Origin of the sequence: Shewanella indica, assembly GCF_002836975.1 — a bacterium.
Taxonomy (GTDB): Bacteria; Pseudomonadota; Gammaproteobacteria; order Enterobacterales; family Shewanellaceae; genus Shewanella; species Shewanella indica.
In genome coordinates, this window is sequence record NZ_NIJK01000011.1 from 1 (window position 1) to 57,671 (window position 57,671).

The following is a 57,671-nucleotide window of genomic DNA, read 5'->3' on the forward strand; positions in this document are numbered from 1 at the left end:
TGCGTTAAAAATGAGTAAAAACAAGTATCCCATTAAGCCTAAGAAAAATGCCGTTCACACTAAGTGAACGGCATTACGCGATTGCGGGCGTTTTTGGGTCAGTGGTTTACTTATCGTCTTGGGGTGTGGGCTTGCAAAGCATCTCCTCGGCGCCATAGCCCCAGGTTACCCTGGCCTCGCCCTGATGCTCCCAGAAGCTGTAGTCACCGCCCTGATACTTGGCGCCGCTACCGCTTGGCACACTGAACATCAAAATGCTTCTGTCACCGCGCTCGGCAATCATGGTTGCCGGCTCTGTCTCGAAGAAAGTAGTCACCAACTCATTGGCCGGGTTGCCGTCACAGGCAAAGAATACCGGGCCGCTAAACTCCACCAAATGATAACGGGCCTGCAGTTCCACTATCCGCCTTTGATATGAGTCCTTGGTACATTGCAGCTTGTCTTCACTCTTCCAACATTCGTTGCGGCCCTTGATCCAGCCGCGCTGCTCGGCCTTGAGCAGGGGTGGCTGTTCATTGACCGCCTTGTCACTGGCCTTGGCATAAACTTCGGCCAGCTGCTGATCCAACTTGGCAAGCTCTGGCTCCTGACAAATAAGCATCTCTATGCTGGAGGCCCGCTCGCCCAAGGCGTTGCAATCAAATGTCGGCAGTTCCCGCTCCGCCCCCTGGGGCGAGGTTGAGCCATCACCTGTAGCCAATGCGGCGGCAACATCCTGGCTGTTATCCAGTGCCTGCTGCTTACAGCCACTGAGCGTCGCCGCGGCGACCAACGCCAGTACAAGTCCTGCCTGTGAAACTGTCCCCAAACTCATTTTTGCTCCTTAATCTTCTCGCTAGATCTACTCGCGGCTGCCAAAGCCTTTGCGCAAACTAATCCTAGTCTAAAACCCGTCGCCTGTCCGCTGACTGAATTAAATGTCAGATCAATAAGTTGGCTACTAAGCCTTATCGACAAAATCCTGCAATGCCTGCAGGTTGGCAATTTTCAGCAAGGCGCCCTGTTTTATGACCAGGCCCTTGTCGATAAGCTCTTTTACCGCCCTGCGATAGACCCGGCCTGAGGTGCCGAATCGCTCCGCTTCCTGATCCGGACTGCCACAGGAACCCAGCATCACCTCTTCGTGTTGACGCCTGAGCAGATCGAAAGCGATGTTGTAGCTGATAGGGTGCAAGAGCCTATTGGTGTAGATGTCCAGCGAGTCCTGATAATCCCAGGCCAGGGCGCTGGCAAAAAAGAGGGTAAATTCGGGTTGTTGCAGCAGCATCTGCCTGACTTTCTTCAGGCATAACCGGCGGATTTCCATCGGCTCTTCGGCCACCACACTCCACTGACAACTGGTGGCGGTAAAGAACTCCATCTCACCGAAAAGGTGCCAGTCGCAATCCAGCTCCCCCAATTGAAACCTGCGACCGTTGACGGCGCAGATATTCATCGACACCCGGCCTTCGGGCACCAGGCACATATGGGTCAACTCCCGCCCCTGAGACAAGAGATCTTCACCGGCCTGCAGCAATTGGCTCTGGCCGCAGCACTCGAGCATGGCGTCGCAAAACGCCTGGTGAGACTGCTTTAGATGCGCACTGAAACGCCCGGTGCTGTATGGTTGCAGCTGCATAACAACAAGATCCCGTAAAGATGATGGCTCATGCTAGCCCATCAGCCTTACGGGCACAAACTTCAATAGCAGAGCGCCTCCAGCGCCGCCAAAGACGCCAACTTCTCCCCCTGCATCATGGCGCTATCGGCGTCGACATACTGGTTGATGCCCTGTTGCACATCTTCACCATACAAGACCACATTATTGAGCACCGCAGCCACTTCCAGGCCTCTCAGGCGGCCAAGCGTCAGCAGCGCGGCTGTTTCCATGTCGGCCCCCAAGACTCCGAGTCGATGCCAATGACGGCAAATCTCCAGCTCATCATCCCGGTAAAAACTGTCGTGTGAGCGCACTATGCCGGAGTGGAAGCGGCAATCGCGGCGCTGCAAATAGGCCGCCATGGCATTGATAAGCTGCCGACTCGCCAGCGCCGGGTAACCGGGCGGTGCATAACAAGCTGAGCCACCGTCATCGCGCACTGCGGCCTCGGCCAGAATCAACTCGCCCAAGGCTATCTGCGGCTGCAGCGCGCCGGCGGAGCCGACCCGAATAACACGGCGGGCGCCACACTGATACAACTCTTCCAGGGCGATGATCGCCGATGGTGCGCCTATGCCTGCGCTGCAAACAGTGACAGGTACGCCTTGGTAAAATCCGCCCATGCTGCGAAACTCGCGGTTCTCTGCCAGCAACCGGCCATCGTCCAACAGCGCGGCAATCCGATTGACCCTTTGTGGCTCACCGCAAAGGATCACCCGCTCACTCACCTGCGCCGGAGACAGACAGATATGCGGCTGTTTATCGGCGCTCATCAGCAAGCCTCCGCCGGACGGCTGCCATTGTCTTTGGCGGTACGCATCCACTGACGGGTGCCGTTGGCGGCAATAAACAGCAGAATGATGTATTCAATCGACAGGGCATAAACCCCCTGGGCGGCATAAATGCCGACACTGACCACATTGATAAGTACCCAGAGGATCCAGTTCTCAACATATTTTCGGGTCATCAGAATTTGCGCCACCACAGACAGCACTGTCATTACTGAGTCCCAGAAGGGGAAGGCATCCGGCTCCAGCACTGGCTGGGCCAGCCCGGCACCAAACAGGTTGAGCGTATCGACACTGACCTGGGCAAAGAGAGCAAATACCGGATCGATATAGACAGTCATCAGGCCGATGCCCAGCACTGAGACCGCCGCGGTAAAGGCCAGTTTTTGCTTCGACAGCCAACGCACCTTGAGGGTGTCGCCGGTTTGCTGATCCGGCCGGGTCCAGGCATACCAGCCATAGAGGTTGGCGCAGAAGAAAAACAGCTGCAGCAGCAAGATACCGTAGAGCTGTATTTGATAAAAAATAATCGCAAACAGAGTGACATTAACCAACCCAAACAGATAGTTAATCGTTTTTTCCTGGCTGGCAAACCAGATACAGAGCAAACCAAATACTGTGCCCACGGCTTCAATCCATGACATGGCATAGCCACTGCCAATGGGAATGTTCACCAGGGTATTGTTGATATCAAACCAAGCGGCAATATCCATCATCTATTCCTTGCATTATTGTGTTTTGCGCCAATGTAAGCAGATGGCAAAGCTCAAGTTAAGGACATTTGTCCACCTTGGCTGATTTAAGTCACAGCACACAATTGTTTGATCTCTTCAGCACGACGTCCATGCCGGTCACAGAGGTTCACAATAGAGTTTTTCCACTTTTGGGATTCGCTTTTTTCGATTCGGCAACATTGGGCGCTATGTAACATTTTGGTTAATTCACTCAAGTCAGATGTGACTCAGTTCACTTTCCCCTGTTAGTTATCCCGCCATTATTCGAGCATACCTTGGAAGCATTTACCCAGCTATGAAAGATATAAAACGACTGGACTATGAATTAATGCAGGTGCTTATCGCCATAGATGAGCATAGAAATTGCCAAAATGCAGCCCATGCATTGAGGATAAGTAATTCGGCTATGAGCAGGTACCTCAAGCAGCTAAGAGAAATTTTTGATGACACCCTGTACATCCGCCGTGCCAGTGGTTTTATTCCCACCCATAAAGCAAGTCAATTACTGCCCATGATTAGGGAGTTGTGTCAGCGCTATCAGGAGTTGGAAAATCAGTTCACCGAGTATCAACCGGCCAAGTCACGGGAGCACTTTGTTATTTCCGTTTACGATGACTTCAGTCCGATTATTCACAAAATACTCAATAATAAGGTACGTCCTTTCGCTCCTGACATGAGTTTTGATATTCGAATTCTTTCCCACGAATACACCACAGAACTGGAAAACGGCAATATAGATATTGCCGTGATGTCAGAAAGTTATACCGGCGCCCATTTACAGGGCAATCTATTTGCCGAAGTGAAAAACTTGTATTTATTGGGCAACCGTAAACATCCTTTCTTGCAGGATAATGTGCAGGTGACTTTGGAAGACCTGTTCAAATACCCTTATTATGAGATGGATAATTTCTGCGACTTACCCGAGCCTTTAATTATCTCGGCAGCCAGACGGCGCAACCAGGATTGTGTCATTGCCGGCTCTACCGGGAGTCTGGCCAGCCTCGCCTGTGTACTGCTGGATATGCCTTACTACTCCATATCCTGCAATCTATTTACCACAGATTATATCGCCAGCTTTCCCAATCTTATTTATAGAAAACTGCCTCTCGAAATAAGTCAGACGCTGTTAAGCGAAATAAACACCAACAGAGATATAGGCCATTATGTCGTGGTCAGTGATCTAAATAAATCACAGGCCAGAGACTGGCTTAAGGAGGTATTGATCAGAGAGCTGAAAAGCGAATGGAATAGGGGAAGGTGCAAATAAGTCCTCGTGGCACTCTGGCTTACGGACCTGCCTGCTGTGTTGTGCTTCTTGCAAAGGACTAGGGCCATTTGCTGCGAACCACGCCTTGCATCCAGGCCTGTAAGCCGACGCAGAGCACACATGAGGCTTGTTCGCACCTTCCCAGGAAAACCCAACTCATAACAAAAAGTCTCCCGGAATGAACATGGCAAGAGTTCGCTCTTGTCAGGGGGAGCTATTACCTAAGGGATAACAAGATGAAACCAAAAATACTGAATATGGCCACATATTCGGCAGGGTTGGCTGCGCTCCTTTGTCTGCTGGGACAAGGGGTTCAGGCGGCAGACAGCTGCCTGAATTGTCACAGTGATCAAGCCAAATTACAGGCGCTGATAAAACAACATCAGTTGAAAAAAGAGTCGCTCTCCGTCGAGCAACAATCTCTGCAACTTTTGGTAAGCCAAACAGATATGGGCAGCCATGCCGAACTCGGCTGTCGCGACTGCCACAGCAAGGCCGACAAACCAGAGGGCAGAGCCTGGCACCCAGGCGTTCTGGCCGATCCCAGTGCCGATGGCGGCAGTGTCTGTGGCGACTGCCATGGTGAGGAGATGATTACCAACTTCCGCCACTCACTGCACTTCACTGTCAATGGTGTTGCCAAGGGCTTGATGGAAAGGTTGCAGCAGACCCCAGAGCGGGCCCAGTTGTTTGAACAGATGCACAATGGCGAAGAAGGCTGTGCCAGTTGCCACGCAACTTGCGGCCAGTGCCATGTCAGTGCTCCCGACTTCGCCGGTGGCGGCCTTTTGAACAAGCACGCCTTTATCGGTACACCGGATCCGGTCAAAACCTGCGAAACCTGTCACTATGAAAATGCCGAGCAGCACAAAGAGCAAGATGTGCACGTCACCAAGCACAATATGAGCTGTATCGACTGTCACAGTGCACAGCAGGAATTCCACGGTCGGGACATCAAGCAGATCCCCGAAGGCAGACTCTACAGCGAAGGCCCGAACAGTAACAAGACCGGCCCCTATGAGCAGACTCAGAAACGCGACATTATCGTGGTGAAATGTGAAGACTGCCACCAGGATAAAGTCGCCGATCACACCGAACTTCTAAGCGGTAAGGCCTCTCCCATAGATCACAATGCCAAGCTGAAATGTACCGCCTGCCACACCCAGCCCTACAGCAACTGCTTCGGTTGCCACCAGGACGACACCTTGTCTCTGGGCAACTGGCAGAGTCTCAAGACAGCCGAGACTCCGGAGCAGAACATCAAGCTGGGTCTCAGCATAGCCAATGATAAAAACAGCAAGCTGATCCCGCTGAGCCATTCGGCCGGGATCAGTATCGATGCTGGGGTCAAGGTGGATCTCAAAGATCCGGCCACCAAATCCTATTGGGTGCCCTTTTCTACTCACTTTACCGCCAAGAACCCTCTGGCGACCAAGCAGGCACGCGAAAGTGGGCGCATGTGTGAAAACTGCCACAACACTGATGAGGATATCTTCCTCAAAGAAAGTGACGTTCATCTGGGAGAGACAGATCCCGTCTCAGAAAGCCAATGGATAGTCCCTAAAGAACGTTTACCCAAACACTGAGCCCAGGAGCCGAATATGAAACATAAGATGATAATCAGTTTACTGCTGTGCGGTCTTGGCAGTATGCAATACGCGCAGGCCCAGGAAAGCGCCTTTCAGACCTCTGGAGTGATCATGGGGCTGAGCAACTATCTGTGGCGCGGCCTGACCATCAGCGACGACAAACCCTCACTGCAGGCCGATATCATGTTGGAACATGAGACAGGTTTCTATGCCGGGGTCTCCTTTGAAACCTATAGATATCAAGGCGATGAGGGCATAGAAAAAGACTATGAAATCGACTACTACGCGGGTTACTACCTGACGGTCAACGACGAGTTGGGCTTTGGCTTCAATGCCATGCGTTACACCTATGGTGACAATCACTCCAATCTCGAATACACACTGTCCATGGACTACAACAGCTTAAACTTGGCGCTCAACTATGATCAGGACTTTGAAACCTGGTACAGCGAGGCCAACTATGCACTGCCGCTGGCACAATATGGCGAACTGGTGATCCATGGCGGCTATTACTTCGATGCCGAAACCATGGGCTTTGAAGATAAGGGGGAACTGCAAGACAGCGCCTACGATCTGGCGCTGCGCTACAGCTATCCCCTGTTGTCACAGTTGGATCTGCTGCTGGAAGCCAGCTATCAGGAGTTTGAGCACGACCACTATATGATAGGACTCGCGTTCAACTTCTAATCAAGCTAGTTAACGACTAATTCCTCACCATAATAATAATTAGCAACTCCCAAACTCTTGCCCCGCCCCTGCAGCGGGGCTTTTTTTAGGTTCATCCTAGCCTTCCGGATAATGCACCGGCTTGATCAGACACATGGCGAGCATTTTCTCGGCGCAATAGGCGGCGCGCAGATAGTCCCGCGCTTTAGCTCCCTTGAGGTTGTGACTCAGCGTCATCAGCCCGAGACGCTCGGCCCTTTGCGCCAATGTTGGCCTTGGTGCCGGCAGGCCATCGGCAAGCTCATCCAGCACCCCATGCAGGGTTTGTTGCATCAGGCCCAGGCGCGGCTGCGGCGCCTGGGATGCTGACGGCTCGGCCAGCGCCTGCGCGAGTAGCTGCTGGTCGCCGGATTGGGGCAAGGTATCGAAAAAGAGGCTGAACCAGTTATCCAGCAGCAGGGACACAGGTCGCAGGTATAAGTGGCTGGCTGTGCGCTCGATGCGCGCCACTATCAGCTCGGGTACCCGCTCGCCCAGCAACTCCAGATTGGTCACGGCTCTTTGACTCAACTTGTTGTAAGGCAGCGAGAAACTCAGCAGCGCCTGCTCCCTGTCCCAATAGTGCAGTTCCATACACTGACTGGCCTGGTTGAAACCACTCAGGTAGAGACCGCTCGGCCGGAAACACAGGTACTCCTGTTGCCAGTCTATCTCGTCGGCAACAGAAAGACTCACGGGCTCCAGCGGCTGGGTCGCGGGGTAGACCCGGGTATCCTGCAAACGCCGCAGGCGCCCCCAGGCATTGAGTTCGGCCTGAGCCAGGGCTTGGGTCTTACCCTGCCAAACCAGGGCCGACGGCGCGCCTGCCAGCATGGGCAGACCGCGAAATACGCTGGCATAATCCAGCCGCTGCTCGGCTTTGGGGCGGCTCTCGGCCAGGGTGATAAAACGCCCCTGCTCATCCTGCAATACCTGAGTCACACCATGGGCGCCCCCTTCGCTTTGCCAGGGGAAAGCGCCCAGTCCCAGCACCTGCTCCGGCGCTTGTTGATAGGGTCTTTGCGTCTGAGCCTGGCTGCCTTCCAGAGCCGCCAAGGAGCGGGCCAGACAGCTGAGCAGCAATTTTCTATCCCTGACGCCTTGGCCCGAGACATATTTTTCCAGCGTGCCATGCAGCTGTTTCAAAGCGGTCAGCGGCAGATTTTGCCTGTCCATGGGCACCAGCAGGAGTTCCAGCTCTATCAGGGACCAGGGCCGCAACCTCTCTATGCCGAGCTCAGTCATCTGCTCCAGCAACTTAAGGCAACGGCGCTTTAACTGATCGCGGCTCTGCTGCCCCAGATACTGCAACTGCGCCTGCTCATCGAGCAGCCATTGCGGCCATTCAAAGGCGATGGCCTGTTCTTGGCAATAGAGCCAGACGGCGAGCAGCGCATAACGCTGCGCCTCTTCGGTGCAGATAATATCCTGCAGCCCCTGTACGCACCGAAAATACAGCTGCTGCCCCTCCAGTTCGACGCAGACTGTGCTTTGCGAAAGCTTAATATCCGCCGCCCAGCGGCGCTGACTCTGCTGGTACAGACGGCGAACCTGAGTCTTGCCGGCATCATTCAAAAGCTCGGCCAGATGGAGTTCCACCCGGGGCGGCTCTTCGGCGCGAGTCTCAGTGGATGCAGGCTGCTCCAGCAGATAAAGCGCCGCAGCCACTATGTGTTTACACAGGCCGGAGGCGCCGCAATCGCAGCGACTGGCGAGCGGGTTATCCCAATCCAGCTGCCCCTTTTGCCCTTCAAACTCAAAGCCATAATCCTGCATCTGCGGCTGGCTTTTCTCCAACGCCTTGCGGGCCCGGCGCACCAAACCTGCACTGCCGAGGCTGGTGAGTATGGTTTCATTCATCGGCGTAGCCCCATAGTCAGCGCCAGCCATTCGGCAAAGTTATCCGGGCTGAGTGAGCCTATCTCCATCCCCAGGCGCTGCAGGTTGTCGGTACTAAAAGTGCTGTAGAAAGGCTCGGCATCGTGATTCATGGCGGTCATCCCCAACATCTTGATGCCACTGTCTATCATCCCCTGAGCCTGGGCCAGTAAGGCCTGCATCGAACCGCCCTCTTCAAAGTCGGACACGGTTGCCACCACAGAGCGCCCCGGTTCAGAACAGAGTTGCTGACAATAGCGCCAGGCCTGGGAGATCAGAGTGCCGCCGCCCAACTGGCAATTGAGCAACACTGACACGGGGTCCTGGGCCTGCTCACTCAAGTCCACCACTTGGGTGTCGAACACCACCAGCGACAACTTCACCGATGGCAAGCGGGTCAGGATCCCGGCGATCACTGCCGAGTAGATCAGCGAAGTCGCCATGGAGCCGGACTGATCTATGCAGAGCACTATGTGCCAGGGCAGTTGGTGTTGCTGGCGGGCATGGAAATAGACCCGCTCGAAACAGACCTTCTCGCCATCAAAATGCTTGAGGTTGCGGCGAATACTGGTCTGCCAGTCCAGATTGGCCAGCCGTTTCACCGGACTATGGGCCTGGCGGTTGAGCCTGCCACTCAAGTTGTTGATATAGGTCGGCCGCAGGCGACGCAGCAACTCCTCGACCACACCCTGAATAATTCGCTCTACCTGTTGCCGAATGGCCGGCTTGTGATGGGCATTGAGTTTCAGCAACTGCTTCAGCACCCCCATACTGGGAGTGATCTTTTCCAGCACCTGCGGCTGCTGCAACACCTGATGCAACCCAAAGCGCTCGACCGCATCGGACTGCAGCCTGTCGTTGACTGAACGGGGAAACAGGGTCTCCGCCGCCTCCAGCCAGTTGGTCACCGCCAACTCGCTTTCTCCCAAGCCTGCGCTTACCTTGAAGCCACGCTGCAGCTGGCCCTCCTGATAGAGCTGCTGCAACACCTCATCCTGTTGCTGTTGCCGGGCGCTGAGACGGGTATCAAGCGCGTTGGCATAGCGCCCCAACACCAGACGCCAGCGCTGCTTCAGTTGCTCATCCATTGACTCAATCCTTGTTGCTCCAGGTCACTGCGCAGCTGCCGCTCCAGCGCCAGCCCCTGTTGAAAGTCCTGTTCAGATATCCCGTATTGCAACCAATTCAGGCCATTATCCCACTGATTCAGCTGCAGCAAACGGCGGCAGAGCTCATCCACCTCTCTGGCATCCAGCGCGCAGAACAAGCCCCTCATGGCCGGTAGCTTGTCGATAAACTGTGCCTCACTCAGCTCACTGAGCCAGCGATTCAGCATGGGCAGCAGGCCATGGTCTTGCCGCAACCAGTGCGGCACAACCTTGAGCAACGCCTCAATCACAGGGAAGGGATCGTTTTGCAGCTGCAACTGTTGCAGCAGTGGCGCCGGGTCCAACTTGTCCAGCTCGATAGCCAAGGCCTGCAGGACAAAATAGAGCACGGGGCGATGGGCGTTATGGCTTGTCAACCAGCGCAGTCTGTCACGCCAGGGAGACTCGAGCTCGTCCTGATGCAAGACAGCTACGCTCTGCAGATCCAACAGTAACTTCAGCGCCTCTTCATCGCTCAGGCGGTTGATTGCCGGTAAATGAAAGCCGACCTGATGCCACAGGGCTTTTTGGTAAGCCAGCAGCTCAATATCGGCAAACAGTGGATGATGCGCTGCCGCCAGCAAGGTCATAAAGCTATTGGCCAGTTGCTGAATGTCGCTGCATTGGCTTATCTGCTGCGCAATGGCATAGGCGCTCAGCTCTTCCGGCATCCCCAGATGCAGTGCCAACACCAGTTTTTCCACCAGTTGCTGCAAATCCTCCTGGGGCAACTCACTGAGCCGCCGTTTCACCACCAGCTCGAGACGCAGCCCCAGGCTGGATTTCTCGGCCAGTGCCACTTCCACCGCCGGAGTCCAATGATAGTTCCAATGTTCGTGGCGCTGGTTGAACTTCAATTGCCGGATGACCGGCATGCCATTTTGTGGCCTGGCAAAACCGCTGCCCACAAACAGCAGCCGACACAGGAGGCGACGGCGCTCAATATGCTTGTCCGTCATGGCGTAGAGATCGAAGTGGCAGCGTCCCGGTTTATCCGTCTGCAGTCTGGCCTTGCGACATAGCGCCAACACCTCTTCCACCTGCGGTAAACTGGGTTGGTCGGCCGGTAACTGCCCCAGGGCATCGCCGCTGAGCACCTTTTGCCAGGGTTCGAGTGTCGATGCCGACAGCTGCTGTTTAATCAGGCAACTGCCCAGAGAATCCAGCAGATCATAGCTGCCGGGGCGCGCCAAGCCACGCAAACGACAGAGGGCCTGCAGATGTTCAAAGCAGTTTTTCTTATAGATCAGCGGCAGTTGCGGCATCTGCTCCAAGAGGTAGAGCAACCAATCATCGGCGTTCAATTGCCGCTGCTGAAACTGCCAGCGACAGAAGGCCGGATAAGGCATACCGGCGCCGTAGCCTTTGCGGGCATCCAGCAAGGCGTCACTGAAACGGATCACAAAGCTGTCTTGCGTATCATCGACGACGATCGCCTCGGCCTCGTCGGCAAAGTTAATCAACGCCGGGGTATGAAAACCACCTGTGAGCACGGCCACTCGCTCATAACGGCGGCGGGCCGCCTTGATATGGGCCCGCATCTGGGTTTCACGGGCCAGATCGCCCATCTCTTCCAGGCTGTCTGTGCCAAAGCAGGCACGACTGGCGGCGCAGAACAACAATACCTGGGTAAAGAAGCTCTCGGCCGAGGCGAACTGCTGTTGTTCAAACAAACGCTGCCAGAGTTCGTCGGCATCCCGGCAGCCCAGTTGTTGCTGTAGGCGGCGGCTGTAGTCCGAGCTTAAAAAGCGGCTATCACTCCAACGGTTGCTTACACCGCCCTCCTGCGCCTTTTCATCCAGATCGATAAAGATCACCTCAACGCCCTGCGCCGTCGCCCAGCGCAGCGCCTGCCATTCAGGGCTGTTCTCGGCCAGAGGGTAGTAGCTGCCACTCTGATAGATGGCAATAGGCGGCACCACAGTATCGCGCTGCAGCAGCGACAGATGGCGGATAAAACTGCCGGGGGCTTCTATTAACACAGCCTGGGGCTGCTGGCGCTGCAACTGCTCCAGCGCCATGGCGGCGCAGGCGGGGCTGTGATGCCGCAGCGGCAACCAGCACACCCCGGGCTCGGCCGCAGCGGCCTTGAGGAGTTCGCCAAACTCCTCTCTAAGGAGCATCACCTCATCCACAGCGCTTTTCCTGCCTGGAAGAAGGCTTGCCAGCCCTGGCGCTCTCGGGCGACCACATCCATGTAATGAGCCAGCTTCTTCACATCGTCGGCCTTGTCCTTGATTAGCGTGCCGTGCATCTGCTGCACCAACTGGGCGGCACTCATGGGCTCTTGCCAATAGAGGCTGTGCAGGGCGCAGCCATGCACTATATTAACCGCCTCGGCCGTGGACAGAGTGGCATCCATCGCCTGCGGGCCGACTGTGCTGCGAAGGTCGTGAAATACCCGCACCAGCAAGTCCACCAGTGCTTCATCCAACTGCACCTGTTGGCCGCTGTCCGCCAGACGCTGGCTCACCTGAGCCAAAATCAGCTGGCGCTCCAGCAGAGGATCGCTGAGCACAGGCACTGTCTCGAAGTTGAAACGGCGCTTGAGCGCGCTGGACATCTCGTTGACCCCACGGTCCAGCAGGTTGGCGGTGGCTATCAGGTTGAAGCCGGGTTTGGCCTGAATCGAGACGCCCAGCTCGGGGATACTGAGGCTTTTTTCCGACATCAACGAGATCAGCACATCCTGCACCTCCTGTGGGCAGCGGGTGATCTCTTCGATACGCACCAGCTTGCCCTGCTCCATCGCCTGATAGACGGGGCTTTTCAGCAGGGCTTCCAGACTGGGGCCACCGGACAGTAACAGGGCAAAGTTCCAGCTGTACTTGAGCTGCTCCTCCGTAGTGCCTGCTGTACCCTGAATGAGATACTCACTGCTGCCGCTGATGGCGGCGCTCAACAGCTCAGAAAGCATCGACTTGGCGGTACCGGGTTCACCGACCAACATCAGGCCGTTGTTGCCCATCAGGCTGACAATGGCCCGCTCCACCAGGGCATCTTCCCCGTAGTATTTACGGCTGATATCAAGCGCCGCATCGCCACAGATAAAACGTCGTACCGCCCCGGCCGACATGGCCCAACCCGGTGGAATAACCCCCTTGTCGGCCGCCGTCAAGCGTTGCAATTCATCCTGATAACGCTGCTCGGCATGAGCCCGAATGACTTGTTCCATCCTGTTTGCTTCTCCTTATTGGCTGCCACCGCCAAGGCAGCAGCCTAATCTATCCGTTATCGACCTTTACCAGGGCAGTTTCGATTCCCAATCTGATTCTGCCACACACTTTTCGCCGACTTCACGATAGTCAACGGCGATGGCATTGAGCAGGTTGACCGGCACCTCGGCCAACGGCAGTTGACGGTAGCGGGCATAACGGCCGCGGGGGTTGGTCCGCTCCATGACCCTGATGTCATAGATGGCGGCGGCCTCGTTTTCTTCCGGCACGCAGTTACCGCTGAAGCCGAACTCCACTCTCAGCCCCAGGGTATCGAAACGCTTGAAGTAGTGATCAAAGAAACCGCCATCTTCCGCTTCACCGCGCTGATAACCTTTCTTGGTCAACAGGCCTCGCAGGGTGTAGCAGTCGGTCATCCGGCCGCGCAGGTCATTGAGTGCCTCCTGGCCTTCAGTCAGCGTCACTTCGGCACTTCGCAGTTGCTCGAACAGCGGCTTGACCTTGTAATCCTTGAGATGTGAACGCCAGGCATCCAGCGCTGCCGCCGGTAACAGGTTACCGCTCACCAGGCGTATACTCGCCGCAGCGGGCAGTTGCAGCTCTTCATCATCAATATCGATAAAGGCGCCGTCTTCCGTGGGTCTGAAGGTTTGCCATTGACCATCAATCTCCACCTGCCAGAGGGTGCGCTGCAACAGGCGATACATGACCGGATGCTGATGCAGGTATTGCTGCCAGTCTGCGGCGAGCCAATGCCGCTCTGTGACCATGGCCTCATACAATCTGGCACTTTGCTGTTCAACCACCTGCTTGAGTTCTTTCTTGCAGTTGCTGAACCATTTTTTCACTTCGGCAATATCGCCTTCGTTATCTGTCTGCCGAGGTTGCGGCAGGCTCTTGAGCAGCTTGCCCTCTTCGTTGAGCAATCTCAGCTTGAGGTCGTCCCCGAGTGCCAGCGCCAAAGTACGGCTGCCGAATTCAAACGGGCTGGGCTGGGTCAGATGTTCGAGCCCGGCCGTCTGCACAGTGCGATCCGCCAGCTCATCCTGAGTCCAGCCGTTACGGGCCGCAATTAGACTGACTTGCGCCCGCGCCAGCTCCTGCACCGAGTTGGTACGATAACGCCGCGAAATACTCAGCAGAAACTGAATCGCCACAGGATCGTCCGAGTTGGCCAAGGCCTGCAACATGGCCTCTATCTGTGCCCGCCGCTCATAGCGCTTCTTCATAAAGGGTTGGATCATGCCCAGCAGGGTTTGCGCATCGCCGCCAGCGATCAGGGCCAACATCCCCTTATCTTTGATGGCCGAGCCCTGGAGCTCATTCTTTTTCTCGGCAAAGCAGGCCTGAAACGCATCCTCAAGGGTCTTGTGTTGATACTCCTGACCCCAGTCGTATTTGGCCCAATGCTGATAAGATTGAAAGGTCTGCTGCTGATGCGCCTTGGCATATTCCAATGCCTCATCATCCGAAGGACCACCTGTATCCTGGGCGATAAATGCCGACAGAATAAAATGCCCAAGGCGCTGACGGCTTTCACTATCCAGCAGTGACAGATAGTGACTCAGCAATGGGTTGCCCTGAGGCTGCTTGAGTTTCACCGCCAAGACTACCCACCAGAACACAAGTTCGGGTTCGACCGGGCTGCCGTCTTCAAAACGGCATGCGAGCAGCGATTCACGCGGGAACCAATCCATGGACTTGGGTGGCGCCTTTTTAAGGCCGGCCTTGGCTTCGGCCAGCAGCGTTTCCTTGCCGAGAAACTGGCTGATATCGGCGCCGGTTTGCAACAAGGCTTCCAGCAGCACCACCCGGGTTGGCATATCTTTCTCTTTATTCAGCGCCTGACTCAATGCCTCCTGCGCCGAAGCCGCCTTGAGGCGACCCAACCAAGTGGCGGCCAGTACCCGGTTATCCTTGCTGCCGGAGGCCAGCTCGGGAGTGATAAGGCTGATATCGGCGCCGTGGCGTTCGGCGCAGTACTGAGCCGCCGCCTGTATGGCTTTGCGACCATGGAAGGCATGTTCATGAACCTTTCTTTGCCAGTGCTGCGGCAGCTTGGGAAATTCGGCCAGAATCGCCAAGGTCTGTATCAATACCTGATTGGCATCGTGTCGATAGGTGCCATTGAGCACCCGGCCATTGAGGCCATGCTCTATATAGTCGGGGTTTTCGGCAAAGAAGGGCCAGATCAACAGTTGTTCACAGGCGGCAGGCAACCAGTCATCTTCGCGGCCTTCGTAACCAAACAGGGCTTCAACCAAGGCCGCGGCGGGTTGATTCTCTTGGTTGCACAGGCTCAAGAGTTGTCGTAAATCCGTCATCCCCTGCAGACTTCTCAGAATATGTTCCTGACCCAGCATATGCTCCCAGGAATGGCAGGAGAGCTCATGGCGTTCCATCCGCAAAATCAGCCGCAGACAGGCTTTGGGGTGCTCGTCGAGATCGGCGTGGCTGATCAGAGAATAAAACCCTGGCAGAGATGATTGCCGGCCTCTTTCGAGGTCCATCAGCGCCGCTTGCAGCTTGGTACTACTGATCTGCTGCCACTGCTGCAGACTTTTCCGGTAGTCGGCCAAAAAACTTTTTAGGTAGCTGGGGGCATCTGGGTGCTCCGCTGCAGCGATATCTTCTTCGAACTCTTTGATCTCTTTAGCCAACTGCTTTTCACACAGACCGAGCCATTCTTCAGGCACTTTGACGTTATTATCAATGGCCGCAACGGCCGGAATGTCCCAGCTGAACGGCTCACTCTGTTGCTGCCGGGTCGTGTTATCCAGCATTTTCGCCAGTGCCGTTTTCACCGTGGCGGATTTCTCTTCACTGTGCCAGCGCTGCAGCAAGGGAGTCGCTTCAGGATAGCGGCCGGCCACAACCAGCCAGTGACCACGGGTAGCCGCCTTGGCACCCGGAAATTCCCGCTCCAGAAACGCCAACAGCTGCTGTTGCGGGCTCTTTTTCAACAGTTTCAGGGCCTCTTCACGGACAGTCGCCGAACCATCGGCGGCCAACGCCATGACCAGCGGCAGCTGCGCCTGTGACAGGGTCTGACAGGCTTTATTGAGCAAAGCACAAAAGGTTTCGCGGCCGCTGAAATGCAACTGTTTCAACAGCTGCAGATATTCAGGATCTTCACTGAGCTTGAGCCAGTCGGTACTCTTCCTCAGCGCGGTGCGGAATGTATCGTGATAATAAGAGTCGGAACCTTCTAGAATAAAGGCTTCCAGCTCATGGGGCGGGTGCTCATATTGCGCGACCAGCGACGCCAGATAATCACGACCGGGCAGATCTTTGCCCGCCAAACGGCAACCGTAATACTCTTCCGCCAACTCTTTAAACAGCATCAGCACGCCATTGAGCCAGCCGCTCGAGCTGTTTTGCACGCCGTAGGTGCTTATATCTGGGTTGCAGGCATGACACACCAAGCCGAGACGGCGCATAACGGCCGCTTCATTACAGGCACCGGTTGCCACAAACCGGTTAATGGCATCACGGGCCTGAACCAGCCGCTCATCATTTTGTCCGTAACCATAGGAAACACCCGGCCGCGCCAGTGTTTCTCTGGCACTGAGCTGCTGGAGCTGCGACAGGCATGCCACAGGTTCACCGGTCAAAATATACTGACTGACGGCTTGTGCCAAACCGGTTTGCTGCTCATCGATAATCCGGCAAGCGTCTAGCAGTAACTTGTCTGTATTGGGGCGAGTGAAGGCTTCAAGCTTGTTTTTTAATACGTCCAGCATCTCTCATATTCCTTGAGTCATTAGCAAATATGTCTTCCTTCCCCCAATAGCAGACATTCAGTAAACACCTGCTTAAGCTGGCGGCCGAGCCTCCTTTTCGGACGAGGAAGGGCAATTCTAACGGAAACACAAAAACAATATCGCTTACAAAACACTCAGTTACAGTTCAATGCCGCCAAGTGTGATCCAGCCTCCCCGGGATGACGCCATATTACCCATAGAGTGCGGTTGATTGGCCTTGAAACCGCCAGCGGCTTAGGCCACGCCAACAACAAAATCAGCGATATCCGGCAAGGAGTCATGGTCAATGTCTCAAATCTTGTTTGAAAAACATGCTGGCTGGAGATTGCAAACAAAAGTTACTAATGGTAACTTTGCGCTTGTTACTATAAGTAACTTAGTCAACCAAGCGTTAGTGGCTGTCGTTTCATGGATATCTGTTTCAAGGGTATCCGTTTCGAGGCCGTCCGTTTCGAGGACAGGCAAAGCAGCCGACCGGCACAGCTTGGTATTTTTGCCGTTGCGCTTAAGCCGTAAACGGCCAATAACAGCAACAGGAGTTTTAGTGTGGAAAGGTTAACCAAGTGCACTCTGGACAATGCCGATGAACTGGCCAAACCCATATTGCAGGAGATCAAGGCTCGCTACGGAGTGATCCCCAACTTCTATTCAGCCCTGGGCATAGATGGCGCGGTCATGAAGGGCTATCTGGAGTTTGAGGCCAATCTGGAAGAGCACAGTTTGCTGAGCCTGGCCCAGCGGGAGATGATCTCCCTGGCGGTTGCCAACTATAACGGCTGCGAATACTGTGTCAGCGGCCATAGCTTTTCCGGAAAACGTGCCGGACTCAGCCCCGACGCCTGCATCAAGGCGCAGCAAGGCAAGGCCGATAACAGCGAAGATCAACTGCTGCTGGATGTTGCCCTGGCACTGCTGCAACACAGAGGCAAACTGCCGGACTCATTGCTAACGGCCTGTTTGGATGCCGGGTTCAGTGAGGCCAAGGTGATGCAAGTCTGCGCCTGGAGTGGTCTGAATAACTTCAGCAACTGGGTTAACAACACAGTGCAGCCAAAAATCGACTTTCCAAAGGTTCCACTGCAACCCTATACTGAGTAACAAAAGAGAAGCGACAATGCTATGCATTGCCGCTTTTTCAATTTAAATTCAATCAGCTATCTGTGGGGGATACGTGAAGAAGAGAATGCTCAAAGATCAGCGCCGGGAACAGTTGCTCGAAGTTGCCTGTGAGATTGTCCGCGAAGCCGGTACCGATGCGCTGACCTTGAACACCCTGGCTCAAAGAGCCGGAGTAACCAAGCCTTTGACCTATCGTCACTTCGCCACCCGACAAGGATTGTTGGCACAGATGTACCGCCACTACGACAGTCAATTTGTCGAGGCGGTGAAACAAGCCGAAGCGGAGCAAAAAACCTCGCTGGCAGAGCTTTGCACTTTGGTCTGCTGCACCTATCTGGACTGCGCCGTACGCTGCGGCCCCGAATATGAGGCGATAGTTGCGGCGCTGCGCGGCTATCCTGAGTATCAGAACATCACTACAGATATTCGCGACTTCTTCACCGATTTCTACAGCGAACTCTTTGCCGATTACCTCAAGCAGCCTGCTCCACAAAGCAAGCTGCTGTGCTGGGCCATCCATGGCGCCATCAATGAAGTCGCCAATGCCGTGGCCTGCGGCCATGCCACACCACAAGAAACAATAACCAGGCTAAGCCAATTGCTGCAACGCATGCTCGGCGCCGACGATTGCTGATTCAGGCAAACCTGCATTCAAGCGTTATCTCTGCCCCCTGAGTGCGCCGGCTCAACCAACATCTGAGCCGCTGCTGCGCCAAGGGCGATACACTGTCCAACCCTGGCTCCAGGTAGACCACCGCAGTCAACACGTTTTGCTTCTCATCCAAACGCCACAGGTGCATCGACTCGACTCTGACCACTTCAGGTCTGGCGGCCAATTGCTCCTGCAACAGTTCCGGGGCCAAGTCAGCCGGAGCCTGCTGCATCAGAATACGCCCGGACTCCGCCAATAGCAGTGCGCCATGGTGGATCACGTAAACAGAGATCAATACAGTGACCAGGAGATCGACCCAATACCATTGGTAAAGGATAATCAGCCCGCTGGCTACCAACACAGCCACTGATGCCATGGCATCCGATACATTATCAACAAAGGCTGCGCGGATATTCATCTTGTCCTTGGCCCCGACACCATAAGTCAACATAGCAGTGCCAATATAGATAATCAAAGCCAGGGCAGCCAGCCAAAACATCAGCAAACCGTCCACAGCCTGCTGACTCCATTGCGGGTTCCAGAAACGCTGCAGAGCCTCATAGACAAGGTACACACCTACCAACGATAAGATTGCCGCATTGATAAAGGTGCCCAGCACTTCGGCGCGTTTATAGCCGTAGCTCATCCCTGGGTGACTGGTTTTCCGGCTTAATTTACGGGCAATTAAAGCTATCAAGATTGCTATGGCGTCACCGAAGTTATGCAGAGCATCGGCAATCAATGACAAACTACCAGCCCAAATACCACCAAACAACTGCGCCAGAGTGAGTAAGATATTGATGATCACCGCCAATCCCAGACGACCGCCATGATCCGGGTTATCTTGGTGGAAGTGCCCCGTATTCTCCAACTCCAGTGCCTGCCATTCTTGAGAAGATTTTTGCATAGCATGTTTCCCTATAAAAGGGGGCATCCCTGCCCAGGCCTACCGCAAAGCGGCAGGCCTTAGACGCAGGCCAGGTAGGCAGTCCGGCCATAACCCAAAGCGGCTCTCATCTTCCACTTTAGGGCGTCACGCTCCAATCTGTACAATGCTTCTCTATCGGAGTAAATCAGCTGTTATTCCAAGGCTTCCAGCTCCTTGTCGCTCTTGAGATACAGGGCTCGATACAGGGTTGGTAATACCAGCAGGGTCAATGCGGTTGAGCTCAGCAGGCCGCCTATCACCACCACGGCCAACGGCTTTTGGATCTCACTGCCGGCACCGGTTGACATCAAGATGGGGATAAGCCCCAGCGCCGAAGTCAGCGCTGTCATCAACACAGGTCGCAGACGGCCGACCGTACCTTCAAACACCGCCTGTTCCAACGACTCGCCGCTGTTGCGGCGCTGGTTGATTGAGTCCACCAGCACCACCCCATTGAGCACCGCCACCCCAAACAGAGTGATAAAGCCGATGGAGCTGGGCACAGATAGATAGGTACCGCTGAGCCAAAGCGCCAGCACGCCGCCAATCAGCGCCAGTGGCACATTGGCCATGATCAGCGCCACCTGTTTGATGGAGCCGAAAGAGAAGTAAAGCAGCAAGGCAATAAGCGCCACAGAAATGGGCACCACCAGGATCAGCCTTTGCTGAGCCCGCTGCTGATTCTCATATTGGCCGCCCACCATCACGGTATAGCCGGGCGGCAGTTGGGCCTCGGGCACCAGGTTGTAGATATCCTGCACCACGGAACCCATGTCCCGGCCGGAGACATTGGCCTGCACCACTACCCGCCGCTGCACATCGTCACGGCGGATATTGGGCGGCGCCATCTCTATGCTGACATCGGCCACTTCGCCCAAACGCACCTGCGCCCCATTGGCGGCCACCAGACGCAGATCGGCTATCGCATCCGGGCTCTGGCGGAAACGGTTGGCCAGACGCAAGTTGATATCGTAACGGGCGTTGCCGTCGATCACCTGACCGGCACTGCTGCCGCCTATGCCTGTGCTCACCAGCGACATCACCTCATCGACACTGATGCCGTAACGTCCCAGCATCGCGTTGTTGGGACGCACCACCAATTGCGCCTCGCCGGTGATCTGCTCAAGAGACACATCCACGGCGCCGGGCACCTGGGCCACCAATTTCGACAGTTGTTCGCCTTTTTCCGCCAGCACATCGAGATCCGGGCCAAACAGCTTGATGGCCAACTGTGCCTTGACCCCGGACAGGAGTTCATCGACCCGGGTAGCGATCGGCTGGGAAAAGGTCAGCAACAATCCGGGGAAGACACTGAGTTTCTGCTCCATCAGGCGTTGCAGTTCGGCGCGACTATTTGCAGAAGTCCACTGTTCCAGCGGTTTGAGACCGATGTAGATTTCAATATTGCTCACCGGCTCAGGGTCGCCGCCCAGTTCAGGTGCCCCTATACGGGACAGGGCATACTCCACCTCGGGAAATTCCAGCAGCAGGGCCTCAAGTTTGGGCGCCACATCCAGAGAGGTCTCCAGGCTCGCGGTGGGTGCCAAGGTGACCCGCAAGTTGATGGTGCCCTCTTCCAGCTCAGGCACAAATTCCGTACCCAACTTTGGTAGCAGCGACAGGCTCATGCCCAACATGACTACCGCCACCAGGCCCACCTTGCCAGGCGAGGTCAATACCTTTTGCAGCAGCGGGCGGTAGGCCCGCTCAAGCGGTGCCAATACTGGGCTTTGCCGGAAAGTCACCCCCTTGCGGAACAGATAAACGGCCAGTGCCGGCACCACCAACAGTGCCACCAACAGCGCCGAGATCATCGCAAGAATGATACTCACCGCCATCGGCTGAAACAGCTTGCCTTCCACCCCTTGCAAGGCAAACAGCGGCGCAAACACCACTATGATGATCGCCGTAGCAAAGAACACCGGGCTGCACACCTCTTTGGCGGCCTGCCATACCCGCATGGCAATCGAGCCTCTGTGTTGGTCTTCTTCGCCATGGTAAGGGTCTTCCTCGCCATCGCTGCGCTGCCGCGCCTGGTCTTGGTGGCGCCTATCCGGCTCACTCAGATGTTTGAAGATGTTCTCCACCATCACCACAGAACCATCCACCAGCATACCTATGGCGATCGCCAAACCACCGAGCGACATCAGGTTGGCCGACATTCCCAGATAGCTCATCACCAGCAATGCCAACAAAATGGAGACTGGAATTGACAGCAATACCAGCAAGGTGGCCCGTACGTTGACCAGGAACAGTGCCAGGATCACCACGATAAACACAAAGGCCAATAACAGGGCATCACGCACTGTGGTCACAGCCTTGGTTACCAAGTCAGCCTGATCGTAGAACACCTCGAAGGTCACCCCCTCGGGCAGCGCCTGGCTGATCAACTGCTCGCGCTCGGCGATATCATCGATAGTCGCCTTGGTGTTGGCGCCCATTCTTTTGAGCACTACCCCGGCAACCACTTCGCCCAAGGCCTTGGCTTCTCCATTGTCGTCCCGACGGGTCATGGTGACGGCGCCGACCCGGATTTCACTGCCAAAGCCCACTTCGGCCAAATCGGAGACAGTGACCGGTGTGCCCTGGTATTCGCTCACCGGAATGCGGCCTATGGCGTCCAGCCCGGCCTGACCCGCAGGCAACAAACCATAACCACGCACCACGAGTTGCTCCTGACCGTTGGGCATAAACCAGCCGCCGGCATTGCGGTTGTTGGCATTCAGCGCCTGCTCCAGCTGTGACATAGACAAACCGTAAGCCAGCAGCCTATTGGGATCGACCCTGACCTGATACTGACGCACTTCGCCACCGAAAGAGAGCACATCGGTCACGCCACCAACCGGCATCAGCAACAGCTTCACCAGATAATCGTTGAGACTACGCAGCTCATCGGCGCCGATATTACTGTCCGGTTCGGCTCGCAGAATGTACTGATAAATCTGCCCAAGACCCGAGGTGTTGGGGCCGATTTCCGGCACCCCGACTCCATCCGGGATCATCTCCTTGGCGGTGGCCAGCTGTTCAAACACCTGCTGACGAGCAAAGTAGATATCTGTGCCTTCCTCAAACACCACAGTCACTATGGAAAGTCCGGTGCGGGAGAGTGAACGAACTTCTGTCACCGCAGGCAGTGAGTACATGCTGGACTCCACCGGATAAGAGATGAGTTTTTCCACCTCTTCGGCCGCCAGTCCCTCGGCTTCGGTATTGACAGTGACTTGCACATTGGTCACATCGGGAAAGGCATCCAGATTAAGCTTTGGCAGGGCAAACACCCCCACCACCAAAACAACAATCAAGGCCAGCAACACCAGAAAGCGGTTGCGGATAGCCCAATCTATTAACGATTGCAGCATAGTGCTTTCCTCAATGGTTGTGGATGTCGAAGCCGGACTTGGCCAGCTCGGATGCCAGGAAGAAGGCTCCGGCGGTAACAACCCGAGTTCCAGGCTCTATGCCGGATACCAGGTTCATGCCGCGTTCACTGGCCAGCAGTTGCACCTCTTTGGCCTCGAAACCGTCATCATCTTCGATAAACACCTGCCAGTCGCCATCGCCACTCCGGCTCAATGCCGCATCCGGCAACATCACACCTTCACCGCGGGGATCGGGCAAAAACAGTTCGGCAAACTGACCTGCATGCCAACGCACCTGAGTGTTATCCAACCGCGCCAGCACCCGCTCGGTACGGGTCACACTGGACAACTCATGGGAGCGGCCTATCACGCTGGCACTGACACTGCGATCGCCAATCCGCACCAGAGTCTCACTACCTTCACCCAAGCCTTCGGCCTGCGCAGGAGTCAGCTCGGCGGCCACCCACAGCGAGCGCTCATCGGTTAGCTGCAACAGTTGGCTACCGGCGCCGAGCAACTGTCCGAGGCGCGCCTCATCCTGCTGCACCCGGCCATCAATGGGCGCCAACAACTGATATTGACCTATCTCCTGGGGCCGGCTTTCCAGCGCCTTTATCTGTTGACCCGTCATCTGCAATGACTTGAGAATGGCGCGTTTCAGACTGGCATCGACCTGAGTCTGCAACCTACGACTGGCACTGACGGCGCTCTCACTCATGCGGCTAACCCGGCTCCACTCGGCAGCGGCATTGATATAATCGGCCTGAGCCTGGGCCACCGCGGCACCACCCAAGGTCAGCAAAGGATCCCCCGCCTTTACCTCTTGCCCCGGCACCACATGCCGTTCCAACACCCGTACTTCCAGCTGCGGCGTCAGCACCACAGTACGCTCGCGATCCACCAGTAAGGTGGCGTTGGCAACAGCATTGAGGCTAAAGCCACCGACGCTGACCTCTTGGATCTGAATGCCAGCCAGTTGGCGTTGTTCACTTGAGAGCTGCAGCGCCTGATGCTCATCTTCATGTCCATCTTCGGCGGCGACAGTCAAAGGGCTGGACAGCCCCAACATCAGCGCCAGTAAAGCGGCCTGTAGCCGTGGGTATTGTAAAGTCTTGTTCATTGTCCGGTACCTTAGTATGTATGGGGCTATCATTGGGCATTCTCCTGGGATACGGCTATTTTCGGCAGTGCGCCGGGCAGTTGCCCCGAAGCGCCCATCCACTCGAGCCAACTTTGATAGAGGGCGGCTTCCAGTTCGAGACCGGCCTGAAAACTGCTGGCCAATTGCCGCCGACTGGTCAAATAGTCGCTGGTACTAAGATCGCCGCTGCGCCAGCGTTGCCCCAAAAGCTCGGCCGCCTTGCGACCGGCCACCAAAGCCTGCTGTTGCCAGTCAAGCCAGCTCTGTTTTAATCTGGGTAAGCTGTAGCTAAACTGCTGTTGCTGTTGTTTAAGTGCCATCTCAATGCTTTGGAACTGGGCGCTGGCGGCGGTAACCGCCTCCATAGCCGCCTTGATCGACTCGCTGTAGTCGTTACGCAGTTGCAGTGGCACAGATACCCCAATCCCCAACTTGTTATCTGAACCTTCTCTCTCGGCACTAAGGCTGATATTGGGGTCAGCCGCTGCTTGAGCCTTGGCTTGATTGACTTGCAGCCGCGCCAACTCAAGTTGCAACCCGGCACTATTCAGTGCCGGCACGGGCGCCTCGGTCGCGGGCAACTCTAGCCGGTCGGCGAAGCTGCCAAAGGGCAGCTCTGCCCGGCCAAAACGCGCCAGAATACGGGTATCGGCATCCAGCAACGCTTTCTGGGCCAAAGCCAGATCACTGATAGCACTGGCCTGTTCCAACTCCATCAGATTCAATTCTGCCTGGGACAAATCACCGACTTCGGCTCTTTGCCTGGCTATCTGCAACTGCTGCTCACCGTAATTATTCTGAGCCCGCACAAACATCAGCTTCTTCTTGGCCAGACTCTGATCGACCAGGGCCTGCAATACCTCGGCATACAAGCGGGAACGTTCAATAGCGATATCACTCTTCAGCAACATCAACTGTTTGAGCGCCAATGCACTGGCTGCGGCGCGCTTATCACCCCAGTCAATGGTTTGGCTGAGAGACAGGTTGTAGGTGTCATCTTCCGGTGCATTTTGATAACTCAAGCCCAACTCGGGGTTGTAGATGGCGCGATCGGCGCCCTGGGCCAGATATTGGGCCTCACGGAGTCTGGCTTCCTGCGCCTGAAACTCGGGTAAAGTCGTCATCTGCCGCATCAGCTGCTCGAGCCAAGCCAATGACACTTCGGACTCGGTGCCACCAACAAGATAGGAAGTATCCGGCTTCTCGGCGGCAAACGCCGGTTGCGAGACTAGTGTTCCCAGCCCAAATAGACTCATGGAGACTATAAATTTCAACATAAACTTTCCTTGGGAAAGACCTATATGGCCACGATGAAATCGTGTGACCAAAGGTTAAACCTTAGAGTTAAATCTAAAGTCAATGGTTAACGTTTTGTGTGTTGAGTCGAATACTGATCAGAATGCTGCGGCTATATCAGCCAAAGCGCATGAGATGATTCAAGCTGTTGAAATAAAGCGGTTAAAGGCTCTGACTACAGACAGCTCAAGACAAGCGCCATGGAATACAGGCAAACCATGCCTGGGCACCACAAACACTGAAATCAGTTAATCAAGCTATTGGGGGGCGGTAATCTGGGGTGGAGAAATAGGGTTGGAAAGCGGGCTCCAGACTCTGGGGCCTGGCGTGCATCAAGGGAGTCGGGCTCTGAGCCAGAGTCACCGGCAAAGACAGGTGACCACCATGACATTGACAGTCGAGGCAGAGATCAAACTGTTGGGACTCAGTATGAGAATGCAGATGACTATGAGTCACTCGGGAAACCTCCATCCCGGATGAAGTCTCTGACTCACAGGTACAATCGATACACTGGCTGATCACTGTGACTTCGGTGACAAACTTGAGATGAGGATGGTTACTCTCTTCCTCAGCCGGATTGCCCAGATGCAACTGATGCGCGCCAAGATTAGCGGCGCAAAATTGCAGCACCACCAAGGCGATAAGCATATGAGTCAGTTTGCGGACAAATACAGTCAAGGATAATTCCGGTTAAGGGTAAAAAATGGCCCGTGCCCAAATAGACCTACAGGCCAAGATAAAGTTCAGTTATTTAAACACACAATGTTTGGCGTAATCGGCCGCTTCATTGGCGCTCCAATCACCCTTGGGCTTTTCATCCATCTGCTTACACCAAGCTTCGCTGCCCACTTCAGGGGCACAAGCACTCAATCCAGCGGCAAAAGCCAGCGCCAAAGATGCAGCAAAAATTTTGGATAATGACATCGAAATTTCCTTATCTGAGTTACTTAATCGCCACAGAATAGCAGAATAACCGGCTTTACCCTATAGGCGGTTTTGACAACTAGCAGGCCGAACGTTTGGCTATCCAACGAATAGCCTCGTCTTTATGTTCCAGCGGATACCAAGCCAGTTCAGCGCTGACAAAGGGCCCCAGCAGACGCACCGCATTGCCGACCCAATCCGGGCCACCGACAAACACCAAGGCATCAAATGGAGGCAGTTGCACTTCACCGGCTCCCGAGAGGGAGGCCATCTCCCAGCCTTCCAACAATACATCTGCCTCTATATAAAGACAGACCTGGCCCCACTCCTGGCGGTAACTCTTGATGGCGGGACGCAGATATGTGCGGTAATCCTCGGCAGTGATACGGCCACTGGCAAACAAGCTGATCACGCCTTTGGCAATATCCGGAATTTGACACAACATAAGCAAAGCTCCATTGAACCTTCGATACCGGCTTATGGCACGGCATCTGATGACTATGGGTTATCCCATACAGGAAGTTTAGTCTTACAAGACTCTCCGCACTATGGAGGAAGTAAACGCTTCCATGGGATGGTAATATAGCGACTGCCTCAAAAAACAATTATTTTGCCATGATAAAGATCTCAAACCGTGTCCAAGTTTCAGAAAATGAAATCGAATGGCAATTTGTCCGTTCCAGTGGTGCCGGAGGCCAGCACCTGAATAAAGTCTCCACGGCGGCGCAACTCATCTTCGACATCAAGGCCTCATCGCTGCCGGACTTCTACAAGGAAAAGCTGCTGACCAAGACAGATCACCGCATTACTCAAAGCGGCAAGATCATTATCAAATGCCAACAGAGCCGCAGCCAGGACGCCAACCGCCAGACAGCCTTACAACAGTTTATCGAACTGGTTGCTTCGGTCGGCGAAGTAACCAAGAAACGTATTCCCACCAAGGCCACCCGCGCCAGCCAAAGGCGCCGGGTCGACAGCAAAAAGCAACGCGGTGAAGTGAAATCGCTGCGGCAGAATAAAATCCGCTTCTGATAAGACCAGTCTTGCCGCCGGAATAGACAATAATTGCTGGCAACTGAAAGGAATGTGCAGCGATTGTGCGGCTATTGGTCGACAAATTCGACAGCTTTTGCTGAAATCAGGGAGGCACAAATTCAGGTGCGAACTCTCCCTTAAGGCAAGGAAAACAATATGAGCAGTCAGGCAAAAATACTCTTGGTGAATGGCCCCAATCTCAACCTGCTTGGTCGCAGAGAGCCGGAACATTACGGCCAGCGGACGCTGGAGCAACTGGTGCAGGGATTGCAGGACAAGGCGCTTGCCGCCGGAGTAAAACTGGAGCATATTCAGTCCAATGCCGAATACCAGCTCATAGAAGCTATCCACAACACAGATGCCGGTTTTGTGATCATCAACCCGGCCGCCTTTACCCACACCAGCGTGGCACTCAGAGATGCCCTGCTGGGGGTCGCCATTCCTTTCATTGAAGTGCACCTTTCCAATGTGCATGCCAGGGAGCCGTTTCGCCATCATTCCTTCTTTTCCGACAAGGCCAAAGGAGTGATAGTGGGACTGGGGCCAAAGGGTTATGAATTTGCCCTGGAAGCCGCCATAGAGGCGCTCAAACAAGGCTGAGCAAAGGAAGGTCCTGTCACCCTTTAGTACTGAGAATGACGATGGACATACGTAAAATCAAAAAACTGATCGAATTGGTGCAGGAATCCGGCATCAATGAGCTGGAAATCACTGAAGGCCAGGAAGCCGTGCGTATCCGCCGTTTTGGCCCACAACAACCCCAGGCCTGTTTCAGTATTGGTAATGACAGCGTGCAAGTGTTGGCGCCTGTGGCCGGCACCTTTTTACGCAGCGCCGGCGACCATGGCGTCCCCTTGGTGGAATTGGGCACAGAAGTTGAGCCGGGCACAGTACTGGGCTATGTGCAAACCATGAAATCCCTCAATCCGGTCAAGGCAGAACAGAGCGGCACGGTGAAAGCCATACTGGCAGAAAACGGTGAAGCGGTAGGGCTACAGCAAACCCTGTTTGTGCTCGATTAAACTCTCAGTTTAACTTCACCCCATATTGCGACTGAGTTGGCGTCGCTGTGTATATAAGGACTCCAACTGAGAGCTGATCTCCAACAATTGCTGCCGCTGCAGTTGCTGAGATTCGCTCAGGGCCCCGACGGACAGCTCGGCTGCCAACTTGGGGGCCAAATGCAGTATCTGCTGCTCGGCCTGAGTGATTGATTCTTGCTGTACTTCCTTGATAAACAAGAGCCTGAAACAATCAAAAAATACAGATAACAGTAGACCATCATCTATCTGTGTTTGGCTAAAGCGGGGATCATCGGGCCGATAACTGATGGCCGCTACCAGGTTACACAGGGTGGTCAAAGAGGTAGCCCCACCGGATAACTCGCAAACCGCAGGACGGGTTGCCAGGGCCTTAGCCAAATGCTCTGCAAATTCGGCCTTCTGCCACTGAGCTCCCAAAGCATGAATAACACTCACCCCAGACTCCTCTTACCGAAACAATCTTGCAGGCATAGGTATGAGATTAAAATCCTCTGTCAGCTGCAGCAAAAAATCCCTGGCCAGCAATGCAACTGCAAAATAAAACTCAGTTTGTGCATGCTCNGAGATTAAAATCCTCTGTCAGCTGCAGCAAAAAATCCCTGGCCAGCAATGCAACTGCAAAATAAAACTCAGTTTGTGCATGCTCGGCAGCCAACTCAAGGCAGCGCTCCGCCCAAGGAAGAAGATGCTGTTGCAGTAATACCTGAGTAAAACGCACTAATCTCTGGTTATCCGGCTCTGCTGCCAAGCGTCCAAAACTGGCATCCAACACGCTAAAGAACAGGCCGATATGATCGACCGGATCCCTTGCCGGTAGCTGCAAACTGACATCATGAACCTGATAAAAATCCATCAACGCCAGAGTGCTTCTGTCATTCAACACTTGTTCTTCACCCAAATAAACAGAACCATAAGGTACAGCTTTAGGCTCACCGGGACCGAAAAACAGTTGTCCATAGTCAAGTTGCAGATCCAGAAATTGAGTCTCGTCCCATTGCTGCAAATAGTTAGCCAGTGCTTCCCTACCGATCCTGTTACCGTCTCGAGCAGCCAGCTCAGGCCAAGTCTCGGCAACTTGATTGACCTTTAATTCGGTGATCAACTCAGGTTTAGGGTAGCCGTAAAGCAGATGATGCAGAAGACGTGCTATCCCTTGATATTGAATGAAATCTATATTAGACAAAGACTTAGACATCTTATCTCCTGATGGACAAAAACAGGCGCCCACGGGCGCCTGTTTTCCAGTTACACCTCAGTAGGGTTAAGCACCTTGCCGGCACCACTTCCCGCGGGTTGACCATGGCGGTTTGCCTTGATGATCAGGTTAGGGGAAGTTATCGATTCACTGGGCAAGGGGGCGATATGACCATCACCGTCACCATACTTGGCGCGCAAGTTGTCCATGGTATCAAAGTCCAGCGCTCGCATTGGGCAGGACTCAACACAGACAGGTTGGCGCCCTTCAGCCAAGCGTTCGTGACAACCATCGCATTTGGTCATCACTTTACGCTCTCTATCTATCTGTGGTGCGTCGTACGGACAAGCTCTGGCACAGCTTTCACAGCCAATACACAGAGACTCTTCGACATGCACCAAACCATCTTCACGACGCTTGTGCATAGCACCGGTTGGACAGGCTTTGACGCACACAGGTTCGCTGCAATGGTTACAGCCAATGGACATATAATAAGCAAATACATCCTGACTATAAGTCTGGGTATTGGGATCCACAGACCAGCTACCACCACAGTATTCATAAACCCGGCGCCAGGTGACGCCTTTCAGGCTGGGGACGCCATTGGCCAAAGGTTTATTATTGGCGCGCAGCAAATCACCCTGACGGTCTTTGCAAGATACATGACAGGCCTTGCAACCAGTGCACTTGGTGGTATCGACATAAAAGCCGTATTGAGTAGATTGATTCATTTACAAGTGCTCCCTTACGCTTTTTTGATGAGCTGAACACGGTTGGTGTGTTGAGGATTCCCCTTGGCCACCGGGCTTGGGATATAACGGGTCAGAGTATTGATTGCCCCGCCGACATCGATCACTTTTCCGGACTGTCCAATGCGGCCATTGGCATCAGCCAGGTACCAGGCCCCTTGCCCCAATGCCACGACGCCTGGCGCCACTCGAGGAGTAACCCGAACCTTGACCTCAATAGATCCCCGCTCGTTGTACATTTCGACCACATCACCGGCAGTCAACTGATAGGCAGCCGCGTCGATGGGGTTAATCCACACAGCATCTTCCACAGCCTCACGCAACCAAGGCACGTTGTGGTAGCTGGAGTGAGTGCGCCCCTTGGTGTGATAACCTGCAAGTTGCAGCGGGAAGCCTGCATCTATGGCGTCCTGATCCTCATAACCATCCCAAGTCACCGTGTACTGAGGAATGGCTGTAATGGAGTCACCTTTTACCTTGTTCTGTTCCCAGTTTTTGGCGCGCCAAGCCAGCTCTGCAGAATAAATCTCTATCTTGCCTGAAGGCGTAGATAACGCTTTGCCACCATTGACATAGCTATCCAGAGCAACATATTTGTCGCCCATATTCTTGCGGAATACCCCTATCTTCTGGGCCTCTTTATAGCTGGCAGGGAAAGCCGGGCTGACACCTAGGTTTGCACTGGCACTCTTGGTTTTCTGATAAAGTTCTTCCAACCAATCAGCTTCGGTTTTGCCTTCAGTGAACAGCTGACCAACACCCATTTTCTCTGCGATCATAGCAGCGGCTTCATACATGGACTTACAATCCCACATAGGTTTTACCGCGGCAGACATGGCGGTCAAATACCCAAGCGAACCTGAGGCATATGAGTCATTCACCAAGTCATTGGACTCCAGCCAACTGGTATCGGGAAGTATGATATCGGCAAACTTAGCCCCTGGAGTCATCCAGCAATCGCAGGAAACGATAAACAAGTCTTCAGCATCACGTAAAATACGCGCTGTGTTATTGATTTCAGCGTGCTGGTTCAGCAAAGAACTATCCGAGGCACTGAACACAAAATGAATATTGCTGCCCAGTTTCTCATCGGGATCCGCAGTTCCGCGAATACCGTGAGTACGTGCAGTAAAATTCTCACCGTTTTCAATCGCTTCAGTCCAGGTAAAGAAGGAGATAGCTTCCTTAACCGGGTTGGAACCCGTAGGAATACCTGCACGTGACATGCTGCTCATATAAGGCAGTTCACCATTGGACGCCCCCAGAGTACCCAGCTTACCTGTCAGTACAGAAAGCATATACAGGGCACGCATACTCTGTTCACCGTTGGCCTGGCGGTTAACCCCGGCACCTGCCACAATATAGGGAGCCTTGGCATTCATCAGATCTTCGGCCACCTGACGGATATAAGCAGCGCTGATGCCAGTAATTTTCTCGGCCCATTCAGGCGTGCGCGCGCCTTGAGCGGCAAACTTACCAACCCCCATGATGTAATCATGGTAGTTATCGCTGCTGTCCATACAGGCCGCATATTCTTGCTCTTTGGCATCACTGCTAGCAGCAAACAATGCTTTTTGTTTCTCAATGGAGGCCGCGTCATACCCCACTGCATACTCATTGATAAAGCCAAGTGAATTGGCATCTACCCAACCTGTGCTGATCATCTCGAAAGCAACAGCTTCGGCAAACGCCGCATCGGTTCCGGGACGAATAGGCAACCACATGGACTCTTTGCCCAGCATAGAATCGGTATAGCGAGGATCAATCATCACCACTTTAAGGCCATTATTTTTCATCAAGGCCTGCAGGTAGTCGTACCCTTCACCCGATCCGGATTGACGAATTTCACTTGGGTTGTAACCAAAGCCCAGGAAAAAGTCACTGTGTTCCAGAGTTATGGTCGACGAGCCTTGAGTACTCCCTGTCCCGAAAGTATGTTTGGCCGCTTCCATCTGCTGAGCCCAAGAGTAGTTGCCGTAAGCGTTAAGGCAACCACCTACCAGGTTAAACAAGCGGTTAAAACAGGCATTGGAGGCAAAGCCATAATAGGCGCCTGAGCCATAGCTGCGGAATACGGCTTTGTTACCATATTGATTGATCACCCGCTGCAAATTATCTGCGATGGTTTGAGTTGCTTCATCCCAGGTGATCGGCACAAACTTGGCTTCTCCCCTTTCCCCTACCCGTTTCATTGGTGTTTTCAGGCGATCCGGTGCATATGCACGTTGGCGCAACGAACGACCACGGGCGCAGGCACGAATTTGATGAAGACCGTAGACATCTTCTACCTCATGATCTGTCTCTACCCGGGTAATAATGCCATCACGACTGAACACTTTAATCGGACAGTTGGAGCCACAGTTAACCAAGCAGGATGACCAGTTTATCTGCTCATCACTGACAGGTGGCTTTGGCGGGACAACATTGGCGTCATCAGAGCTGGAATTACAGCCAGACACTGTTGCAGCGCAACCCAGGGCGGCACTCATTTTCAAGAAACTTCTGCGTTCCATTATATTTATCCTCACGATTTAAGTTTGCTCAAGGCAACAGGTAGCTGAAAGAGAACATCAGCTGATGGGCGTTATAGTTATGATTCAATACGCCCAAAGTAGTCAGGCCGGTGGCGGCATCAATACCGACATCGCTGCCATCGGTATCGAAGTAACGCTCGTACCGGTACGACACTTTCAGAGCCATGGCATCATTCAAGTGGTAGCGGCCGTATAGCTCAACACTATGATTAAAACTGTAATAGTCATCGTACTGAGCGCTTCCAATACAGGTTTCCCCCTCGGAATCGGCAAATTGATAGTCAGCCCCCAAGGTCAGGCGGTCGTCCAGCAAGCCGCTATAGGCGATACCTGCCCCAAGGTTGATAAAGCTGTCATCGATGTCGCCATACCAAGTCGCGCTTTGGTCGCCACTCTGTTTCGATGCAATCCACTGCTGGCCAACGAAACCGTAAACACTCAGTTGCTTACTCAACTGCATTGTCAGGTTCAGGTCATAGCCATAATCGCGGGATTCAGTAAGACCAATGACTGTTTCTTGATAATCATCAAAGGCATAGTGACTGTTCAGGTCCAACGTCATCCAGCTCAGCGGTGTGTACTGCAACCCAAGTTCCATTGCGGTCCGGCGTCGATCAGCCAGGTGATACTTGCGCAGCAGGCTCTGGGTTTCGCTGGAGGTCAGTTCGGCCGCCTCATAGCGGCTGCCATCCCGCTCACCAAAACTGGCTTTCAGATCAAGCTTCAGCGGAGTAAAAAGCTGCATACCCAGCTTGGCCCACAGGTTGTGGTCACGGGTTTCTTCCCGCTCACCATAGCTGCGATCAAGCTGTTTGAAGTCGTAACCAGTCTGGAGTCGGTAACCCGGCGCCAAGCGGTAGCTGGCATTGAGTTTCAGTGCCTGACGTTCAGAATCCAGCAAAGGATTTTGCCGAATAGCGCCACTGACTGGGTTGAATTCAAGCTGCACAAATTCGGCAACAGTAGAATCATTGTCGTGCTTGCGGTAATCCAATTGTCCCCCCAGGCGCAAACGACTATTGACCAAGGTGCTGACGGCCAGATTGGCGTCCAGGGTATCTACCTGACCATCCCAGCTTTGCAGCGGATTTCCCGTCATCTGGATCAGGCCTTCATCTTGGATCATCCGTCCGGCAATTGCCCGGCAGCTGATCACCGTGTTGCTCAACCGGTACTGGCCGTTCAATGTCAGTTGATGGGCCTGATTGTCCGGTGCGGCGCTGTAGATATCACTGGCATAAGGCAGACTTAAATTGTTGATGTCATTCTTGTATTGGCTACCTTGATACGCCAATTCAGTAAACCAATTGTCGCCGCTGAGCTGTAACCCGGCCCGCAACTTGTCGTTGCTCTCATCCACCGGCAAAGCGAAGTTGACCGGCCTTGGAGTCATCAAACTGGCACTGCGGTGGCCCTGTTTTTCCTCTCTGTCATAGCGAACATAGCTGCTCAGATCACCGATTTGGGCCAATTGACCGAAGTCATAGCGAAAGCCTATTCCAGCCTGCTGCCGCTCCAGTTCCAGATCCAGGTAACGCAGGGTATCATCGGGTTGCAGCATACCCTGGTTATGCCAAAGTCCGGTGCCAACGTTGCCGTTCTCATAACGGGTCAAGCTGCGATAATCCAGCGTCATCTGGTACTTGCCGGGGCGACCGCTTTTAAGGCTGACAAAGCCGTTATCCTGACCCAAATTATGGGCCCGCAGTTGGCTGCGATACCCGTTTTCGGTGCGGTAACCAAGTGCAGCATCGACACTGGCGACGATACCATCATGATCATCACCAAAAGCATTACCGCTGTGGATATCATCACTGTCGTTGTACCCGGCATTCACTGTAGCCTCACCGGCCAAGCCTGGCGTCAACTGACACTGCCGACATTGAAAACCGGCAGTATTGACCTTATCTGTATTGGCACGGCTAACCCCAAAATCGGCAGCCACAACAGTTCCTGAAACACCCAGTAGTGCCACAGTCAACAGATTCAAAGGAAATCTCATCTTCAACACTCCTGCTTAACGGGACAGCACACTGCCGGCTGGATGATTAGAACCATGGATTTGGCTGTGGCAGTTCAAACAACTCTTGCCGGAGCCAAAAGCGTTAATACCACTTTGAGATACAGCTCTTGAGGCATGACCATCGTCGGCATGGCATTGTTGACATAACTGGGGTACCCGGGCTTTCAACAAGGCTTCGTTCACACTGCCGTGAGCGTTGTGGCAGTTGGCGCAGTTTTCCACCACAGGAGCATGTTCCCACAATACAGGGCCACGCTTGTCGGCATGACATTCATAGCAAGTGGTATTGATACTGCTCTGTTTCAGTGCACTTTCGGTCAAGGAACCATGAGGGTTGTGGCAATCGATACAGGTCATCTGATCCCACTTGAGCGGATGGGATGAACGCTTGCTCATATCGGCCTTGGCACGGGTATGGCAGCTGGTGCAGGCCTCGTTGATCCGCAAAGGATTGAGCATGGGGTCTTCGGCGGCATGCACCTGATGGCAATCGGCACAGGCTACCTGCTCCAGATTATGCAAACTGTTGTGCCAAGCCATCTGTTCCGTATTCTGGTGACAATCAAGGCAAACACTATTCTGACTTTCAGCTGAGAGTTTGGACTCCGGGCCGAAGCTTATCATAGGCTCCTTACCGCCACGGTTATGCTTACCCATGGGGCCATGACAAGCTTCACATTGAAGTCCAGCCATAGGTAAACGGCTATTATTCATCCCGCCATGGGTTCCTTTAAACAGCGCCATAACTTTGGGATCTTTTTTATGGCACATCAGACAGGAGTCTGCGCCTTTAGGGGAATATTTCCCATCACTGAACTTTTCAGCTAATTGCTGTTCAAGCTCGGTTGCAGTTAAATTATCCCAAGGGGTAGCCTGAACAAAAGCAGTTGAAAACAATAAGACAGCGCTTAGCGCATATAGGCAAAAACTCCAGCCTTTATTGATAGATTTAATCATTCTCCGGCCTTTATTATCTATTTCACTTAAAAAGGAGACCGTTTTCTCCCAAACACAATTCTAAGGCATTCACTTTTCGAATTATCAAATGTTGCATTTCCATATTTCAAATTTGGGATGAACATACAAAACAACACAACAATATGACACCGATCACTCAAAATCACATCATAACCAATAAATGCCAATAAATTGACTAAAGATAACACCTTGAATAACAATTAAAAAAAACAAAGTCGTTAACCAAATGGGTAGAGGTTGAAATAATTAACGAAACAAAATGTAACAACGAAATAGTTGCATAATAATTGCATGATTGATATGAATCACAATTTAAAAAGACTCAAAAAATATGTATTATTAAAACATAAACAACGAATATGAGAATGAAAATCATATAGGACATATATTATTTCAATTATTGATAAGTATTTTATTATTTAATAAATAACTTTATTTTCAGGATTAGGAATAAGAAAGGTTTTAACAAGTTCCATCAGCACTCTGAGTTAACTTGTCGGATGGGATAAAAAGCATGCAAATAAGAGGTATCACTCCCGTAAATATTGAACATAAGGAAGCTGTGAACAAGTCCCATGTGTGCCCTGCATCGGCTACTGGATGCAATGCGTGGCTCACTGCAATTCCCCTGGAACCCAGGGTGTAACACTTACATCTCTAGATAACAGGCCCGACGGCAAACACTACTCAACATCAAACTCTCATTAACCAGGAAGCCTCCGAACTGAGTCACAACAGCATGACTCCTGAAGCAACAAAAAAGGCGTCCCATGGACGCCTTTTCGATTGGTTGCAGTGGCAATTACTTCTTGCCCAGCATACCGAAACGCTTGTTGAACTTGTCGATACGACCACCGGTATCAACAACTTTCTGAGTACCAGTGTAGAAAGGGTGACATGCACCGCAAACGTCCAAGTGCAGAGCTTTGCCTGCAGTAGAGTTTACTTTGATGACATTGCCACAAGTACAAGTTGCAGTGATTTCTGCGTATTCAGGATGGATACCTGGTTTCATTGGGGTTACCTCAAGTTAAGGCCATGTCGCTCTTCCAACCCGAAGTCGGACACCACATGCGGTTAATATCAAAAGTTCAGGGCGCAGAATAGTACAGTATCTGCCCAGCGCTGACAAGTAGGTGACTACATCTGCTCGAACTTTTCTTTGGCCGCGGCTTTATCCTCATAGGACTGCAGCAAGCGGCTACTGGGGCAGTGCAGCTTGGCATCACTGCGAAGGTTGCGGATATTACCGCGGCTGAAGGCCTTGGGATTGGCCTCAAAAATAGCCAGCATGGCGCCATAGACATGGGTATGGTTGTTCTCGGCATAGCGGCTGGCCACCCGCCAGAGGGTTTCCGTACCATCGAAATCCAGCATGCATCCCGGCTCACGCTTCTCAATTGGCGGCGCCTTCACCTGTGAGTCTGGCGCGGCAACGGCTTGAGAGGCCGAGGACATACCAGGACTTTGAGGCTCGGCATCGGCTTGAACGGCGACCTCTTGAACCCTTTGAGCTTGAACGGCTGACAATTGCACAGCTTCGCTTGCTCCTGTTGTGGCTTGCACTGCAGCCCGCTGTGACTCACTCGGCATCTGCTCACCAAAGACCCGGGCACGGTTGGAACGCAGCGCCACAGGCACCGATGTATCGAACAAGGGCAAGCGTTTGAGTTCATGCCAGCGATTGATTCGGTATTCCCGCACCAACAATTCTGCCTGCTTGTCGGTCACTTCATCTATCCCCAGCAGCAACACCATGTAACGGTTAATGGGTTGCACCATGAGTTTTTCCGCCGCACCTTGCTGCCTGACAATAAACTCCAGCCGAGTCATATCCTCACTGTCGGCCACCACATTGACCTTGAGCATGGGCAGGTGCCCAAGCTCAAACATTCTTTGATTGATACTGACATGGGCGGTTTCTGCTCTGGTAACAGACGTTAGCAACATGAGTACAAGCATCAGTAAACCCGCTCTCATCCCTATCCTCTCTGTTTGATTTTAAATTACCCAGTTTAAGCTATCCGGCTTGGATCCTCGGGCTTAGGTTCTCTGGTTTAGGTTCTTTGGTTTGGATTCGTTAAGTCAGCAAATTCAAGCTGCGGTTTTTGCAGCTTTTTGTTTCCGGGGCTGGTTCTCTCATTCTAGCCTGAGTAAACTGACGGGCAACATGTGCCGTGATCATTTGCGAAAATTCTGACTATGCCGCAGTTTGTCGAAGTTGCCCTTCCCGTTCCCATGCGGCAGAACTTCAGTTACCTGATGCCCAAAGCCTGTCCCTGGCCACTCGAGCCGGGGATGCGGGTGCGGGTGCCCTTTGGCCGCCAGCAACTCATAGGCCTGGTGACAGGCCTGAGTGATGAGTGCGAACTCGAGCCCAAACAACTCAAGCCGGTATATCAAGTGCTGGACAGCGCGCCATTGCTGCCACCGGCGCTGTACCAACTGACCCTCTGGGCCGCCAGATACTATTTCTGCAGCCAGGGGCAGATGTTGACCCAGGCCCTACCGGTAGCGCTGCGCAAGGGTGCAGATGCCGCGCCGGAGAAAATCAGTTATCTGTGTCTGACCAGTGCGGGCCAGGAGGCCACGCTGGAGTCGTTGAAACGGGCTCCCGCCCAACGCAAACTGCTGCAACAGCTCAAACTGGGGGAACTGACCACTGAAGAGGTCAATGCACTGGAGCTGAGCAAGAGTGCCATCAAGGGGCTGCTGGACAAGGGCTGGGCCGAGCAGAGAGAGCGGTCAGTCAGCGCCAATCTTGAATGGCGGCAAAAGCTTGAACTGGGGGAAGAACCCCACAGACTCAACCCAGAGCAAGCCGTGGCGGTCGCCAGCCTCAATGCCCAGAGCGGCTATCAGTGCAGCTTGCTGGAAGGGATCACAGGCTCAGGCAAGACAGAAGTCTATCTGGCGGTACTGGAAACCATACTCAAAGCAGGTAAACAAGCGCTGATCCTGGTGCCGGAAATCGGCCTGACGCCGCAAACCATTAACAGGTTCAAACGCAGATTCAAAGTCACGGTTGCCGTGATCCATTCCGGCCTGACCGACAAGCAGCGCCTCGACGCCTGGCGCCTGGCCCGCAGTGGCGAGGCGGCCATCATAATCGGCACCCGCTCGGCGCTGTTCACTCCCATGGCCTGGCCCGGGATCATCATTCTCGATGAGGAACACGACAGCAGTTTCAAACAGCAGGAAGGCGTGGGTTATCACGCCCGGGATCTGGCCGTCATGCGTGGCCACCTGGAGCAGGTTCCTGTGCTGCTGGGCAGCGCGACGCCGTCGCTGGAGAGCCTGCAAAACGCCCTCAGCGGCCGCTATCAGCATCTAAAATTGGGAGAGCGGGCCGGCAATGCCCTCAAGGTGCGTCAGGGACTGATAGATATCCGCAACCAACCGCTGCAGGCGGGCATGTCGCAACCGCTGCTGAACGAGATGCGCCTGCATCTGCAGGCCGGTAACCAGGTGTTGCTGTTTCTCAATCGCCGCGGCTTTGCCCCAGCCCTGCTGTGCCACGAATGTGGCCATCTGCATGAGTGCGATCGCTGTGATGCATTTTTCACCCTGCACCAATCACTCGGCGAAATTCGCTGCCACCACTGCGGCAACCAATACGCGATTCCACGCCAGTGCCACAACTGCGGCAGCACCATGTTACAAGGCCAGGGCATAGGCACGGAGCAATTGGAGGCGGCGCTCAGCAAGGAGTTTCCCGAGTATCCCGTGGTGCGAATCGACCGGGATACCACCAGCCGTAAAGGCTCGCTGGAACAGCACTTAAGCGCTATTCATCGCGGCGAATACAAGATATTGGTAGGCACCCAGATGTTGGCCAAGGGACATCATTTTCCCGATGTCACCCTGGTGGGGCTGCTGGATGTGGATGGCGCCCTGTTCAGCGCCGATTTTCGAGCTCCAGAGCGATTCGGCCAACTCTATACCCAGGTAGCAGGTCGCGCCGGTCGCGCCAACAAGCCTGGCACTGTGCTGCTGCAGACCCATCAGAGCGACAACCCCTTACTCAGGGACCTGCTTCACAGAGGCTATGGCGAGTTTGCCCGCAGTCAGCTCAATGAACGCCAGCAGGCACTATTGCCCCCGGCCTGGCATATGGTGCTGATCCGCGCCGAATCACACCGCGCCGAGGATGCCGATGCCTTTCTGGCAGCCTTCGCCGCCATGTTACCCATGGACAAGGATTTTGAAGTGATAGGCCCGCTGCCGGCGCCGCTGGATCGCAAGGCGGGCAAGTATCGACGCCAGTTGTTGGCCCAGGCCAAGGATAGACGCAGGCTGCAACAGGTGTTTGAACAGCTGTTACCTCAGGCCGAACAGCTGCCCGAGGCCAAGCGCTGCCGCTGGAGTCTGGATCGAGATCCGCAGGATCTGCTGTAACTGATAAGAGTCCGCAGGATCTGCTCCAATTCCCTTTAACAACTTTAATCCGGCTCAGAATTGACCGTGAGGCCCCTGCTTATCCTGCGGCTTGCGCAGCAACTTATAGGTCAGCCAACTGCCGAGCGCCAATACCAGAGTGATCACCGGCGCCGCCATCAGCGCCATGGTCAACAGCTTGCTGATCCGCTCCGGCAGAAACGGCATCATATAGCCCAGTGATACCAACAGCCCCACCCAGAAGAAGGCGCTCAGGGCCGCAAAAAAATAGAAGCTCTTGATACAGGCCATGCGCACGCCCATCACCAAAGGCAACAGCGAACGCACCAGCGGCAGAAAACGGGCACAGAAGAGTGCCACCAACCCATGGCGAGCAAGGAGTTTATCCACTGCCGCCAGGCTGTCGGGCGGCACCTTGTAGACCCAGCCCTGCACCTTGGGCAAACGATTGAGCAGCCGCCCCTGAACAAACGCCAAATAACTGCCGGCTGCAGCCGCCACAAACAACAACAGAAACACCAGCCAAGGGTTGAGGATCCCCATCCCCGCCAGGGTGCCTGAGAGGATTACCACACTGTCACAAGGCAAGGGGGCCGCCGGCAGCAAAGCACTCTCCAGGAAAATAAAACTGAAGATGCACACATAGATACTCAGGGCGATACCCGGAGCATGCAGCGCGGTAAAATCCTGTTGCCAAATGGCTTGTAACACTGTGGTGATGGAGTCCAGCATCTATATCTCCATTGAAACTATCGACACATACCGATGGCAAAATCGGCACTTGGGGGAAGACAGAATCGACATCATACTCCCCAAAAACGAAAATCAGTGATTCTTAAAAAAAGATTCATCCATCTTTATCAATAACAGTGATCTTAAAAGGTCACAGGCAACAGCAAACCCAGACAACAACAAAATTTGCTGATAAAACCATACTGGTGATAGCAATGTTACTGCCGAAAGCGCTAGAATGTGCGGTTATTCCCCTTTTAACCTTTATCAGTCAGTGTCGATAAAACGCCAATGAAATCACATATCCAATCTTTGCTTGAACAGACAGTAGCCACTTTGAAACAACAGGGGTTGATCCCCGAAGAGACTGCGCCAAGGATTCAGGTAGACCGAACCAAGGATAAGAGTCACGGCGACTTGGCCACCAACCTGGCCATGATGCTGACCAAGGCTGCCGGCAAACCACCTCGGGAACTGGCACAACTGATCATCGACAACCTGCCTGCCTCAGGCCATGTGGCCAAGGTAGAGATAGCCGGCCCCGGCTTTATCAACTTCTTTATAGATGACAATGCCCTGGCCAAACAGCTGCAGGCGGCACTGGCCGACGAGCATCTGGGTGTGAGTCTGCCCAAGTCGCAAACCGTGGTAGTGGACTACTCCTCCCCCAACCTCGCCAAAGAGATGCATGTGGGCCACCTGCGCTCCACCATCATTGGCGACAGCGTTGTGCGGGCGCTGGAGTTTCTCGGTCACAAGGTGATCCGCCAAAACCACGTCGGCGACTGGGGTACCCAGTTCGGCATGTTGCTGGCCTATATGGAAGAGCTGCGGGCACAAAATGGCGAAAACGCCAACCTGGAGCTGTCGGATCTGGAAAGCTTCTATCGCGCTGCCAAACTGCGTTTCGACGAGTCGGCCGAGTTTGCCACCCGCGCCCGCCAGTTGGTGGTCGAGCTGCAATCCGGTGACGAGTACTGCAATAAGCTGTGGCGTGAGTTCAACGATATCTCTCTGAGCCACTGCCATGACGTATATCAGCGCCTGGGCGTCAGCCTGACCCGCGCCGATGTCCATGGTGAAAGCGCTTACAACGACGATCTGGAACAGGTAGTCAAAGATCTGGATGCCCAAGGCTTGCTGTCTGAAAGTAACGGCGCCAAGGTAGTATTCCAGGAAGAATTCCGTAACAAAGACGGTGAAGCCCTGCCGGTGATCATTCAGAAGGCCGATGGCGGCTATCTCTATGCCACCACAGACCTGGCGGCCATGCGCTATCGCTCGGGTACCCTGCATGCCGATCGCGCCCTCTACTTCGTAGATCTGCGCCAGGCGCTGCACTTCCAGCAAGTGTTCAGCCTGGCCCGCACCGCAGGTTTTGTGCGCCCGGAAATGACACTGGAACACATGGGCTTTGGCACCATGAACGGTGAAGACGGCCGCCCATTCAAGACCCGCAGCGGTGGGGTGGTGAAACTGGTGGACCTGCTCGATGAAGCCAATGTCAGGGCGCTGGAGCTGGTACGCAGCAAGAACCCCGACATGGACGAAGACACCCTGGCCGAAATCGCCCGAGTAGTCGGCATCGCCTCGGTGAAATACGCCGATCTGTCGAAGAACCGCGCCAGCGACTATATCTTCAGCTTCGATCAGATGCTGAGCTTTGAAGGCAACACAGCGCCATACCTGCTGTACGCCTATACCCGGGTTGCCGGGATCTTCAAGCGGGCCGAAGATGTGGATCTGAGCAATGCCGTTATCGCTCTGGAACACGACAAGGAAAAAGAGCTGGGCAACAAGCTGGCCCAGTTCGGTGAAATCCTTGCCCGTATGGTCGACAAGGGCCAACCCCATGTACTTTGTGGTTATCTGTTTGAACTGGCCGGCGCCTTCTCCAGCTTCTACGAAGCCTGCCCCGTGCTGGCGGCCGATAACGAAACCCAGAAGCACAGCCGTCTGCTGCTGTCTCAGTTGACCGCCAAGACCCTTAAGCAGGGCCTGTCACTGCTGGGTATCGAGACTCTGGAGCGCATGTAATCCATGGGACGCGATTACGCCAATAGCAAACCCAAGCCCCGCAAGCCAGCCAAGCGAGGCGCTCGCAAGCAACCGCAGCCCAGGCAAGGCTTTCCTGTGCTGTTGCTTGTGGTGGTAGTGGCCGTGGTGGCCGGCTTTGGCTATTTCCTCTGGAGCCTGAAGAGCAGCGCCCCCGAGGCCGAAGTGGTTCAACCTCAGCCACAGACTAAGCCGGTGCCACAGAAGAAAGACCCCAACGCCTTGCCGCCCAAGCCCAAAGAGGAGTGGACCTACCTCAAGGAGCTGGAAAACAAACAGGTAGAAGTGGATCTGCCGGAAGAGAGCAACAAGCCATCTCGCCCTTATCAGATGCAGTGCGGTTCCTTCCGGGTGCAATCCCAGGCCGACGAGATGAAAGCCGTGATCGCCTTCCAGGGGCTTGAAGCCCAGGTGCGCAAGGTGCAAGGCACCAGTGGTGTCTGGTACAAAGTGGTACTCGGCCCCTATGACAGCAAGCGCGATGCCGAGCGGCAGCGCCACGTGCTGCAAAGAGCCGGTCTCAACGGCTGTATGATCTGGTTCTGGGAAGATTAAACTCCCCTCCTCAATTTAAAGGCTGCAAACAATGAGATTTGCAGCCTTTTTGTTTTTCAGCACGAAAGCCGCTGCCTGGCACTTGATATTCCTGTCCCCAACCCCATATAGAAAACTATTACCTCATTAGTTGGCCTTGCTGTGCCCCAATGGGCCGTTTCATGCAGCAGACCCTGGGGATTTGACCCATGACGGACGCGCCGTCCGCCCGAGAAGAGGATCTATCGTGACCACTATCGTATCTGTACGCCGTAATAATCAGGTTGTTGTCGCCGGCGACGGCCAAGTGTCTCTGGGCAACACTGTGATGAAAGGCAATGCCCGCAAAGTACGCCGCCTGTACCACAATAAAGTATTGGCCGGTTTTGCCGGTGGCACCGCCGATGCCTTTACCCTGTTTGAACGCTTCGAGGCAAAACTGGAAATGCATCAGGGGCATTTGATGAAGTCGGCGGTCGAGCTGGCCAAAGACTGGCGCAGCGACAGAGCCTTACGGAAACTCGAAGCCATGTTGGTGGTGGCCGATCATGAAAGCTCACTGATCATCACAGGTAACGGCGATGTGGTGCAGCCGGAGCATGATCTTATCGCCATAGGCTCAGGTGGCAACTATGCCCAGGCCGCGGCGTTGGCGCTGCTGGAAAACACCGAACTGGGTGCCCGTGATATTGCCGAGAAGTCGCTGACCATAGCCGGCGATATCTGCGTATTTACCAACCAGTTCAAGACTATAGAAGAACTGAATTACTGATCCCGAGCGTGAGGAAGCATTATGTCTGAAATGACACCCCGCGAAATCGTCCACGAACTGGACGCGCACATCATAGGCCAACAGAAGGCCAAACGCTCTGTCGCAGTTGCCCTGCGTAACCGCTGGCGCCGCATGCAGCTGGATGCCGGTTTGCGCCAGGAAGTGACCCCGAAGAATATTCTGATGATAGGCCCAACCGGTGTCGGTAAGACAGAGATCGCCCGCCGTCTGGCCAAGCTGGCCAATGCGCCTTTCATCAAGGTTGAAGCGACCAAGTTCACCGAAGTGGGCTATGTGGGTAAGGAAGTGGAGCAGATCATCCGCGATCTCACCGACGCCGCGGTCAAACTAACCCGCGAGCAGCAGATGAAGAAGTGCCGCTCCCTCGCCGAAGAAGCCGCCGAGGAGCGGGTTCTCGATGCCCTGCTGCCCAAGCCAAAGAACGAATGGGATCAGGAAACCGAGGACAAGTCCCACACCCGCCAGGTGTTCCGCAAGAAACTGCGTGAAGGCCAGTTGGACGACAAAGAGATCGAAATCGATGTCTCGGCGCCGCAAATTGGTGTCGAAATCATGTCGCCTCCCGGCATGGAAGAGATGACCAACCAGCTGCAGAGCCTGTTTCAGAACATGGGTCAGGGACAGAGCAAGCGCAAGAAACTCAAGATCAAGGATGCCTACAAGCAACTGGTCGAAGAGGAAGCCGCCAAGCTGGTCAACCAGGAAGATCTCAAAGAGCAGGCCATTGAGCTGGTCGAGCAGCACGGCATAGTATTCCTCGATGAGATAGACAAAATCTGTAAGCGCGGCGAAACCTCAGGCCCGGATGTGTCCCGCGAAGGGGTACAGCGTGATCTATTGCCGCTGGTGGAAGGCTGCACAGTCAACACCAAGCACGGCATGGTAAAGACAGACCACATTCTGTTTATCGCCTCCGGCGCCTTCCAGATGAGCAAGCCATCGGATCTGATCCCCGAACTGCAGGGCCGTCTGCCGATTCGGGTCGAGCTGGATGCCCTGACCGCCTCCGACTTCAAACGGATCCTCACCGAGCCCCACGCTTCGCTCACCGAGCAGTATGTGGCCTTGATGGGCACCGAAGGAGTCAGCATCGAATTTACCGAGTCGGGTATCGACCGCATCGCCCAGGCCGCCTGGCAAGTCAACGAACGTACCGAAAACATCGGCGCCCGTCGGCTGCACACTGTGATGGAGAGGCTGATGGAAGACATCTCTTTCGAGGCCAGCGACAAGTCCGGCAGCAAGTTTGTTATCGATGCCGAATATGTCGATGCTCACCTGGACAACCTGGTTCAGGATGAAGATCTGAGTCGCTTCATTCTGTAAGCCGGTCTTAACACTGAAAACAAAAAAAAGCCGCCTTAACTAAGGCGGCTTTCAATACAAACCCAATAGGTTACTTACCTTTTCCTTTGCGGCTTAACTCAGGGGTCACAGTGATAAGTTCAGAGCAGATATTGCTGCCGGCTTCACATACCTTGTATTCAAAGCTTTCGGCACTGCTGTTGAAACGTTCCTTATAGCTGCCTCTATCTCGGGTACTGTCGATCAGTTGACCATCACGATAAATGTCGATAGCTCGGGCTGACGAGCCATTCCAGTTCAAGTTGACATTCACCTTGCTACCGTCTGTACTGCCGGCACCACTGAGGCTGATAGCCGCGGCAACACTCACCTGCTTGCTGATGCTGTGACTGGCGCCACTGTTGTCTGTCACTGTCAGCGTCACCTCATAGCTACCACCAGAGGCATAACTGTGGCTTGGATTGGCCAGTGATGAAATATTGCCATCACCGAAGTCCCAAGCCCAAGCGACCACTGCCCCATCATTATCACCGGAAGCATCGGCAAAGTTCACATCCAGATGATTCACCTGGAAGCTGAACTCAGCGCTCGGCAACTCATTCACAGGCGCGGCTTCCACTGTCAAAGTTACCAGGGCCACACCATTGGCAGCCTGGCTATCGGCTGCGCTGGCCGTCACTGTATGCTGCCCCACGCTCAGGCTGTTGGTGCTAAAGGACGCGCCTTGACCAATCAGGCCATCCAGATCGGATGTCCACTCCAGGGTATTAGCTACATCACCATCTTCCGCATCGTTGGCAGAGCCCATAAAGGCCACAGTGTCACCTTCAATAACGCTGCTGCCACCCACTGGAGCAAGGATATTTACCACAGGAGCCTGGTTGTCAGGAATACCGGCGTCACCATCATGGGTAAAGCTCAGTGCCCAACGGTTTAGCCAACCGGAGTTACCACTCCATTCATCTTTGATGATGAGTTGCCAAATACCAGCAGCCATTTCACCGTTAAACTCTACCGGATAGAAGGTTTTCACCAGATCGCGATAGTATTCATCTGAACCTTTGCGATCAAATATCTCAACCCGAGTGCCATCAGGCGACACCAGATGAATCAACATGTCATTGGCTAAGCTATGTTGGATATCGACAAACAAGTTCATATCTTTGATTTTCAGTCCAAGAGGGACTTCAATCTCAGCAACTATTGTTCCCATATCAAATATCGGTTGACGGTTCGTGTCCTCATAGGAAACAAGGGTACCGTCACTAACAATGTACAGAAAGAACTCACGGCTGCTCACCACACCTTGACTGTCAGAGGCTGTCACTGTGATCTGGTGAGTCCCCTGGCTCAAATCCGAGCGGGAGAAGTTTCCACCTGTGCCGATTTGACCATCAAGGCTGGAAGTCCACACCAGTGAGGCACGAACATCACCATCTTCTGAGTCGGTTGCATCAGCAACGAAATTGACTACATCACCCGGCAAATATAGAGCATTTTGCAGGTTAGCACCTATAGTCACTGTAGGAGGCAGATTGGTACCAGGCTGAGATCCACCTGTAACATCCATGCTCCAACTTTTGAGAGTACCGGTATCACGGAATCCTGAATCTGTGACGTGAAGAATCCAATCACCTAAAGCCTCTTCCAGATCAAAGTCTTCCACTGCATAACTGGCTACCAGGTTATCAGCACTGCCGCCGGTACGATTATGCAGGGTAACTGTGCGACCGCTGGGCGAAGTCAAAGTCACCAGCAAATCACCTATATAGGTATGTGCTATGTCCAGATTGACCACGAGGTCCGTCAATGTCAGGTTGATTGGTACATTGATTACGCTACTTACACCATCGGCATTGTCATCGGGGATCGCCAGCGGATTTTCATTGCTATAGGTAGTGCTGAACGTACCGGCAGGATACACCAGCAGACTGACATCGATACTCTTGTGGATATCACCATCAACTGCATTAATAGTAATGATGTGATTGCCCAGAGTAGTATTGGCATCTGTGGAGACTGTCATTGTGGTGCGACCATCGGCCGGTACTGTGTTACTGGAGAAGCTCACCGCTGCATTCAAGCCCGCTGGCAGATCGGCACTAAAGCTGGCATTGCCGTTATAGCCACCCACGGCGTTCATGTCGATATCGAAAGTCACAGACGAGTCTTGGTTCACTGTGCGACTGGCAGGACTCACCAACAGATAATAACCAGGACCACCGGCACCGGCCATGTTCAAGGCACTCTCCAGGTTCAAGCGCTTACCTGTCACGGTTTTACCTTCCAATGCGGCAATGGGGTCACCGGAAGACATTAGGATATTCTTGACATCGGCCGTAGTCAGGGTTGGATCGGCAGCCAAAATCAAGGCGGCAGCCCCTGCCACATGGGGAGTCGCCATGGAAGTCCCGCTCAGGGTATTGTAATCACTCCCTGGAACAGTGGAATAAACATCCGAGCCTGGAGCCCCCATATCAACCGTATTAAGCCCCCACTGAGAGAAGTAAGACATTTCATCATCGCGAGTGGTGGAAGCAATGGCCATCACGTTCGCTACATCATGGTTGGCGGGCCAGCTGTCATTGACATCATTATCAATCGCATCATTACCGGCCGCGGCGACAAACAGAATATCGGCATTATTGGCTGCCGTAATAGCATCTTCCAAAGCCTGGCTGAATGAGCCACCGCCCCAGGAGTTGTTCAACACTCGGATATTTACGCCACGGTTTTTCAAATCAACCATGTAATCAATACACTGAATACCATCTGCCGTGGTACCACCTTGGCTACCCAGGAAAGAGCAACCTACCATGGCAGTATTCCAGTTGACCCCAACCACTCCCGAGCCATTATTGCCGGTCGCCCCTATGGTACCTGCGACATGAGTACCATGGTAATGGGTATCCTGCGGATTGCCGTTATCATTAATGGCTGAAATACCGTGAATATCATCAATATAACCGTTGCCATCGTCGTCGATACCGTTATTGGGGACTTCATTGGGATTCACCCAAATATTGTCTCGCAGATCCGGGTGAGTGTAGTCAAAACCTGTATCTATCACCCCAACGACTACCTCTCGCGAGCCCATTTCCATCTCCCAGGCCTGCTCCGCATTGATTTTTGGCATACCCCACAACTGACCGTAGCTTGGATCGTTGGGGATAACCGAAGGATAAAATCTGTGGTTGAGTTCAGCGTATTCGATGTGGGGGTTATGCTTGAGCCGTTCCACCATAGCGCGGGCATCCAGCCCCCGGGGAACTGTCAATTCAGCCAGTCGACCCTTGGCAATATGGCGAAATCGATCATCAACGCCATCATGGTTTTTATCTTTGAATGAAGAACCGAATTGAGCCATTAACTGCTTACGGTCCGCTTTCTTTGCGGTTTCTTTGAATTTAACAATAACAGAGGCATTATCGAAGTCTTGTTTGGGTTCCAGTTTCTTGGCGGCAAGTGACGGAACCGTCACTGCCATCAGGGAAGTAGAGAGCATGGCCAAAGTCAATCGGCTCAAGCGAGTATGCGGCTTTCTCATTTGTAGTCTCCTGTGATTAAGAGTGCTCGCTATAATCGTTATGTATGCGAACACATACAATCTAGACACGAAACAAACAAAATTCAAACAAAAAAGAAACTTTTTTAACAATAGCGTTCTCACACCATCACTCCAAGCAAAGTGGATCCTCAGCAGCAAAAACTAGCTGAGGCTCACCAGGGTAAAGAACTGAAGAACGCTAAGATCCGCTTAAAAACAGCAAGGAATGTTATAAATTGTATCTAAAGAAATACAATTTGATGGCAGGTATATTTATCAGGAACAAGAAGTTAACAGGGCCAAACGAGTTCGAATCTCGCCCCGCCCATTGGACTATCGCCGACACGAATTTGCCCCCGACTATTTTCGGCCAATCGTCGGGCGATGGCCAACCCCAAGCCTATACCGCCGGTGGCACGGGTGCGACTGGGATCGAGACGGATGAAAGGTTCAAAAATCCGTTCTCTTTCTGCAGTCGGCACCCCGGGACCATCATCGTCCACTATGATATTCACCTGCCCTTGTTCAAGCTGACAACTGAGCCGAACCTCTTGATGGCAGTGTCGCAATGCATTGGATAGCAAGTTGTTTATTGCCCATTCCAAATGCTTCTTACTGGCAATGACAGATATTTCAGGATCGACTGGCGTTAAGGTGATCTTTTTCTCGGGGAACAAGGGATGCTGCCTTACCACCAAAGTTTGCAATAATGGCGCCAGCGACAAAGACTCTGTTGGCGCTCGCCTCGGACTGCCTTCGGCTTTAATCAGCTTGACGATTTCACGGATCAGCTCATCCAACTCTTCCAGGCCCCGCAGTACCCTGTCTTCCAATTGCGGCCTTTCGTCCACCTCGGCTTCGATGAGCATATCAAAAGCCAGTTGCACCCTGGCCAGTGGCGCCCTGAACTCGTGCGCCACCGCCTGCATTAGATCGCTTTGCATCTTTATCGAACGTTGCAAGGCTTGATTTACCCGCGATTGGCTATGACGACTATAGAGCAGTAGCAAAATAGCCGCAGCCGCTACCAGCGCCACGATCCAAAGATTGCGGGTAAACTTTTGTTGTTTGATAACCTCTTGTTGCAAGGCTTTCTCGCCTTCCAGCAAAGTGATTTGTCGCTGGCGTTTTTCATCTTCAAATGAACTGCGCAGCCATGCCAGACGCTCACTGGAGTTGGCATTAAAAAGCGCATCATTGATACTTTTAAACTCTTTATGGTTTAACAACGCCTGGCGATAATTACCTTTACGTTCATGTATTTTTGACAAGAGTTCATAGGTATCTCTGAGCTGACCACGATCGCCACTGGCAAGCGCCAATTGCAATGCCTGCTCGGCTCTTTCACGGGCAATATCCACATCATTGGTCGCCAAAAAATAATCAGCGAGACTCAGCCTTCCCTGGGCTTGCAAGGCGACCAGCCCCAATCGGTCGGCTGTAGCCAGGCCTCGCTCCAGATAACGCCGGGCAATGGGATACTCGCCCATGTCCAAGGAAAGCTTACCAAGACTCATTAAAGCCGTGGCAGTGACATTACCGTCTTTAAGCTCTTCACCATAGATCAGAGCTTGTTTCATGGCAGCCTTGGCCGCCACCTTTCTATTGAATTTTTGCTGCACTGTCCCGAGAGCTGTCAGCGCCTGTGCCATTCCGGTCTTGTCATCCAAGGCCTCGAATCCCTGCAGTCCCAATTGCAACTGCGCCATGGCCTCCTGCAAATCACCTATGTGCTCATAAGTGATCCCCATATTGTGATGCAATTCCGCCACACCTGACTTATCGCCCAACTGCTCCCTGATCCTCAAAGACTCCTGTTGATTTGCCAGCGCTTCACCAAAATCGCCCAAAGTCGCATGAATACCTGCAATATTATTCAACGCCAGCGCCAATGCTCTTGAGTCGTCCAGTCCTCTATGTAGATCCCTGGCCTTGGTAAAACACTCCAGTGCCAACTGATATTCAGCCTTATCACTGTAGATAAGACCCATATTGTTGTAGGTGGTCGCTTCAAAAGAACTGTTTTTCAGGCTATTGGCAACTGTAAGCGCTCTCTGATAATAGGTTAGAGCCTTATCCAACTGACTCTGACGCCAATAAATCAGACCGGCGACATTGAGCGGTACCACCAAGATCTCAGCTTGCTGCTGCTCCTCGGCCAAAGTCAACGCAGCTTCGCCAAAGTCCGCAGCCTCGGCAAACTCCCCCAACATCATTTTCGCCCAGGCCAGATTACTGAGCGCCATCACCTCGGAACCTGGATCAGGCTCAATTTCCAGTAGTCGCAGAGCCTGTGTACTGTAGTCTATGGTTTTGATTGGGTCTTGATGGCGTGAGGCAGCGGCCAAATCAAGCAGTTCGAGGATTTGACTATGCTCATCCGAGACCAAAGATGAACGTTCCGCTTCCTGACAAGATGGCAGCAATATCAGCAGTAACAATCCCAAGAGCCAGGGCATTAACGCCCCAGAACGGCCTTGAAACCTGGAAACTACCAAGAAGGCTTTCATCTTAACTCAGGGTCAGTACGTAGCCTTGACCACGTATCGTTTTGATTAGGGCGGGTTCTTTGGGATCATCATCCATCTTGCGTCGCAGATGAGAAATTCGAAGATCTATAGTGCGCGGTGTGCTGTCATAACCCAGCTCTTTAAAGTGTTCGCAAATAGCATCCCGCGCGAGAGTCCGGCCGGCATGTTTGCTCAAAAGCCACAGCAGTTCAAACTCGGCCAGGGTAAGTTCAAGATCTTGGTTATTCAAACTTGCAGTCCGCTCCAGCTTGTCCAGACGCAACCCATTGACAGCCAAATGGGTCTCACTCTGATTTGCTCTTGGTTCCTGAACTTGGCTTTCTTGTCGTTCCGAGCGGCGCAGCAAGCTGCGAATACGCGCCAACAGCACCCGGGAACGAACCGGCTTGGCAATATAGTCATCCGCTCCGGTTTCAAGCCCGGCAACTTCATCAATATCATCCCCTAACCCGGTTAACATCAGGATGGGGCCGGGATAACGACTACGAACTTCGCGACAGATAGAAAGTCCATCCATCTCTGGCAGCATGACATCCAACACCACCAATCGGGGGCGTTCGTCAATAATGCGTCTGGCGGCATTTACCCCATTGGCTTCGGTTCGGACCTCAAAGCCATTCTTGGTCAAAAAGCCACTCAGCAGCTCTGTTAATTCCTGATCGTCATCAACCAACAGGATAAATTCACTCAAATCCATGATGTCACATCCCCGAAAGCTATGAATTTGATTGTATGTAATTATGTACAAAATTCAAACTTTGTATCTCAAGTGTGATTAATGCTTCTCAGGGTAAGGGCCAAAAAAGCGGTCCGAGGGCAACTCCAGATACAAAGTTCAGCTTGGCACAAAATCCAAAGCTGACCAGCGAGAATGTCCGCATCAAGCCGAGCAAAGGCAGATTTTAAACAGGCACAGTAGTCAAACTTTGCCTCAAACCCGGTAATTCTTTATCATCCCCTCCTTTGCCCAAGCTGGAACCCAAGCAATGAAACTGACTCTGCTGACTCAAGAGCTGTACAGCAAGCTCTACCGGGATATTCACGAATTCCGTATCACCTTCGATCTGCCGGTCGACTCTCCTGACACCCTGGATGCCAAGGCAGACACGCTGCACACCTCACTTATCAGCGAAGAGCTGACCGAACTGGCCGAAGCAACAGACAAAATTGAACAGGCCGACGCCATAGTCGACAGCGTGTATGTATTGATGGGCCGCTTGGTGCACTTGGGCTGCAACCAAGTCGGGGAGCGACTGGAGATCAGTTACCTGATAGATCTGCTGCTGCAGGTTGCCGCCAACAAGGCAATCGACTTTGAGCCCTGCTGGGATGAAGTGCATGCCAGCAACATGAGCAAGGTATGCCGCAATGAGCAGGAACTGGCAGATACCGTGGCCCACTATGCCAAGCAAGGGGTGGAAATTATCGGCAGCCGTCAAGGTGACTTCCTGATAGCCAAGTGTGCCAAAGATGTGGAAATGACCGGTAAAACAGTGCGCCAGGGCAAGGTACTCAAGTCTGTCTATTATCGTCCAGCCAACCTAAAGGACCTGGTTTAACGCTCGGCGTTCAATCCTAAACTGGCACTCGCCTTTGGGGAACCAAACAGGTTCCCAACCGCTCGCCCACAAAAGCAGACTTCAGGTCTGCTTTTTCAGCGATCAAAACTGTGAGTGCTTCATCGTTAGAACTTCACCGTTAGAACTTCACCAAGGTCCCTTTCAGCGCAACTCCGGCCATGATAGCCCCGGCACCACACTCATATTCAGTTTCGCTGGCAAACTCACGCTTCTTGTAATAGGACTGGATATTGACCACAGCGTCCATACCCTCACGCTCGGCGCGCTCCTGCAACGCCTTTAGCGCACTCAACATCACCCACTCACAGGCCTCGCGATCCGACTTGCCAAAGGCATTGGTCTTTTTATTGGTGATCACCTCACCATAGCTCTGGCTGATCTGCGGATGCGCCTGAGTGGCAAAATACAGTGGCACATCGTAAAGGGCTTCTTTGGCCTTCTCGGTCTGCAGCAGTTCCTGCACCGGATACTGGGCTATGGTGTCGCGGGCCGCGGCGTTGGCACTGACCATCAGGGCCAGCAGCGCCAGAGCAAGTGATTTTTTCATCTATATCTCCCTATTGCGGCTCTACGCCGCAGTCAAAGCTTTGATTGCAGTCCATCTTAAGATAGGGTCACTCCGCCGGTTGCAGGAGTGACTAATTCGCAATGATACAGGCAGTTACATACACTAGACCAGAAAAAGCTCAAGCCTTGATAAAGGCCGCCATCAACTCACGGGTCAAGTCGGCGGCGGGAATTTCCCGACATCCCTCCGGGTTCTGACCACACCAGAGCGGGCTGAAATCATTGCAGTTGCGTGCTTCTGCCGCGGCGCGCAGCGGCGCAATGGCATTGGCCGCCAGTGGAAAGTCCGGCGCTTGCCCCAAAGGCCCCAACTCACGCATCAAACGGGTCATTATGCCTCTGGCCGGGCGACCACTGTAGAGATTGGTCAGTGCCGTATGGCGATTCATTTGCGGATCTTTCAGCGCTTGGCGATGCAGTTCACTGATCTCGGCCTCCGGGCACAGGAGATAGGCTGTACCCACCTGCACCCCGGCCGCCCCCAAAGCCATGGCCGCCTGCACTCCGGCGGCGTCGGCAATACCACCGGCGGCAATCACGGGCACCTTCACCGCCTGTACCAGGCGCGGTAACAGGGCAAAAGTACCGCTGTGCTCAGTCAAGTCATCACTGAGGAAATGGCCTCTGTGACCACCGGCTTCCAGGCCCTGGGCTATGATGGCATCCACGCCTCTGGATTCAAGCCATTTGGCCTCAGCGACGCTGGTTGCCGAGGCAATCACCTTGGTGCCCCAGCTCTTGACCCTGAGCATCAGTTCGGTGGAGGGTAGCCCGAAATGAAAACTCACCACTTCGGGACGAAAGGGTTCTATAACCGCGGCCACCTCGGCATCGAAGGGACGCCGCTCAGCACCGCCGCCGAGTTCTTCAACCTCGAATTCACGGTAATAGGGCGCCAGTTGCTGCAGCCAGGTACGCAAACGCTCGGGTTGTTCCTCGGGTGGCTTATGGCAGAAAAAGTTAAGGTTCAGCGGCCGGTCACTCTGACGCCTGAAGCTTTCTATCGCCAGCTTGAGTTTGTCATGGGATAACATGGCGCAGGGAATGGAGCCGAGCGCACCGGCAGAAGCGACCGCCAAAGCCAGCGGCACTCCCTGAGCACCGGCCATAGGTGCTTGAATAAGCGGTAATTCAATACCAAAGAGTTGTTCTATCAACATACCAAGACTCCTTCTTGCTTCAGTCCTCAGCAGCACCTCTTGCCGCTGCTTGGTTTACTAACCCGGCTGTTCAGACTAACGGTTGGCAGTGGTTTGCACCAGCAAAAACGCCGCGAGAATCGCGGCGTTGATAGTCAAACTCAATGTCGTTCAGAGCAGGTAATCCATCCCCAAGGCGACAAACAAAGCCATACCCGCCCAGTTGTTGTTGAGAAACGCCTTGAAGCAGGGCGCCCGCTGTCTGTCATAAATCAGTTTCTGCTGATAAAGTCCAAAGCAGATAAAAGCCAGCAGCCCTACCAGATAGAGGGCTCCTCGCTCGGCCACATAACCTGCAGTCATAAAGCAGGCCAGCGCCGCCAGCTGAAACAGGCCGATGATCTGCCTGTCGTAACGGCCGAACAGAATGGCGGTGGACTTGATCCCCACTTTGAGATCATCGTCCCTGTCCACCATGGCATACATGGTGTCGTAGGCTACAGTCCAGAACCAGTTGGCGGCAAATAGCCACCAGGCTTCGACAGGGACTTCACCTGTCTGGGCGGCATAAGCCATGGGGATCGACCAACTCCACACTGTGCCGAGGAACATCTGCGGCATATTGGTGTAGCGTTTAGTGAAGGGATAGATGATAGTCAGCAGCATACCGACAAGGGAGAGCTTCACCACCAGAGGGTTAAGCAGCAACACCAGACCAAAGGCAAACAGCCCCATGACGACAAACAGGCCCAGCGCTTCTTTGACCGTGACCTCGCCACTGGCCAAAGGTCTGGCTTTGGTGCGCTCGACATAAGTGTCCAATTCACGGTCTGCATAGTCGTTGATGATGCAGCCGCAGGCGCGCATCACAAACACACCTATGATAAAGATGATCAACACCTTGAGATCCGGTAAGCCCCCGGCCGCCAACCACAGCGCCATTAAACAGGGCCACAACAGCAGAAAAGTCCCTATGGGTCTGTCCAGGCGCGACAGACGGGCATAGACGTCAATTTTTTCCCTCAAGTTCATCGGTAGGCTCTCCAACACATCTCAGCCTTAAATTTGCCAAGCATTATGACTCAGCAACAGTGTGATTGACACCGCAAAACGCGAATTTTCCTACCCGGGCTGTCAGCAAGCGGTTAACTTGGCGTAGGCCACCACCAACCACTTACTGCCGAAGTCATCAAAATTCACCTGCACCCTGGCCTGTGCGCCCTGGCCTTCAAAATTGGTCACTATCCCCTCACCGAATTTGGGATGCAATACCCGTTGGCCAACATTAAAGCCCGTGTCGTTGAAGCTGCTTTGCGACTTGTTGAACCTGTTATTGGCCATGGGGGTGGCCACCTGCGCCTTGAGACGAATTTCCTGCAGGTACTGAGGCGGGATCTCCTTGATAAAGCGCGATGGCCGTGAATAGTTTTCACGGCCATAGATGCGCCGCGACTCGGCATAGGTGATATACAGCTGCTGCATGGCGCGGGTCATGCCCACGTAACACAGGCGCCGCTCTTCTTCCAAACGATCGCCCTCTTCCAGCGACAACTGACTGGGAAACAGCCCTTCTTCAACACCGGCCATAAACACCAGCGGGAACTCCAGCCCCTTGGCCGAGTGCAGCGTCATCAACTGCACCGCATCTGTGTGGGCATCGGCCTGGCCTTCTCCCGCCTCCAGCGCCGCATGGGAAAGGAAGGCGTTCAACTCACCCATGTCCACCAGCTCTTCCGGCACTTCGAAGGTGCGCGCCGCGGTGACCAGTTCCTCGAGGTTTTCCACTCTGGCCTGAGCCTTTTCGCCCTTTTCCTGCTCATACATGGCCTTGAGCCCGGAGTCCTGGATCACTCTATCCGCCTGGCGATAGAGGGGCAGCTCTTCGGTGTCGCTGCGCAGCTGCACTATCAAGTCCATAAAACTGCGCACCGCATTGGCGGCGCGGCCGGCCAAGACCTTCTCTTCCAACAAACGGACGCAGGCCTGCCACAGGGTGAGTTGCTGCTGCCGGGCCGTGGTTCTGAGAATATCCAGGGTGCGATCGCCTATCCCCCTGGCGGGAGTGTTGACCACCCGCTCGAAGGCGGCGTCATCGTCGCGGTTGGCAATCAAACGCAGGTATCCCATGGCATCCTTGATCTCCTGACGCTCGAAGAAGCGCAAACCGCCATAGATGCGATAAGCCAGCCCCTTGTGCAGCAAGGCCTCTTCCAATACCCGTGATTGAGCATTACTGCGATAGAGGATGGCGCAATCACTGAGACTGCCGCCCTTGTCCTGCCAGTCGCCAATGCGGCCTATGATGAAGCGGGCTTCATCCATCTCATTGAAGGCACAATAAACTGAGATCGGTTCACCATCGACATCTTCGGTCCACAACTGTTTACCCAGCCGATCCGGGTTGTTGGCGATAAGTTCGTTGGAGGCCTTGAGAATATTGCCGCTGGAGCGGTAGTTTTGCTCCAGGCGAATGGTTTCAGCATTGGGAAAGTCCTGTAAAAACTTGTGCAGATTTTCCACTTGGGCGCCGCGCCAGCCATAGATGGACTGGTCATCGTCGCCCACTATCATCACATTGGCGCTCTTGCCTGCCAATACTCTGATCCAGGCATATTGAATGGCGTTGGTGTCCTGAAACTCATCCACCAGAATATTGCGGAATCTATCCTGATAGTGGGCCAGAATATGTTCCTTGTTGAGAAACAGCTCGTGAGCCCGCAAGAGTATCTCGGCAAAGTCCACCAGCCCGGCACGATCACAGGATTCCTGATACACCTGATAGATTTGAATCAGCCTCTGTTCCATGGGAAAAATCCCACCATCAAG

The 57,671-nt window shown here is 53.7% G+C and carries 46 protein-coding genes (1 of these 46 running past the window's edge); 14 read left to right on the forward strand and 32 right to left on the reverse strand.

What is annotated here, in order from left to right:
- Window positions 1-106: 106 nt before the first annotated feature.
- The 4 genes from CX650_RS02850 to pnuC form a co-directional block, all read right to left on the reverse strand.
- The gene (locus tag CX650_RS02850) at window positions 107-814 is read right to left on the reverse strand and encodes an MliC family protein (RefSeq protein WP_101094972.1); all 708 of its coding nucleotides are present in this window, start codon (window positions 812-814) and stop codon (window positions 107-109) included.
- Window positions 815-940: 126 nt separating this feature from the next.
- A complete protein-coding gene (locus tag CX650_RS02855; RefSeq protein ID WP_093982003.1) occupies window positions 941-1,618 on the reverse strand; it encodes a Crp/Fnr family transcriptional regulator in 678 nt (225 codons plus the stop codon).
- A gap of 62 nt (window positions 1,619-1,680) precedes the next feature.
- Entirely contained in the window at window positions 1,681-2,412 is a 732-nt protein-coding gene (locus CX650_RS02860) for a nucleoside phosphorylase (RefSeq protein WP_101094973.1), read from the reverse strand.
- On the reverse strand, window positions 2,412-3,143 hold the full coding sequence (gene pnuC, locus CX650_RS02865; protein ID WP_269149838.1) for a nicotinamide riboside transporter PnuC: 732 nt from the start codon (window positions 3,141-3,143) through the stop codon (window positions 2,412-2,414). Before pnuC ends, CX650_RS02860 begins: the two co-directional genes overlap by 1 nt.
- A gap of 313 nt (window positions 3,144-3,456) precedes the next feature.
- Between pnuC and CX650_RS02870 the strand changes: the two genes are divergently transcribed.
- The 3 genes from CX650_RS02870 (at window position 3,457) to CX650_RS02880 (ending at window position 6,704) form a co-directional block, all read left to right on the forward strand.
- Entirely contained in the window at window positions 3,457-4,428 is a 972-nt protein-coding gene (locus CX650_RS02870) for a LysR family transcriptional regulator (protein ID WP_101094974.1), read from the forward strand.
- Between the two features lie 236 nt (window positions 4,429-4,664).
- Complete coding sequence (locus CX650_RS02875) at window positions 4,665-6,014, forward strand: hypothetical protein (RefSeq protein WP_101094975.1); 1,350 nt, start codon at window positions 4,665-4,667, stop codon at window positions 6,012-6,014.
- A gap of 15 nt (window positions 6,015-6,029) precedes the next feature.
- Window positions 6,030-6,704 carry a TorF family putative porin gene (locus tag CX650_RS02880; RefSeq protein ID WP_101094976.1) on the forward strand — a complete coding sequence of 225 codons (675 nt, stop codon included), beginning with the start codon at window positions 6,030-6,032 and terminating at the stop codon, window positions 6,702-6,704.
- A 96-nt stretch (window positions 6,705-6,800) separates the two neighbouring features.
- Here CX650_RS02880 and CX650_RS02885 read toward each other — a convergent pair whose 3' ends face one another.
- The 5 genes from CX650_RS02885 to CX650_RS02905 form a co-directional block, all read right to left on the reverse strand.
- Complete coding sequence (locus tag CX650_RS02885) at window positions 6,801-8,582, reverse strand: SWIM zinc finger family protein (protein ID WP_101094977.1); 1,782 nt, start codon at window positions 8,580-8,582, stop codon at window positions 6,801-6,803.
- Window positions 8,579-9,688, reverse strand: a complete 1,110-nt coding sequence (locus tag CX650_RS02890) for a VWA domain-containing protein (RefSeq protein WP_101094978.1) — start codon at window positions 9,686-9,688, stop codon at window positions 8,579-8,581. Before CX650_RS02890 ends, CX650_RS02885 begins: the two co-directional genes overlap by 4 nt.
- Window positions 9,673-11,883: a DUF5682 family protein gene (locus CX650_RS02895; protein ID WP_101094979.1), complete on the reverse strand. Its 2,211-nt coding sequence runs from the start codon at window positions 11,881-11,883 to the stop codon at window positions 9,673-9,675. Before CX650_RS02895 ends, CX650_RS02890 begins: the two co-directional genes overlap by 16 nt.
- Window positions 11,871-12,923, reverse strand: a complete 1,053-nt coding sequence (locus CX650_RS02900) for an AAA family ATPase (protein WP_101094980.1) — start codon at window positions 12,921-12,923, stop codon at window positions 11,871-11,873. Before CX650_RS02900 ends, CX650_RS02895 begins: the two co-directional genes overlap by 13 nt.
- A gap of 66 nt (window positions 12,924-12,989) precedes the next feature.
- A complete protein-coding gene (locus CX650_RS02905; RefSeq protein WP_101094981.1) occupies window positions 12,990-16,667 on the reverse strand; it encodes a DUF4132 domain-containing protein in 3,678 nt (1,225 codons plus the stop codon).
- A 567-nt stretch (window positions 16,668-17,234) separates the two neighbouring features.
- Between CX650_RS02905 and CX650_RS02910 the strand changes: the two genes are divergently transcribed.
- Together CX650_RS02910 and CX650_RS02915 are read left to right on the forward strand one after the other, a co-directional pair.
- Window positions 17,235-17,786 carry a carboxymuconolactone decarboxylase family protein gene (locus CX650_RS02910; protein WP_052248157.1) on the forward strand — a complete coding sequence of 184 codons (552 nt, stop codon included), beginning with the start codon at window positions 17,235-17,237 and terminating at the stop codon, window positions 17,784-17,786.
- Between the two features lie 73 nt (window positions 17,787-17,859).
- A complete protein-coding gene (locus CX650_RS02915; RefSeq protein WP_157822983.1) occupies window positions 17,860-18,441 on the forward strand; it encodes a TetR/AcrR family transcriptional regulator in 582 nt (193 codons plus the stop codon).
- 1 nt (window position 18,442) lies between these two features.
- On the opposite strand, the gene CX650_RS02920 is transcribed toward CX650_RS02915, so the two are convergent.
- The 7 genes from CX650_RS02920 to CX650_RS02950 form a co-directional block, all read right to left on the reverse strand.
- Window positions 18,443-19,366: a cation diffusion facilitator family transporter gene (locus tag CX650_RS02920; protein WP_157822984.1), complete on the reverse strand. Its 924-nt coding sequence runs from the start codon at window positions 19,364-19,366 to the stop codon at window positions 18,443-18,445.
- A gap of 173 nt (window positions 19,367-19,539) precedes the next feature.
- Window positions 19,540-22,746, reverse strand: coding sequence for an efflux RND transporter permease subunit (locus tag CX650_RS02925; RefSeq protein WP_101094984.1), 3,207 nt, complete (start codon window positions 22,744-22,746; stop codon window positions 19,540-19,542).
- 10 nt (window positions 22,747-22,756) lie between these two features.
- The gene (locus tag CX650_RS02930) at window positions 22,757-23,815 is read right to left on the reverse strand and encodes an efflux RND transporter periplasmic adaptor subunit (protein WP_229800114.1); all 1,059 of its coding nucleotides are present in this window, start codon (window positions 23,813-23,815) and stop codon (window positions 22,757-22,759) included.
- Between the two features lie 80 nt (window positions 23,816-23,895).
- Window positions 23,896-25,164 carry a TolC family protein gene (locus tag CX650_RS02935; RefSeq protein WP_101094986.1) on the reverse strand — a complete coding sequence of 423 codons (1,269 nt, stop codon included), beginning with the start codon at window positions 25,162-25,164 and terminating at the stop codon, window positions 23,896-23,898.
- Between the two features lie 271 nt (window positions 25,165-25,435).
- Window positions 25,436-25,840: a hypothetical protein gene (locus CX650_RS02940; protein WP_373297559.1), complete on the reverse strand. Its 405-nt coding sequence runs from the start codon at window positions 25,838-25,840 to the stop codon at window positions 25,436-25,438.
- 90 nt (window positions 25,841-25,930) lie between these two features.
- Window positions 25,931-26,107, reverse strand: a complete 177-nt coding sequence (locus tag CX650_RS02945; protein WP_039034819.1) for a DUF3012 domain-containing protein — start codon at window positions 26,105-26,107, stop codon at window positions 25,931-25,933.
- 79 nt (window positions 26,108-26,186) lie between these two features.
- On the reverse strand, window positions 26,187-26,552 hold the full coding sequence (locus tag CX650_RS02950) for a SpoIIAA family protein (RefSeq protein WP_025009267.1): 366 nt from the start codon (window positions 26,550-26,552) through the stop codon (window positions 26,187-26,189).
- A 170-nt stretch (window positions 26,553-26,722) separates the two neighbouring features.
- Between CX650_RS02950 and arfB the strand changes: the two genes are divergently transcribed.
- The 3 genes from arfB to CX650_RS02965 all read left to right on the forward strand — a co-directional run bounded on the left by arfB (window position 26,723) and on the right by CX650_RS02965 (window position 28,164).
- Window positions 26,723-27,139 carry an alternative ribosome rescue aminoacyl-tRNA hydrolase ArfB gene (gene arfB, locus CX650_RS02955; RefSeq protein ID WP_071475514.1) on the forward strand — a complete coding sequence of 139 codons (417 nt, stop codon included), beginning with the start codon at window positions 26,723-26,725 and terminating at the stop codon, window positions 27,137-27,139.
- A gap of 159 nt (window positions 27,140-27,298) precedes the next feature.
- On the forward strand, window positions 27,299-27,742 hold the full coding sequence (gene aroQ / locus CX650_RS02960; RefSeq protein WP_039034821.1) for a type II 3-dehydroquinate dehydratase: 444 nt from the start codon (window positions 27,299-27,301) through the stop codon (window positions 27,740-27,742).
- A gap of 41 nt (window positions 27,743-27,783) precedes the next feature.
- A complete protein-coding gene (locus CX650_RS02965; protein WP_039034822.1) occupies window positions 27,784-28,164 on the forward strand; it encodes an acetyl-CoA carboxylase biotin carboxyl carrier protein in 381 nt (126 codons plus the stop codon).
- A gap of 15 nt (window positions 28,165-28,179) precedes the next feature.
- Here the strand turns inward: CX650_RS02965 and CX650_RS02970 are convergent, their stop codons facing one another.
- The 8 genes from CX650_RS02970 to CX650_RS03005 all read right to left on the reverse strand — a co-directional run bounded on the left by CX650_RS02970 (window position 28,180) and on the right by CX650_RS03005 (window position 37,626).
- Entirely contained in the window at window positions 28,180-28,620 is a 441-nt protein-coding gene (locus CX650_RS02970) for a hypothetical protein (protein ID WP_039034823.1), read from the reverse strand.
- 109 nt (window positions 28,621-28,729) lie between these two features.
- Window positions 28,730-29,380 carry a TorD/DmsD family molecular chaperone gene (locus CX650_RS02975; protein WP_101094988.1) on the reverse strand — a complete coding sequence of 217 codons (651 nt, stop codon included), beginning with the start codon at window positions 29,378-29,380 and terminating at the stop codon, window positions 28,730-28,732.
- A gap of 50 nt (window positions 29,381-29,430) precedes the next feature.
- A complete protein-coding gene (locus tag CX650_RS02980; protein ID WP_039034824.1) occupies window positions 29,431-30,111 on the reverse strand; it encodes a DMSO/selenate family reductase complex B subunit in 681 nt (226 codons plus the stop codon).
- 14 nt (window positions 30,112-30,125) lie between these two features.
- Window positions 30,126-32,642 (reverse strand): DMSO/selenate family reductase complex A subunit, encoded by a 2,517-nt coding sequence (locus CX650_RS02985; protein WP_039034825.1) that lies wholly within the window; start codon window positions 32,640-32,642, stop codon window positions 30,126-30,128.
- Window positions 32,643-32,670: 28 nt separating this feature from the next.
- The gene (locus CX650_RS02990) at window positions 32,671-34,665 is read right to left on the reverse strand and encodes an MtrB/PioB family decaheme-associated outer membrane protein (protein WP_101094989.1); all 1,995 of its coding nucleotides are present in this window, start codon (window positions 34,663-34,665) and stop codon (window positions 32,671-32,673) included.
- A 15-nt stretch (window positions 34,666-34,680) separates the two neighbouring features.
- Window positions 34,681-35,643 (reverse strand): DmsE family decaheme c-type cytochrome, encoded by a 963-nt coding sequence (locus CX650_RS02995; RefSeq protein WP_101094990.1) that lies wholly within the window; start codon window positions 35,641-35,643, stop codon window positions 34,681-34,683.
- 823 nt (window positions 35,644-36,466) lie between these two features.
- Entirely contained in the window at window positions 36,467-36,679 is a 213-nt protein-coding gene (gene rpmE / locus CX650_RS03000) for a 50S ribosomal protein L31 (RefSeq protein WP_025009259.1), read from the reverse strand.
- A 125-nt stretch (window positions 36,680-36,804) separates the two neighbouring features.
- Window positions 36,805-37,626, reverse strand: coding sequence for a FimV/HubP family polar landmark protein (locus CX650_RS03005; protein ID WP_157822985.1), 822 nt, complete (start codon window positions 37,624-37,626; stop codon window positions 36,805-36,807).
- 240 nt (window positions 37,627-37,866) lie between these two features.
- Here CX650_RS03005 and priA point away from each other — a divergent pair, with 240 nt between their 5' ends.
- Entirely contained in the window at window positions 37,867-40,062 is a 2,196-nt protein-coding gene (gene priA / locus CX650_RS03010) for a primosomal protein N' (RefSeq protein WP_101094992.1), read from the forward strand.
- 54 nt (window positions 40,063-40,116) lie between these two features.
- Here the strand turns inward: priA and CX650_RS03015 are convergent, their stop codons facing one another.
- Window positions 40,117-40,794: a DedA family protein gene (locus tag CX650_RS03015; RefSeq protein WP_101094993.1), complete on the reverse strand. Its 678-nt coding sequence runs from the start codon at window positions 40,792-40,794 to the stop codon at window positions 40,117-40,119.
- Between the two features lie 291 nt (window positions 40,795-41,085).
- Here CX650_RS03015 and argS point away from each other — a divergent pair, with 291 nt between their 5' ends.
- The 4 genes from argS (at window position 41,086) to hslU (ending at window position 45,502) form a co-directional block, all read left to right on the forward strand.
- On the forward strand, window positions 41,086-42,831 hold the full coding sequence (argS, locus tag CX650_RS03020) for an arginine--tRNA ligase (RefSeq protein WP_039034830.1): 1,746 nt from the start codon (window positions 41,086-41,088) through the stop codon (window positions 42,829-42,831).
- A 3-nt stretch (window positions 42,832-42,834) separates the two neighbouring features.
- A complete protein-coding gene (locus CX650_RS03025) occupies window positions 42,835-43,404 on the forward strand; it encodes an SPOR domain-containing protein (protein WP_101094994.1) in 570 nt (189 codons plus the stop codon).
- A gap of 226 nt (window positions 43,405-43,630) precedes the next feature.
- Window positions 43,631-44,155, forward strand: coding sequence for an ATP-dependent protease subunit HslV (gene hslV, locus CX650_RS03030; RefSeq protein ID WP_025009255.1), 525 nt, complete (start codon window positions 43,631-43,633; stop codon window positions 44,153-44,155).
- Between the two features lie 21 nt (window positions 44,156-44,176).
- Window positions 44,177-45,502: an HslU--HslV peptidase ATPase subunit gene (hslU, locus tag CX650_RS03035; RefSeq protein WP_101094995.1), complete on the forward strand. Its 1,326-nt coding sequence runs from the start codon at window positions 44,177-44,179 to the stop codon at window positions 45,500-45,502.
- A gap of 70 nt (window positions 45,503-45,572) precedes the next feature.
- Here the strand turns inward: hslU and CX650_RS03040 are convergent, their stop codons facing one another.
- From CX650_RS03040 to CX650_RS03050, 3 genes are all read right to left on the reverse strand, one after another.
- Window positions 45,573-49,028 carry a S8 family serine peptidase gene (locus CX650_RS03040; protein WP_101094996.1) on the reverse strand — a complete coding sequence of 1,152 codons (3,456 nt, stop codon included), beginning with the start codon at window positions 49,026-49,028 and terminating at the stop codon, window positions 45,573-45,575.
- A 290-nt stretch (window positions 49,029-49,318) separates the two neighbouring features.
- Window positions 49,319-51,487 (reverse strand): tetratricopeptide repeat protein, encoded by a 2,169-nt coding sequence (locus CX650_RS03045; RefSeq protein WP_167388622.1) that lies wholly within the window; start codon window positions 51,485-51,487, stop codon window positions 49,319-49,321.
- A gap of 52 nt (window positions 51,488-51,539) precedes the next feature.
- The gene (locus tag CX650_RS03050) at window positions 51,540-52,256 is read right to left on the reverse strand and encodes a response regulator (protein WP_101094998.1); all 717 of its coding nucleotides are present in this window, start codon (window positions 52,254-52,256) and stop codon (window positions 51,540-51,542) included.
- A gap of 289 nt (window positions 52,257-52,545) precedes the next feature.
- On the opposite strand from CX650_RS03050, the gene CX650_RS03055 reads away from it, so the two are divergent.
- Window positions 52,546-53,118, forward strand: a complete 573-nt coding sequence (locus tag CX650_RS03055; RefSeq protein ID WP_101094999.1) for a nucleoside triphosphate pyrophosphohydrolase family protein — start codon at window positions 52,546-52,548, stop codon at window positions 53,116-53,118.
- Between the two features lie 139 nt (window positions 53,119-53,257).
- On the opposite strand, the gene CX650_RS03060 is transcribed toward CX650_RS03055, so the two are convergent.
- The 4 genes from CX650_RS03060 to uvrD all read right to left on the reverse strand — a co-directional run.
- Window positions 53,258-53,686: an excinuclease ABC subunit A gene (locus CX650_RS03060; protein ID WP_101095000.1), complete on the reverse strand. Its 429-nt coding sequence runs from the start codon at window positions 53,684-53,686 to the stop codon at window positions 53,258-53,260.
- Window positions 53,687-53,825: 139 nt separating this feature from the next.
- Complete coding sequence (locus CX650_RS03065; RefSeq protein WP_101095001.1) at window positions 53,826-54,866, reverse strand: NAD(P)H-dependent flavin oxidoreductase; 1,041 nt, start codon at window positions 54,864-54,866, stop codon at window positions 53,826-53,828.
- Window positions 54,867-55,016: 150 nt separating this feature from the next.
- A complete protein-coding gene (gene ubiA, locus CX650_RS03070; protein WP_101095002.1) occupies window positions 55,017-55,877 on the reverse strand; it encodes a 4-hydroxybenzoate octaprenyltransferase in 861 nt (286 codons plus the stop codon).
- 102 nt (window positions 55,878-55,979) lie between these two features.
- Window positions 55,980-57,671, reverse strand: partial view of a DNA helicase II gene (gene uvrD, locus CX650_RS03075; protein WP_101095003.1) — the 3' portion only. Its footprint extends 474 nt past the window's final position; only the last 1,692 of its 2,166 coding nucleotides appear in the window; the start codon falls outside the window, past its right edge — the gene reads right to left on this strand; its stop codon occupies window positions 55,980-55,982.

Coding starts and splice junctions, on each gene's coding strand:
- CX650_RS02850 (WP_101094972.1), bottom strand. CDS start 814: ATGAGTTTGGGGACAGTTTCACAGGCAGGACTTGTACTGGCGTTGGTC.
- CX650_RS02855 (WP_093982003.1), bottom strand. CDS start 1,618: ATGCAGCTGCAACCATACAGCACCGGGCGTTTCAGTGCGCATCTAAAG.
- CX650_RS02860 (WP_101094973.1), bottom strand. CDS start 2,412: ATGAGCGCCGATAAACAGCCGCATATCTGTCTGTCTCCGGCGCAGGTG.
- pnuC (WP_269149838.1), bottom strand. CDS start 3,143: ATGATGGATATTGCCGCTTGGTTTGATATCAACAATACCCTGGTGAAC.
- CX650_RS02870 (WP_101094974.1), top strand. CDS start 3,457: ATGAAAGATATAAAACGACTGGACTATGAATTAATGCAGGTGCTTATC.
- CX650_RS02875 (WP_101094975.1), top strand. CDS start 4,665: ATGAAACCAAAAATACTGAATATGGCCACATATTCGGCAGGGTTGGCT.
- CX650_RS02880 (WP_101094976.1), top strand. CDS start 6,030: ATGAAACATAAGATGATAATCAGTTTACTGCTGTGCGGTCTTGGCAGT.
- CX650_RS02885 (WP_101094977.1), bottom strand. CDS start 8,582: ATGAATGAAACCATACTCACCAGCCTCGGCAGTGCAGGTTTGGTGCGC.
- CX650_RS02890 (WP_101094978.1), bottom strand. CDS start 9,688: ATGGATGAGCAACTGAAGCAGCGCTGGCGTCTGGTGTTGGGGCGCTAT.
- CX650_RS02900 (WP_101094980.1), bottom strand. CDS start 12,923: ATGGAACAAGTCATTCGGGCTCATGCCGAGCAGCGTTATCAGGATGAA.
- CX650_RS02905 (WP_101094981.1), bottom strand. CDS start 16,667: ATGCTGGACGTATTAAAAAACAAGCTTGAAGCCTTCACTCGCCCCAAT.
- CX650_RS02920 (WP_157822984.1), bottom strand. CDS start 19,366: ATGCAAAAATCTTCTCAAGAATGGCAGGCACTGGAGTTGGAGAATACG.
- CX650_RS02925 (WP_101094984.1), bottom strand. CDS start 22,746: ATGCTGCAATCGTTAATAGATTGGGCTATCCGCAACCGCTTTCTGGTG.
- CX650_RS02930 (WP_229800114.1), bottom strand. CDS start 23,815: ATGTTGGGGCTGTCCAGCCCTTTGACTGTCGCCGCCGAAGATGGACAT.
- CX650_RS02935 (WP_101094986.1), bottom strand. CDS start 25,164: ATGTTGAAATTTATAGTCTCCATGAGTCTATTTGGGCTGGGAACACTA.
- CX650_RS02945 (WP_039034819.1), bottom strand. CDS start 26,107: ATGTCATTATCCAAAATTTTTGCTGCATCTTTGGCGCTGGCTTTTGCC.
- CX650_RS02950 (WP_025009267.1), bottom strand. CDS start 26,552: ATGTTGTGTCAAATTCCGGATATTGCCAAAGGCGTGATCAGCTTGTTT.
- arfB (WP_071475514.1), top strand. CDS start 26,723: ATGATAAAGATCTCAAACCGTGTCCAAGTTTCAGAAAATGAAATCGAA.
- aroQ (WP_039034821.1), top strand. CDS start 27,299: ATGAGCAGTCAGGCAAAAATACTCTTGGTGAATGGCCCCAATCTCAAC.
- CX650_RS02965 (WP_039034822.1), top strand. CDS start 27,784: ATGGACATACGTAAAATCAAAAAACTGATCGAATTGGTGCAGGAATCC.
- CX650_RS02980 (WP_039034824.1), bottom strand. CDS start 30,111: ATGAATCAATCTACTCAATACGGCTTTTATGTCGATACCACCAAGTGC.
- CX650_RS02985 (WP_039034825.1), bottom strand. CDS start 32,642: ATGGAACGCAGAAGTTTCTTGAAAATGAGTGCCGCCCTGGGTTGCGCT.
- CX650_RS02990 (WP_101094989.1), bottom strand. CDS start 34,665: ATGAGATTTCCTTTGAATCTGTTGACTGTGGCACTACTGGGTGTTTCA.
- CX650_RS02995 (WP_101094990.1), bottom strand. CDS start 35,643: ATGATTAAATCTATCAATAAAGGCTGGAGTTTTTGCCTATATGCGCTA.
- rpmE (WP_025009259.1), bottom strand. CDS start 36,679: ATGAAACCAGGTATCCATCCTGAATACGCAGAAATCACTGCAACTTGT.
- CX650_RS03005 (WP_157822985.1), bottom strand. CDS start 37,626: ATGCTTGTACTCATGTTGCTAACGTCTGTTACCAGAGCAGAAACCGCC.
- priA (WP_101094992.1), top strand. CDS start 37,867: ATGCCGCAGTTTGTCGAAGTTGCCCTTCCCGTTCCCATGCGGCAGAAC.
- CX650_RS03015 (WP_101094993.1), bottom strand. CDS start 40,794: ATGCTGGACTCCATCACCACAGTGTTACAAGCCATTTGGCAACAGGAT.
- argS (WP_039034830.1), top strand. CDS start 41,086: ATGAAATCACATATCCAATCTTTGCTTGAACAGACAGTAGCCACTTTG.
- CX650_RS03025 (WP_101094994.1), top strand. CDS start 42,835: ATGGGACGCGATTACGCCAATAGCAAACCCAAGCCCCGCAAGCCAGCC.
- hslU (WP_101094995.1), top strand. CDS start 44,177: ATGTCTGAAATGACACCCCGCGAAATCGTCCACGAACTGGACGCGCAC.
- CX650_RS03040 (WP_101094996.1), bottom strand. CDS start 49,028: ATGAGAAAGCCGCATACTCGCTTGAGCCGATTGACTTTGGCCATGCTC.
- CX650_RS03045 (WP_167388622.1), bottom strand. CDS start 51,487: ATGCCCTGGCTCTTGGGATTGTTACTGCTGATATTGCTGCCATCTTGT.
- CX650_RS03050 (WP_101094998.1), bottom strand. CDS start 52,256: ATGGATTTGAGTGAATTTATCCTGTTGGTTGATGACGATCAGGAATTA.
- CX650_RS03055 (WP_101094999.1), top strand. CDS start 52,546: ATGAAACTGACTCTGCTGACTCAAGAGCTGTACAGCAAGCTCTACCGG.
- CX650_RS03060 (WP_101095000.1), bottom strand. CDS start 53,686: ATGAAAAAATCACTTGCTCTGGCGCTGCTGGCCCTGATGGTCAGTGCC.
- CX650_RS03065 (WP_101095001.1), bottom strand. CDS start 54,866: ATGTTGATAGAACAACTCTTTGGTATTGAATTACCGCTTATTCAAGCA.
- ubiA (WP_101095002.1), bottom strand. CDS start 55,877: ATGAACTTGAGGGAAAAAATTGACGTCTATGCCCGTCTGTCGCGCCTG.